Raw genomic sequence first — 57671 nt, 5'->3', positions numbered from 1 at the left:
TGTGCAGAGGTTAGACTTCCCATAGTCCAAAATGTTACAGAACGTATTCCTTCTGCATCCTTAGCAAAATAAACAATAAAACTTGAAATTGCATTGCATAAAGCATTAATAACAGTTCCAGCGAGTACTAATTTTACAGAGGACATTTTTCCACCAATACTGGCAAGCCCCATAACTAAAGCACCAGCACCAAATGCGCCAATAAATGCCCAAAAAGCAACTCCAAGTTCACTTAAAGTACCTGCAACACCAAATCCGATCATAATTGAAAATGTTGCTCCTAATGAAGCACCAGAAGAAATTCCTAATATATAAGGATCAGCTAAAGGATTTTGTACAGAAGCCTGCATAACTACACCACATAATGTAAGCCCAATTCCTGCAATCATAGCCAATAACACTCTAGGAAAACGAATTTGCCAAATAATCTCCTCAAACATTCCATTCATAAATTGATCTAAATTACCAGTTTGTAATCCAGTTAATTTATAGATTAATATTCTATAAGATTGGCTGAATGGAATAGATACTTGTCCTATTGATACTGAAATTATGATAGATAATATAAGGATAGTAACTAACCCAATAATTATTGCAGTAAACAGAGAACGTTTTTTAGAAGTACATCCATAATTCCCTGTATTGTATTCTACTACTCCTACTTTTCCTGTTTGTAACATAACTAATTCCCTCCAAATAGTTCAGGATGAATGAATTTTGCAACATCTTCATACAAATCTGAAAGTTCAAGGCTTCCACGTATTGCATTGGTGTAATCTACAACCATCACATTGCCTGTCTTTATTGCAGTAACATTTTGCAGTCTTTTATTAGAAAGTATTTTATTTTTTATCTTTTCCCTATCAGAACCTTGGAACTCAGTTATAATTATTTTTTCTGGATTTGCAGCAATAATTGACTCAATTGACATTTCCATATATGAATCCTTTGATAATTCTATATATTTTCCACCTGCACCTTCAATTACTTCATCAATGATGCACCCTGATGGCGGATAATAATCATAATTTTCACGTCCAGCACTTGTCACAAGTAATACATTTGGGGTAGTTTTTGCTTTTTTAGCTACTTCTTTAACTTTATCCATTCTATCCTTTTGTTCTTTTAAATACTTATTTGTCTCGTTTTCAATGTTAAAAGCTAATCCAAAATTCTTAATGTCCTTAAAATATTCATCAATGCTTCGCCCTATTGTAAAGTTTACCGCTGGAAGAACTGGAATACCTCTATCATTCCAAAAGGAAATGTCACCTACTCTATCTTCTTTAAAGGCTGAAGACATAGAATAAATAATATCAGGCTTCAAAGCAATTATTGCTTCTTTAGAAGGCCATGATTTTGCAATAATGGGCATTTTAGATATTTCATCATCATATTTTGAAAAAGATTTATCAAGATATCCTACCCCAACAACTTTATCTTGTAATCCAAATTTAATCATTAATTCGGCCATAGATTGTCCCATTATCACCACTCTCTTAGGCTCTTTTTCTATGGTTTGTACTATCTCTTTTCCTTCATCCGTATAAACTTTAATATTGACAGGATAATTATTTTTACTTTTAGATCTATTTTGTTTTTGTCCTTGTATACCTATAGTTTTGACTTTTCCATTCTGTCCTTTTGTAGATTGAGAGCAACCTACTAGCCCTAAGATAAAAATAACTCCTATAAATAATGTTACACACTTTTTTAACATTTTTTACCTCCTTATGTATTCTAGTACCTACAAAAATTTTATTTCTTCTTAAGAACTATAATACAAAAAAATTCATATTATCTATATTGATGTAGTCACTGTTTATATTGAGAAAAAAACTTTAAAAATAAGGACAATATCTGTTATCTTTAGATGTGATAATATGTTGTAAAATATATGAGTAGATAACTAAATTTCTCCAATAAAATAAGCCACAGGTACTATACCTGTGGCAATTTAAATAAATAAAAATTATCGAAAAAATTAATTTACAAGTTTTAAAGAGTCATCTTTATATTGCAAAGGGGTTACTCCAAATTCCTTTTTAAAAGCATAACAAAAGTTACTTGGATTTGAATATCCTACATCAAGAGCAATTTCATTAATAGATTTATCAGTATCTAATAATAATATAGCAGCACGATCTAGACATATTTTTCTATGGTATCTAAATATAGTATCACCATATATTGCTTTAAATCCCTTTGCTAATTTATTCTTATTTATTGCTAGCTGCTTAGATAGAATATTTACTGTTGGAAGCTCGTATAAATTTTTCATTAATAACTCTGGTATCTTTTTTATCTGATTAATTTCAAATTCATCCAACTGCAATTGACTTATTTTATTTGTCCCTAGAATTTCATAGGATACTATTTTTGATAATATTTCCATTACCTTACTTTCAAAAAATAAAATTTTCGATTTCTCTGGTAAACTACAATTAAATATTTTCAAAAATATGTTTGCAATTTCAGGAGAAACATTTATTCCTTGATAATACTGATTTCTAAGTTCATTCTCTAATTCCTCTATTGTGTCCTCCCATAGCTCAATCCCACAGCTACCAAAATATGATGCTATAGCTGATTTTTCAGTAGTAATTGAAATCCCTTGATATTTCTGACCTGCACAATTAATCACCTTTCCGCAAGTTTCACGGGACATTGATATGGAAAGTTCATTTTTAGAAAGACACATATTTCCTACTTTATCTTCATGAATATTTAAGCAACCATCAACACAATATTCTATTTCAAAATACTCTTCCGATAGGTCAAATTCTGTTATCATATCATGATTAAATATTGTATCATAAATTATAAGCATGACATTTCCCATAAGTTTATAAAATTTTATGCATCCTTTACCATATTTGGGTTTTATATCATATATAATTTCTTTTTCATCATTAAAATTCATAGAATCTCGTATTGTTGCGAATTGGGTACGTATTGATGAATATTGCATAATCATTGATGAACATCCTTGTTTTGTATTTATATGAAATTTATTTTTCATTCCATGCGCTCCTTTCTTGTCCTCAATAAATCTTTTTCTGCTTACTATGATTTATTTCAATGTTTATATAATTCACATATAATATATTACAACACACTATATGATAATGTAATTCATTATCATATATTATATTTCTTTTTATTTATTTTATCAATTTATTTTCTATATATCTACTTAATATATTAATCTAATTGATTCTAAACTAAAATTTTTATCAATTATAATTAACAAAATGTATACCCTATTCGCCTACCATTTATATACTTAAAAAATAGAGTATTAAATACATAACCCCCACCACATTTCCGTGGTGGGGTTGAAACATTATATGCCAAGCTTTCCCATATATAATTAACTATTTTTTTGTTGTGGTATCAGTATAATTTTTTAAATCATATAACTGCTCAGAATTTCCTTTTCCTTCTGGGTCGAATTGTTTAGTATTTGAATTTGAGTTTGAGTTTTCTTTATTATTGTTGTCCTTATTAACTCTTTCACTATTTACCTCATTTGAATTTTTCCATTCACTTTCTGAAACAACTTTACCATTTTCTTTAACCCAATTCATAATATCGCTGCTTGAGTTTCCTCCCATACCACCTACCATTACATATCTAACTTCTCCATTACTAACTAATTTTTTAAATTCATCTAAAGTAATTACTTTATCTGTTCCAAAGAAACCTCCAAGTGCCATTACTGATTCTCCAGTATTGATAATTATATCTGAAGCATAACCATTAGTAGATGAAGTAACAAGAAGATATTTTTCATTTGTTTTATGGCTTTTTAAAAATTCTATCAACTTTGTGTTTCCACTATTAGAATTATCCATATTAAAACCATCCTTTTGCTTATTAGTGACTAATGATAATCCAGCAGATGGGAAGGTACCAGATACTGGATAAAAAATTGTAGTAGCAGAACAAACTAAAGGAGTTATTAAAAGGCCCATTAAAGCAATAGTAACCAGTGATTTCTTAAATTTTATATTTTTAAACTTTAATATATCTTTTTTATTTTTTCTTAAATTAACAATAGCTAGTATAATGGAAGATACAATACATAAAACTGCTACTATTGTAGTTAAAATTTTAGCCGTATTCGATATATTATAATAATAAGATAATATTAATATCTGAGTTAATCCATCTGCGATAAGTGCTACTGGTAAAATCCAAGATTTCCATCCTTCCTCATTATATAACTCCCACATTGACACAATTCCAATTCCTGCCAAAGCCGCAATTGGTGGAGCAAGCATAGTTAAATAATAAGGATGAAACAACCCTTTTGTAAAACTGAAGTATACAAATTCAGGTAATAACCACATATTCCATAGTACTAATGACAATTTTCTTTTATTATCAAAAGTCTTATTTAACTTTTCTTTTATTGCCGCTGCTATAAATCCAAATATGGCAAGGGGAAATAACCAAATAATTTGGTCTGATAAGCTATTATTAGAGAATAATCTAGCAATACTTGCAACTTCTTGGCCCCCAAAGGTTCCTCCCATTCCTCCTCCATTAGGTTTCTGCATTCCATTACCTCCTGGAGGCATTCCACCGGGACCTTTTCCATCACCATTCGGAGGATTACCATTCCCTTTTCCCTCTTGTTGAGTATTAGGCTGTGTACTTTGCATCTGTTCATTATTCATTGATGGAGGTTGTCCTTGCATTTCTCCATTATCCATTGATGGAGGTTCTCCTTGCATTTGATCATTGTCTATTGATGGTGGCTCTCCTTCGGTTTGGCCATTATCCTTTGATGTTTGCTGCGAATTTTTATTTTTAGTTGCACTAGAGGTCCCATCAGTTTTTTGTTGATTTTTTCCATCCATTCCTCCCGGGGCTCCACCTCCCTGAGTGGACTTACTACCAATACCAAGTCTCTCAAGTCCATTATGTCCCATTATAAGCTCCATAACCGAATTATTAGTACTACTTCCTACATAAGGTCTACTTTTCTCAGGTATTAAGTCTACAATAAAAGCCCAGGACAATGAAACTAAAAGTAACATAACTGTACCAGCCATAAGATGAACTATTCTTTTTTTAAAGGATACTGTATTAGAAAGAAGATAAGTTATATATATAGCTGGTATTATCATATATGCTTGAAGCATTTTTATATTAAATCCGATCCCTACAATTGCTAAACCTATTAAAAGATATTTTAGTTTCCCTTTTTCTGCTGCCTTAGAAAGAACTAAGCAAGCTAATAGTAATGTTAAAACAAGTAAATTATCACAAGTGTTATTTCTACTTACAGCTACAAAAACAGGCGTAACTGCAAGACATATTGCAGAAATAAGACCCGCAGCAGTTCCAAAGCTTCTTTTAACAATAACATATATTAATCCTGCTGATACTACCCCTGCAATAGCCTGAGGTAATATTATACTCCATCCACTAAAACCAAATATTTTAGCAAATATAGCTTGTATCCAAAAACCCAAAGGTGGCTTATCAATACTTACAAAACTGGCTGGATCAAAGGATATAAAGAAAAAGTTCTTTAAACTTAAAGTCATACTCTTTACACCTGCAGCATAATATTGATTTGCGTATCCTTCTATGTTCAAATTCGCTAAATTTAATATTAAAGATAATATCAAAATTAACGATAACGCTATATTCTCTTTTGTAAACTTTATCTTTTTCATTATTTATATCCCCCACTCAAAATATATGTTAGTTTTCACTTTATCCATTTCTAAAATTAAGTATTTCTTATTTTTTATATGTTTATTTACATGTTATCTTTTATCTATTCTCGTATACTTACTTAAACACAATAAATTTATATGCTACAAAATTTGTTGCTTGGGCTATGATTGTAACTATTACTTTTGCTAAATACACATTTATATTAAGATTTTTCGCTAATAAATTCATAGCAAAAACTGTTATGATAAGTGAAATCAAGTTAATTATTATAAACTGCATAAGTTCATATAATATCTTCTTACTAACTTTATGTTCCTTAAAAGTCCATTTTTTATTAAATATAAAGCTATTAATTATGCCAAAACTATAACCTATAATTTGACTAGTTATATATCCTACTCCAACTAACTCATTAAATACTGTAAACATTAAAAAGTCTATGGTAGTATTTACAACGCCTACTATTGAAAAACGACTTATATGTTTAAATTTGCCATGGAATATATATTGGTTTACTTTAGTCATTAATTTCATATTTTTTATCAACCTTCTCATAATTTATAGTATTATCAATTATATACATAGGTCTATTTTTACTTTCATCAAAAATTCTTCCAATATATTGACCCATTATACCAATAGTAAAAAATACCAATCCAAACATAATTAAATTAATTAATAATATCATTCCTAAGCTTAATATATCTGTACAGTTTATTACTGCCTTTATGATTTCAGTTATAAATACAACAGTACCTATAGAGAATATTATCCCCCCAGCATAACTAGCAATTGTAAGTGGTTTATATGAAAAAGAGGTTATTCCATCAAAGGCTAATTTTAGCATCTTTCTTAATGGATATTTAGTCTCTCCAGCAAATCTTTCTTGTCTTGCGAATTCTACAGCCGTTTGCTTATATCCAACCCAACTTACCAATCCTCTTACGTATCTATTTTTTTCTGGAAGTGATATTAAAGTATCACATACCTTTCTATCTATAAGCCTAAAATCTCCTGTATCCACTGGAATATCTATATTGGTTATGTTTTTTAACAGTCTATAAAACATCCTAGCAGTAAATTTTTTGAAAAATCCTTCACCTTCTCTTTTAACCCTTTTTCCATATACTACTTCGTACCCATTTTTCCATTTTTCAATCATCTCAAAAATAACCTCTGGTGGGTCTTGAAGATCCGCATCAATTACCACAATAGCCTTACCTGTAGCTACATCCATTCCTGCAGTTATAGCAGCTTGATGTCCAAAATTTCTAGAAAAATTTACAAGTTTTATTTTTTCATCCTTTTTACATATGCTATCTGCTTTTTCTTTAGTTAAATCCCTACTTCCATCATTTATAAATATAATTTCATAATTTTCCTTTGTGGAATCCATAACTTCCTTTAATCTTCTATAACTTTCATCAATAACAAGCTCTTCATTATATAAAGGAACTACTATAGAATAAACTATTTTATTAATCACATTTATCACCTCATAAAATTGTTATTTGATTATGTCTTTAAGCTGATTTTTTAAGTCATTTATTAAAATTAAGCTACTCTCAAACTTTCCTTATTTAAAATTGTAACTATAAATTGTTGTATCAGTTTCAAATAACTATGTGAATTTTTTGTGATTTTATATAATTAACCCTTAGGACAAGATAAATAAATCTTATTTATACTTACCTAAGGGCTAAATTTAATTATTAAAATTTATTGGAAAATGCAAATAATAATTATTTTTACTTTCCCGGGGACAATTATTAATCTATAGGATATTTAATTATAAAACTTACGCCATTATCTCTATTTACTGCCTTTATTTCTCCATTATAGAAATCTATAATTTTTTTAGAAATAGCTAAACCTAAGCCAAAATTTCCAGTCCTATCTTTATATAGATTTTCAAAAATATACTCTATATTATTTTTATCAATATTAGGTCCATCATTATAAATTTCTAAGATTGCAACAGAATTTTCTTTTTTAAGAGTTATAGCAATTTCTCTTTCTGCATACCTAAGTCCATTATCTAATATATTTTCAATAGCTACTCGTATTTTTTCAGCATTTCCCTTTATAATAACCTTATCAATATCTAAATTCCATTGAATTTTACTATTAACTATCTCAAATCTACTTATAATGTTAAACAATAAATTATGTAACTCAAATCCTATATTTTCACTATTATTTTCTAAAGTATAGGCAAGAGTATTTAAATACAATAATTGTTTAATTTTTTTCTCAAGAATAGCTGCCTCATCTTTTATTATCTCAGCAGTTTCTTCAACTGATTCTATATACATACCATCAATAATAGCTTGAGCATGGCTCATAATTACCATTACTGGAGTTTTTAGATCATGAGATATGCTTTGTAGAAACATTTTTTCTTCTTCATCAATCTTTTTTAATTCTTTTTGCATACGATTCATTGAATTTACTAATCTACCAATCTCATCATCATTTTTAATTTTAATAGGATCCCTCCAATCCTTATGAGCTATTTTTACAGTATAATCCTCAAGCTCTCTTAAAGGCCTTGAAATATAATTTGCAACTAATTTAGCAGTAAAAAATCCTATAATAATAAATATAATACCTATAATTATTACTGTATATAACAATACATTATCTTGTATTTCAGGTATATACGATATTAAATAAAGTTTTTCTCCTCCTTCATTTTTAATTGAACTTATTATAAAGATAAATTTCATGTTGTTATGATATTCTTTAAATTGCTTTTGCTGAATATTATTACCTATAATATAACTGGCCATCCACATTTTTATTTCATCACTAGCAGGTCTTGGGGGTGGATTCTTCTTTTCTATTGGTGGTGGTTCCTCTTTTCTTTTACCTATATCTATAATTTTATATTTATCATTCTCATCTATTTTTACAATAAAATGATCACTTCCCTTAAGATTTCTTAATTCATCAAATCTATTTTGTTCATTAAAATTATTGCTGTTTAATAAAACATCATGAGTGACTTTTAAATCCTCTAGCTTTGAATTTTCACTAATTCTCTTAAATGCAACTAAATATAAAAATGAAATACTACATATTATTATTAAAATTATAGCAGTGAATGTTGTCCATATCCTCATTGTTAATGATTTAAATCTTAATCTCTTCATCATTTAACCACCAATTTATAACCATATCCATATACAGTTTCAAGATCTAACTTATCTATCTTTTTGCGCAATCTCCTAATTGTATCATCAATAACTCTATCGGATCCGAAATAATCCTCTCCCCAAATACTAATTAAAATTTGTTCTCTAGATATAACATTGTTTCTATTCTCTACAAAAAAATTTAATAGTTCAAACTCTTTGTTTGTTAGTTGAATTTCTTTTTCTCCAAAAAAAACAGCTCTTTGTCTTTTACTTATTTTGTACTCTCCAATATTGGTAATTATATCCATAGAATTATTGCTTTTCCCATAAATTCTTTCCATAAGTTTATTAGTTCTTATTATAAGCTCTCTAGGTAAAAATGGCTTTGATAAATAATCGTCACTTCCTAATTCTAATCCCACCACTCTATCCAGTTCCTCATTCCTTGCAGACATAAAAATAACCGGAGTATTTTTATTGTTTTCTTTTACAGCTTTGATTATTTGGTACCCATCTATATCAGGTAACATTATATCTAATATCCAAAGATCTGGAACATCTTTTATTTTCTCTATTGCAGAACTTCCATTAAAAAAAGTAGTTACTTCGTACCCTTCACGTTGCAGATACTTTTCTAATAATATATTCAAACTTTTTTCATCTTCAACAAGATAGACTTTTCTTCCCATCTTTATCACCTCAAAATATAATCCAGTATCTTAGTTTATCCATTAAACCTTATTTTAAATTTTACATTCACCATTCACTTTACATCTATGACATTACTAATATTTTAAAAATCAATATCAATATTCTATGGTAATATATCCATGATTTAAATCTTAGATAGTTTGTTTTTAAACATAAAATTTAATCCTAAAAACACTTTTCCTCTAATCTAATTTTAAATTTAAAATATCAAAGGATTATGTAATTATTATGTGAAAATTATGTGATACAATTTCATTGTTCAGTATTTCAAATTAGTCCAAGTATAAAAAGAGAATCATCACATTAAAATTTTTACAATTTATGCGATAACTCTCTTAATAATCAAAAATAATTATAAATTTTAAATACGTTTCTCCAATTTATTCTTCTACAAACAATGATACAAATTCAAACTTATTACAATCAACTAACCCTCTATTAGTTAACCTTAATTCTGGTAGACAAGCAAGTGGAATAAGTGCCATTGTCATAAATGGTGAAACTATATCACATCCAATTTCTTTCCATGCACTATCTAGTTTTTCTACCATTTCTGCCATTTCTTCTAAAGGCTTATTACTCATTAGTCCTGCTATTGGTAATGGAACTAGACCTAACACTTTCCCATCTTGTACAGCTACCATTCCTCCACCACATTCCATTAATGTGTTAGCAGCTAATGCCATATCCTCATCATTTGTTCCTATAACTAATAAGTTGTGAGCATCATGGGCAACTGTTGCAGCCATAGCTCCTCTTTTGATACCAAAACCTTTAACAAAACCATATCCTGCTGTTCCTGTTTCATGGTGTCTTTCAAATACAACTGCTTTTAAAACATCTTTACTTGGATCACATTGAACTTTATCCTCTTTAACATTAAGTTCAATATGTCTCTCATATGTACCAACCCTTTCAGGTATAATTTCAATAACCCTTGCAGTTATTTTTTCTTTATTAGGAGCCATAATATTAAAGGAAGCTGGTGTTATTTTATCTTTAATATGCATTGAATGCATAGCATCTTCAGGATAATCATATTTAGCTATTGATGTAGTTAATACTCCATCCTTTGCAACTAAGTTTCCATCTATAATAACTTTTGTTATTTTTACATCTTTTAAATCTTCTATAAGTAAAATATCTGCACATTTTCCTGGAGTTATAGAACCTAATTCATGATCCATTTGGAAACATTGTGCACAGTTTATTGTTACCATTTGAATTGCAGTTAATGGTTCTATTCCTTCTTCTATAGCACGTTTTATAATATGATCTAAGTGTCCATCCTTAAGCAATGTATGTGGGTGAGTATCATCAGATATTAAAACAGCAAATCTACTATCTACTTTATTTTCTGTAATGGCTTTACTTACTTCCTTTAAGTCATGCCATGCAGAGCCTTCTCTAAACATCGCATACATTCCAAGGCGCATTTTAGCAAGAGCATCTTCAGCTCTTGTAGATTCATGACAACATCTCACACCTGATGCAATATATCCATTTAATCCTTTTCCTGTTTCAGGTAAAGAATAATGTCCTGTTACTGTTTTACTAGCTTTTAAAGTTTCTCCTACTACTCCATGAGCATGATCTGTAGAATAAAGTATACCTGGGAAGTTCATCATTTCTCCTAATCCAACTATTTCATCCCACTTCATTGTTTCGCTAACATCTTCTGGTCCTACAGCTGCTCCTGTATCTTCAAAACCTGGAACTGCTGGTACACAAGATGGTGTGGTTACCATATTTTTAAGTGGAGTACCCTTGCCATCTTCAATCATATAACGTACACCATTTAATCCGAGTACATTACAAATTTCATGTGGATCCATATATATTCCAACAGTACCATGTGGAACTACTGAACGAGCATATTCACTTACACTTAGCATTGATGATTCAACATGAATATGACCATCTAAAAAGCCTGGTGCAATATACTGTCCTTTTGCATCAATTACCTCTGTGTTTTCCCCTATACAATGTTTTGCGTCACCTACTACCGCAATTCTCCCACAGCTAATTGCTACATCTGTATTTTCAATAACTTCTCTTGTACAAACATTTATAAGTTTTGAATTTATAATAACCATATCCGCTGGTTCAAAGCCCTGTGCCACACTTGATAAAGTTTTACTTACCTCCCAAAGAGGCTTTGTATCAAATTTATTAAACATATCCCCGTCTCCTTTTATATTTTTATAGATTTCTCTTTTTATATTTTTATACATTATATTATATTTTTATAATATATTCCACATTATTCATCCATTGTTTACAATTTTATTCGTCCATTTCATTACATTTTCTTTAATTCTTTGCTATTTGTTCGTAAATACTAACTTAGAAAATATATATTCTGCTTTAGTATACTTCAAGGCATTAGGGATAATATATGGATAAAGTCATTGAACCAATCTTCTGAACTGTTTATTAATTATCTTGATATTCTTCCAATTCCATTACTTATAAAATTTTCTACCTCTTCGATATTTACTAAATTTGCATCTCCATGTATACTATGTTTTAAAACTGAACATGCTGTAGCGAATTCACAAGTATATTGAGAAGACTTTTTATTTACAATACTATAAATTACTCCTGCTGTTAGGGCATCCCCTGCTCCTATTCTATCTATAATATCATCAAAGGTATGTTTCTTAGATGAATATAGTTTATTATTTGTATAGTAATTACATTGTACGCTATTTGCACTTACTGATTTAATCTCTCTAATTGAAGAAAAAATATGTTTTATATTAGGATAAGATTTTGTAATCTCATTATAGTAGTAGTTTAACTTTTCATGCTTGTCTTCTAAATCACAGCTCATATCTAATATATTTTCTGCATCTAATATTCCAGCAGAAAATATATTAATATATGGTAATATTTCTTTTGTTGCCTTTCTTGCTTCTTCTAAAGTCCACATTTTAGCTCTATAATTAGAATCATAGCTTACCAAAATATTATTATTCTTACAGTACTTTAATATTTTTAATGTTACCTTTCTTACTTCTTCCGAAATAGCTAATGTAATTCCTGAAAAATGAAATACATCTGCATCCTTTAGTGCTTCTTTTATATTGATATCTTCATCCGTGATAGATCCAAAAGCAGAATTATCCCTATCATAAATAATCTTTGAAGATCTATTTCCACTACCTACCTCTACAAAATATATAGGAGTTCTTTTGTTTTCTCTTTTAATAAAAGATGTTTCTACTGATTTCTCTTTTAGATAGTTAATTATGCCTTCTCCTATTTGATCCTTTGAAACCTTTGTAATCATTCTAGTTTCAATTCCAAATCTAGATAGTGATATTAAAACATTTGCTTCTCCACCACCATAATTAGCATGAAATTCTTTAGAGTTTAAAAAAAGCATTCCTTTCTTAGTAGATAATCTAAGTAATATCTCTCCAAAACCAACTACTTTCATCTTATATACCCCTTGCTTTATTAAATTTATCTACATATTGAGTACAAACTGCTTCTATTTCATCAAATTTTCCTAACTCTCCAAGTTTATTTAATTCTCCACCAATACCTACTAAATCTACATCTGTATTTGCCCATGAATCTATGTTATCTAAGTTCACTCCACCTGTTACCATTATATTTACATATGGTAATGGTCCTTTAATAGACTTTATATAACCTTGTCCAAATGCACTTCCTGGAAATACCTTCACAATATCTACTCCACTTTCATAGGCTGTGACTATTTCAGTTATAGTCATTACTCCTGGTATATATGGAATATTATATCTATTGCAAATCTTTGCTGTTTCTTCACTAAATGATGGAGAAACTATATATTTTGCTCCTCTTAATATTGCCATTCTTGCTGTTTCTGAATCCAAAACTGTTCCAGCACCTATAACAACCTCATCATCTTTTGAATACTTCTCTGAAAGTTCTTCTATTATATCATTAGCAAATTTATTTGTGTATGCAACTTCTATAGCTTTAACATTTCCTTTAATACAGCTTTCTGATATTTTAATACCTACTTCCTTTGTTTCTCCACGAACAACTGCTACTATCTTACATTTTTTTAGAGCATTTAAAACCTTCATCTTAATCACAATAAAAACCTCCATAAATCTATTATTGTACTAACTCTTACAGAAATATTATTATTTCATATATCCACCCTTCATTGGTGAAACTGCTCTTTCTGAAAATATCTTTAATATTCCTGATTTATATTTATTTTCTCTTTTTTCCCATTTAGCTTTACGTTCTACTAAAACCTTATCTATGGCTTCTTCACTTAATTTTTGTCCATTAATGCCAACTAATTGTAGTATTCTTTTCTCTATATCTATTTCAATTAAATCATTCTCTTCAACTAAAGCAATTGGCCCTCCAACTGCTGCTTCGGGAGAAACATGTCCTATTGCAGGACCTTTAGATGCTCCTGAAAATCTTCCATCTGTAATAAGTGCAATACTTGCAGATAATTCTTTATCAGAGGATATTGCTTCTGTTGTATAAAACATTTCAGGCATTCCACTACCCTTTGGTCCTTCATATCTTATAAACACAGCATCTCCTGGATTTATTTTTTTAGATATGATAGCTGCTATTGCTTCTTCTTCACTATCAAAAGGTCTTGCCTTTAAAATTCCTTTATGCATTTCTTTTGGTACAGCTGAATGTTTAACTACTGCTCCTTCTGGCGCTATATTTCCTTTTAAAATTGCAATAGCTCCATTTTTACCTATAGGTTCACTTATTGGTCTTATAACATCTCTTCTTGTAAGTCCAACCTTTTTAAGGTATCTATCACAATTCTCATAATATCCATTCTTCTTTAAGTCTTCTAAATTCTCACCTAAAGTTTTACCTGTAACAGTCATTACATCTAGATGTAATAAATTCTTTACTTCTTCCATTATTGCTGGTACTCCGCCTGCATAATAGAAATATTCTGCTGGCCATTTTCCTGCTGGACGTATATTTAAAAGATATGGAGCATATCGATGTATTCTATCAAAACTTTCTTCATCAATTTTTATACCAAATTCATGAGCTATTGCTGGAATGTGTAATAATGAATTAGTAGATCCCGAAATTGCTGCATGAATTATAATTGCATTTTCAAAGGATTTTTCTGTAACTATATCCTTTGGCTTAAGATTCATTTTTGCTAGTTCAACAACTTGTTTCCCAGCCTCTACTGCAACATCTTCTAAGTCTTTACAAGTTGCAGGCATTAAAGCACTACCAGGTAACATTAATCCTAAGGCTTCTGCCATAACCTGCATTGTTGAAGCTGTTCCCATAAAAGAACAAGCTCCACAAGATGGACATGCATTATGTTTATAGTAAGTTAATTCTTCCTCTGTAATTTCTTTTCGTTGATACATAGCACTATAAGCACCAATTTGCTCTAAAGTTAAAAGGTTAGGTCCCGCTTCCATAACGCCACCTGTAACAACAATTGATGGTATATTAAGTCTTCCTATAGCCATTAAGTGAGATGGAACAGCCTTATCACAACTTGATATAAATACCCCTCCATCAAAAGGAGTGGCATTCGCATGAATTTCTATAAGTGATGTTATAGTATCCCTAGAGGCTAATGAATAATTGATTCCATCATGACCTTGAGCCATACCATCACATATATCTGTTGCAAAATATCTTGCAGCCTTTCCTCCTTTTTCTGCCACACCCTGTACTGCATTATTTGCAAATTTCATTAAATGAGCACTTCCTGGGTGACTATCTCCAAAGGTACTTTCAACTATAATTTGAGGCTTAGATAAATCTTCAACTGACCATCCCATACCCCTACGAAGTGGATCCATTTCTGGAGCAATCTTTCTAATATCTTGACTAATCATATTAACCTCCTTATTTAACATAAATATTCCCTTTATATGCTTCTTGTTTAAAACATAGCCCGGATCATGGTATATCCACTTTCCGAGCTTTTACTAAATATATTTTATAGATGTATTTACGATAAAATTTTTATTTATTAAGAAAATTCGATTACCGGAGTTTCTCCACATTCAACACTGATATCCTCATATTTTTTAATTATCTTATTACCATTAGGTTCAGTAATAATCATCATTGTCATAGGAGAGTATCCCTTTGATATAATATAATCCTTATCAAACTTTAGTAAAGGTGTTCCTAGCTTAACCTTTTGTCCTTCTTCAACTAATACTTCAAAACCTTCGCCTTCTAAACTTACAGTGTCAATACCTACATGAATTAATATTTCCACACCATTGTTCATTAATAAACCAAGTGCATGTTTTGAACCTTTCATTATCAATTTAACTAAGCAATCGCAAGGTGCTACTATAACCTGATCCATTGGATCAATAGCTATCCCATCTCCCATCATTAGAGAAGAAAAGACTTCATCTTTTACATTGGTTAATGCTACACTTTTCCCACTTACTGGAGAATATAATTTCTTTTTCTTAAATATTTGAAACATAATTAATCTCCTTTACTTTAATTCTGGCCAATACTCTTTATTAGCTTCGATTAAATCGTCTAAAACAGCTTTTGCCACACTAGCACTTGGTACTGTTTTGGAAAGAGTTAATGCTTGCCATAATTTTTGATAGCTTCCTTCTATCCATGATTGGACAACTAATTTTTCTACTGATACTTGTTGTTCCATTAATCCTTTTTCAAATTGAGGAATTTTGCCTTGAACTAATGGTTCTGGTCCATTGCTTCCTACAATGCAAGGTACTTCTACCATAGCTGTTGGATCAAAGTTTTCTATTGCTCCATTATTTTCTACAATGCATAGCATTCTTTCATGAGTGTTATAAGCAATAGCTCTTGCTAAGTCAACAATAAATGAAGCATGAGAATCTATATGGAATTCTCCACCTTTTGCTGTACCAGCTTTAACTATTTCTTTTGCAGCAGTAAATACGGACTTTTCTCTTCCGTTCATTACTTCATTAGCCCTTGTATATTCAGCATTTGAATGCTCCACAACATAATCTGGATATAAATAATATTTTAAATATGTGTTTGGCAAGAAATTAGGTTCAATAGCTAATAAATCTTTTGCTTTTTTATGAGTTTCTTGCCAACTTGGTTCTGTGTGTTGTGTATCTACTTCTACTTGATTTAAATAACCGTTTTCTGCTACATAAGCCTTTAGTTTTGGCATTAAATCATTTCCTTGCTTATCTCTAACACTTGTCCACCATCCAAAATGATTCAATCCAAAATAGTTAACTTCTAAATCTTCTGGAGTTAATCCTACTATTTGAGACATACGACGAAGAGTACCAACTGGCATATCACAAATATTTAGTACTTTAGAATTTGGCTTTAATATACGGCATGCTTCTGCAACTATAGCTGCTGGGTTTGAATAATTTAACATCCAACAATTTGGAGAATACTTTTCCATAATATCTATTAGTTCCATCATTCCACCAATAGAACGCATTCCATATGCTATACCACCTGGTCCACAAGTTTCTTGTCCAACAACACCATATTTTAAAGGAATCTTTTCATCCTGCTCACGCATTTCATATTTTCCAACACGAATATGAGCCATGCAAAAATCTACATCAGTAAATGCTTCTTTGGGGTCAGTTGTATATGTGAATTCTATTTCTGGTGCATTCTCTTTTAATAGTATTTCTAAAGCTTTTCCTATTGTTTCTTGACGCTTTCCATCATTATCATATAACTTTAATTTGCGTAATGGGAAACGATGAATATTATCTAATAACATCATTACTATGCCTGGTGTAAATGTACTTCCTCCACCTGCAATAACAATTGAAAATTTTTTATTTTGTTCCATAAAATTAACCACCTTTTTTTATATTTTATAGGACTTTTTCTTTTAATATTTATTTTTATAAATTCTATAATATTTTTATTGACTTCTTACAAGCTGATTATAGTAAAGTTATTTATTAGAGTAAACAATTTGAAGAGGTAAAAATACATGTTACTTGAACTAACAACCTGTTTCATAATTAATAGAATTTTTATTCAAGTTCCAATTTACTATATCTTTATAAGGGGCTGTTGCACTAAGAATAAATCCTACAATATATTGTGTTAACTTTAAATTTGCAAAACAATATATTGTATGTAAATTTTTTAATGCCACAGCCCCTAACTGAATTTTTTATTCTAATTTGATTCTATTCCAAGATATTCGTCTACGTTCTTTCTTACACTTGTAACCTTTAAACCATAGACAACCTGTACGTTTTCTCCTTTAATTATTACTCCATTTGCGGCTGTTTCATTTTTTAATAATTGTTCATTAACTAATGAAGAATCTTTTACAACTAATCTTAATCTAGTGTAACAATTATCAACTTTTAGTATATTATCCTTACCACCTAAGCCTTCTACTACAACTGGCGCAATACTTGAATCTCCTGATTTTGCACTTACTTTAGACTTTTCTTTATAATCTTTTTTAGTATATAACTTTGTATTTCCATTTTCTTCTCTTCCTGGAGTTTTAAGTTTGAATTTAACTATTAAAAATCTGAATATAACATAATATATAACGAATTGTCCTAAACCAACTAAGATAAACATTGGCCAGCCTGTTTTAGCAACTCCAAGAGGTATATTATATAATAAGAAGTCTATTAGCCCATTTGGTCCTATAGCTGTGACCCCTAGAATATTTAATACTACCATTCCTAATCCACTTAATACTGCATGTATAACAAATAATATTGGTGCTACGAACATAAATGAAAATTCTATTGGTTCTGTTACTCCTGCTAATATTGATGTAACTGCAGCTGGAATTAAAATTGCCTTTATCTTAGACTTATTCTCTGGCAATGCAGTATGATACATAGCTAAACATGCACCAATTAAGCCAAACATTTTTGACAATCCTCTAGCATCCCAAATTACTGATGCTGATAATTTTGCTATATTAGGATCAGCCATTTCTGCAAAGTATATATTTCTTGCCCCTTCAAATACTTTTCCTCCTATTTCAGCCACTCCACCTAAAGGACTATATAAAAATGGAGTATAAACTAAATGATGCAATCCAGTAGGAATAAGTAATCTCTCCAAAGTACCATAAGTAAATATACCAAAGTTTCCTGCTCCTGTTATAAAATTACCAAGACTTGAAATTAAATATTGTACTGAAGGCCATACATAACTCAATATTATTGCTAGAAAAACAGTAATAGGTATTAATATTATAAATACTAGTCTTGAGCCACCATAAATTTGAAAAGCTCCATCAAATTCTTTTTCACAAAATCTATTATGTATATAAGCAACAACAATACCTAAAATAATTCCTAAGAAAACTCCCATATCAAGAACTTGAACACCTAAAACCATAGTTTGACCAGATCCCCTTAAGGCATCTTGTGGTGCTAATCTATTATTTAATTCTAAAAAAATGTTCATTGCGTTTATAAATACTAAGAATACTAAAAGTGATGTAAATCCTGCTTCTGCTTTCTTTTTCTTAGAAAGTCCTACTGCAAGACCGACACAAAATATAATTCCTAAATTAGTTAAAATTGAAACTAATGAACCAGATAACATTTTTCCTAATCCAAATATCATTCCATTCTTTAAAAATGGAAGGTATTCTGCTAGTCTGGCATTTGTTAAAATGTTCCCTATTGCGATTATTATACCGGCTATTGGTAATATCAATACAGGAACAAACATTCCTTTAGAAAAGTTTTGTAATTGATTTAATATCTTCTCTTTCATCATTGTAACCCCCATTATTTATTTTTGAGAAACCATTTACATTTCAAATTATAATAATTAACTATCTTTATGTATATAGATTTTCCTATGTAAAAAACGTGTTACCTCTTTAGATAACACGTTACTCTCCATTACTATTTTTCTTTTTATAATATTCATATACTAATAACTCTATTAACACTAGTACCTTTGGGAAAAATGTGTTTGGCATTAAATTTCTATCATCTAGTTTGTTTGTATCTTGAATCTTAAATCTTATATCAGAAAGCTTACTTATGCTATTTTCTCTTTTATTTGTAAAAGATACAACTTTAATATTGTGTTCTTTTGCTGTTATAACTTTATTTAACACCATTGGTGTTTCTCCAGATTTAGATATTACTATAATAGCATTTATAAAATCTAAATTATTTTCAAATACTCCTATAGAATCTGTCCCATTAGACAAAATACATCTCTTACCCATAACTAGAAGTTTCTTATTTATATATTCTGCTACAATCCCAGAAAAACCATTTGCATATATAAAAATAAACTTATGATCATCATTAAATAAAATATCTATAAAACCATTAATTGCCTCTTTACTATTTTCTTCTAATAGGCTATCCATATTTAGACTTTCTATGAAGCTACTATCATTTAAATTATCTTTTAATTCATTTTTAGTTAAAGATAATAAATTGTATTGCATTTCTAAAAAACCAGAATAACCAAGTTTTTTAGCTAATCTCATAATAGTAGATGTTGATGTAAAATTATTTTTTGCTACTCCCCTTACTCCCATCTTATTTATATAATTAATATTATCTATCATATAATTGAGGACTTCTATTTCTATTTCTGTAAGTCCCTTATTTTGAATAAACTTGGATATGTCCATTACATTGCCTCCATAAATAATTTAAAAATTAATAAATAGTATTTGTAAAGTTTATTATTTTAAACTAAATTATATCATAATCTTAAACTTTATTATGTTCTATTTTAGGAATAAATACATAAAGTAAGGACCATACTATTTTCCCAGTACAGTCCTATTTTTCCCTTAAATCACTTTTAAAAAGTATAATATTTTAATGCATTATTTTTTATAAATTTACTTAATCCTACCTATTGGAAGAAAGGTCTTTTAGATTTTTACTTAATGTTTTAATTTCCTCTATAGCTGATGCCATTGAACTAATCTTTTCACCTTGCTCCCTAATTATGCCTTCGATTTCTTCTGTGGACGCTGAATGTTCTTCAGTAATACTTCCTATTCCCTCAAGCTCCATTTTTATAGGAACAAAATTCTCTACTACATTTTCAACAAATCTATGTTCTTCATCTAAATATTCACTCATTTTTTCAAAATACTCTTGAATTTTACCAAAAGAAGTATAAACATTATCAACAACCTTGGTTCCCTCTTCTGCGGCTGTATTACCCTCAGATACCTTAATAACTGCATCATTCGTAATAAGATTAATTTCTGTAATAATTTCATAGATATTTTTTACTATTTCAGTTGTTTGCTGAGCTAGTTTTTTAACTTCTTCTGCGACTACTGAAAATCCCTTGCCATATTCACCTGCCCTAGCAGCTTCTATACTTGCATTTAATGACAACAAATTAGTTTGAGCTGAAATTTCATAAATACTATTAATCTCACAATTTATTTTATCAATACTACCTTTTAATGTATTTACTGTATCTAAAGATACCTCTACCGCGCCTTTTATCATTTTCATAGTGCTATTCATAGAGTTAATTTTTTCAGACTCATCAATAACATTTCCCTTCATTTCATTTGATGTTGTAGATATTCTATTAGATATATTTCTCACCTTGTCTAGTGAAGAATTAGATTTCTCTATTCCTAAATTTATACCTAAAATGCTCTCTACTATTTCTTGAACTCCAATATTTATTTGACCCATAGTATTGCTTATATCATCACTAGTGGCATTAACAAGGTTAATATCTTCAGAAAAAATATCTATATTGTTATCTAAATCGGTAGTACTCTCTTTAATATTTAATAAAAGTAAATCTAATTTATCAAGTAACTCCTTACTTTCTAAAGATTTATTATTTGCTGACTGAATTAGATTGCCACCCCAACTAGTAAGGCAATAAATTAAAATTATAACACCGTTTAATATTACAAAAAAATTTAACATGTTTGAAAATGAAAAATTTTTACTCAAAATGCTACTAGGATTTACTAAAAACAAAATTATAACACACGTATCTAAGAGAACTGCATTTATAACTAACAAGTTTTTTCTAAAGTATAATGTTGCACATATAATTCCTGCAATAAAAACTAATATATCAGAAGCTATAGTTTTGTCGTTAAAATTTCCTAATAAAAAATATCCAAAGTTTGAAAGTATTATAACTGAACTAAAGATTATTGCCTTTGTCATATCCTTTAGCTTTAAAAAATATACTACTGTTGAAACTATAATTACTATTATAAAGGGGAATAATTCATCTATATTTATTACAAAGTTAGTCATTGACATAGTGGTTAGACTCATAAGTAAACACATTGCAAATATAGTTATATAATTAACCTTATGTATTTTTTCAAAACTAAAACTCCAAGTTTTCTCCATTTCATGCGCCCCTTTTCAGTTTAAATTAAATTTATTTTAAATATTCACTGTAAATATCGATACTAGTTATTATAATCTTAACTTAAAATTACAAAAAAAATTGTTATTTGTATTTTATAATCATTTAAAGTCATATTTTCTTTTATTTGAATTTAAATCATTTTCATACAAATAAGAACCTATGACAAAACTATCATAGGTTTTACCTGTAAATGTTAAGGAAACTGCTTAAATTGGGGTGATATTTTTTATATTTTATTCTCTTATTTTTGTGAATATCAATATACAAGCTCATTACATTTTATTTACTTTATTAATATACTATTGTCTATATAAAGATACTAAACATAATATCTTCACTTTTAAATCTGTATTTTACTTATATGCTACTGTAAATCTACTTCTAATATGTTTAGGAGTTTCAATTTCATCTACCATAGCTACCGCAAAATCTTCAAAAGAAATTTTACTTTCTCCTTTTTCATCCACAACCAAATATTCATCTCCAACAGAGTATCTTCCTGTTCTTATTCCTGGTGATATTAATGCTGCCGGACTTAAATATGTCCAATTTATTTCTTTTTCATTTCTATATATATCTAAAGATTTTGAATGAGCTAAAGCTATTGGTTTCCAATCCTCTGGGAATCCTTCTGTATGGACTAATTCTACGTCTCCTTGAACTTTTAAACTTCCAGCTCCACCCATTGTTACAAGTCTTTTAACATTTAATTTTTTAGCTAAAGTTATTAGATTGTTAGTTGCTTCTATTAATGTATCTTCTTTTCCAACCTTAGGTCCAAAAGCACTAACCAAAATATCTACTTCCCCTAATTTATCCTCTAATGTATCTAATTTTAAAATATCTCCTTGCATTACAGTTAAATTTTCATTAGTATCTTTTATCTTTGATACATCCCTTACAATAGCGATAACCTCATGTCCTCTGTTTAGAGCCTCCTTTAATATTACCTTTCCTGCATTTCCTGTTGATCCAATTAAAGCAATTTTCATAATATCTCTTCCTTCCATTTATAAAATTAATTATTTTTTATTAATTGTTTATTTATTATTTTTTCTAAACTTTCTTTTGAAGTATTACCCTGAACTACTTCATCACCTATAATCATTGTAGGTACTGCTGTAATATTAGCTTCTTCATAAGCATGCTTTAATGCTTTTTCTTGCTTATCCTTATATTTTCTGTTTTTTAAAACTTTTATAAATTCTTCTTTATTTAAACCTATTTCTTCAGATAAATTAGCTAATATCTCAATTTTTCCAATATCTAATTCTTCTTGGAAAAATCCCTTAAAAACTCTTTTAATATATTCATCTCCTTTTCCATGCTCACTTGCATAATGATATCCTTCAAAAGCTAAGTTAGTATATGGATGAGGTGAAAGCTTCGGTAATTTCATATCTATTCCTAACTTATTAGCTATGGGTTCAATGAAATTATTCCAGGCATTTAATTTTGAAGGATCATTCCAAGGATCTATTCTAGGTGATGGCTCTGGTCTTAATTCAAAGGGCATCCATTGGATATTTACATCCTTTCCTTTTATGGATCCAGTTAAACTCTCCTCTCCTAAAAAACAAAATGGACAAACAAAATCAAAATATACTTTAATATTTAATGACATTTTAATAACCTCCTATTTTTTGTTGTAACTACTTTAATTACAACAATTCTAAAAAAATTTTCATCTATGATAATTAACTTATTTCCACAAGTTATGAATTTAATAAGTAGTTGTAACTTTCTAAGTTACACCAATTATAAAAAAAATTGATTTATTTCTTAATTTTTTTTCTTATACCTGTAACTATATATTCCATGGTTACATTCTCTAATACCTGTTCCATAGCTTCTTGGGCATTTAACAAAACACCTTCCATAACAGATTGGATATTTGCCCCAATAGGACAATTTATATTTGGTGAGTCATGAAATTGAAATAATTCTCCCTCTTTCACCACCTCTACAGCCCTATAAACATCTAGCAATGTTATCTGATCTAAATCCTTTAATAAATAAGCTCCACCAGTGCCTGCTATAACATTAACTAAACCGGCTCTTTTTAACATTCCCATTACTCTTCGTATGACAACGGGATTGGTATTTACACTACCTGCTATCCACTCAGAAGTACATAAGTTTTTATCTTCCATAGATAATATGGATAAAATATGAACTGCTACAGAAAATCTACTGCTTATTTTCATTATTATCACTCCCGTTGTAACTATTGTAGTTCTAACTATAATTAAAGTCAATAGTTTTATAAATTCTTTTTACTGTAAAATTATAGTTTTAATGGCAAACAAAGGATAGGTTTATAAAAAATACTGCTTTATTATCAAAAGGCATTACCTTAAAATCAACATATAACTATGTTATTAAAGCTTATGATACTCCAAAAGTTAATTATATAAAACAAGCAGAATGGACTTCCAATTTTATTGAAGATATCAGTAAATTTGGATGATAGCTTTATATTGAATTTAATAAAAATACAAAAATTATCATCTCAATAAGATTTTACTTATTTGGATTGACAAATCTACTTTCATTTTTCATTGGAGGCTTTATTTTTTTCTACATCTATCTATAAGATCTTTAAACCTTTTCAAAATCATTTAGAATAAAGTCATTATAAATTAATTAGGTTTTAATTCTTCTATTTTTTTTAATAATATTTCTTGATTTTTTTTATATTCTTCCTGTTGATCTATTAACATATCAATTTTATTGTACAAATCTTCTATTATAATTTCAGATTTTAAATTAACAAGGTAGTTATTTGCAGCAGTTAATCTATCTCTTTCCGCTTGACGATTTTGTGACATCATTATTATTGGTGCTTGTATAGCCGCAAGACAAGATAATATTAGATTCAAAAATACAAAAGGATATGGATCAAATGATTTATTACTTAGAATAACAGCATTACCTATAATCCAAATCGATAATACTGCACCAAAAGTAATTATAAAGGTCCAACTTCCACCAAATGTAGCTATTTTATCAGCAGTTCTTTGTCCTAATGTTAAATTGTTATCATGTGCATTATTTATATTCTTTGAAATCTTACCACTAATAAGTTCATGAAATAATTCTTCATCAATATTACTGCCTTTTAAATCCTTATCTTTTTCCAATATTTTACGTATTAGCTCTTCTTTGCTGTAGGACATTACATTCTTATCATCCATAAATAATCTCCCCTGTTCATTATTTAATTTTTTAATATTTCACGTTAATCCTCTGTATATTCTAAAATTCTTTCTTCCCTTACAAAAAGTATTTCTTCATACAATAGCCTATTTCATCCCTAATAGTAAATCTTCTTCTTGGTATATATTCTCCTGTATTAGTATAAATTATAATATTTTTAAATAGCCTATGCAACTTGTAAGTTTATTTCATATTTTTAAATAGGCTACTAAAACTTAGGATAATTTTTTCATATTTGAAACAAATCTTGTATAGATTTATAAACAACTAAAAACCCCTTAAATAGACTAGCTATTCAAGGGGTAAAATATTCATTAATTAAATAATAGTGATATTTTCTGCTTGAGGTCCTTTTGGTCCCTTAACAACGTCATAAGAAACTTTTTGACCTTCTTCAAGTGATTTGTAACCTTCTGAATTTATTTGAGAAAAATGTGCAAAAACATCATTTCCATCTTCTCCTGTAATAAATCCAAATCCTTTTTCTCCATTAAACCATTTTACTGTACCATTCATATAATGTGTACCTCCGAAATTTTATTCTTAAATTCATTGTAATAACCCACTAATAAAATTTCGATATCACCATACTATATTTATTAAGTACTAATTGAAATATATTTGTGTTACATTATTTACTCTTAATTTAAGTTCTTATTAAGAATAACACAGTTTATTATATAAAACAAGTTATTTTAATATTAAACAACCCATTTATTAAATGGAATTTGAAATAAAAAAGGTAAAAGATTCATGCAAAAGCACTCTAGTATTATCAAAAGATATCACTTTAAAATCAGCATATAATGATGTTATTAAAGCCTATGGCACTGGAAAAGTTGATTATATGAAACAAGTAAGATGGGTAACTGATCTTGATAAATATGGACAAGAACTTCATATTGGATTCGATAAAAATACAAAGCTTATCTCCTTAATAAGATTAAAAAATATACCAATGAAATAAAACATTATGATGAAATCCAATACTAAATTTTTGGTATTAAACTGAATCAACTTTAATTCTTTCTAAATATTTACCTATTAAAAATTCAAATAGCATTAATGTATTAGGATAGAATGAATTAGACAATTTATTCCGATCATCTATAGTATGCATATCATATATTTTAAAGTTAATATCAGACATTTTAGCTAATGTATTTTCTGCTTCTCCTGTAAAAGAAACTATTTTTATTCCATTTTTCTTAGCAGATTCAGAAGCCCTTACTATAAAATCTGTTTCACCTGATTTAGAAATAGCTATTAGTAATTTAGCTTTTATAGCATTTACATCATAACTTTCATATGCTTCAGAATAAATACATTTAAAACCAAGAACTATAAGTTTTCTAGTAAAATATTGTGCAATAAAGTATGAAAATGCTAACCCATTAGTATATATAACTTCATTTTTATTTTTTATTAATAAATCTATAAAATCACTTATATCTTTATCTTCTATTAGTGCTAACAGTTCTTCTAATTCTACTCCATAATATTTATTATTTTTTCCGCTATTAAAATAATTTCTCTTATCCTTCAAAGTAAAACTTAAATTATAATACATATCTAAGAATCCAGAATACCCTATTTTTTTTGCTAAATTCACAATAGTGGTAGTAGAGGTGTAGTGTTCCTTTGCTACTCCTCTTACCCCTATTTCTTTAACATGGTCTATATTATTTATAATATAAATTAATATATTCTCTTCTACTTTGCTTAAGTGATATTTATCTACAATCTTACTAATATCTAACTTCATATACTTCACCTCTGTTATAAAGACCTTACTATTTAATTGATAAATATTATTTTAATTGCATTACTATATTATATCTCACATTCTGCTGAATTAAAAGTAATGACTACTTGACTAAGCTACTTACCTATAGATATTTTCATTACTAAAATATTAAGTAATACATTTATTAAATACTAGAAAATAAATATAACAAAGGAACATGTGTTAGAAATTTTTATAAACTAATAAACTTAAAATATATAATTATCATAGTTAGAATTCAAAATATGTACATATACTTTATAAAAATTAACAAGATGTTATTTTAAGGTTATTACATTCTGTTCTTTAGCCGCAACCTTTCCAATATTATAACTAAAACTCTTTCCATTAAGCTCCATAAATATTATAGGAACAACAACAGAGGGCACTTTATTCTTTATTTCCTCGATATTAACCTTTAATAAGATCTCCCCTGCCTTTACTACACTTCCTTCCTCAACATAGACCTGAAAACCTTCTCCATTTAAGTTAACTGTATCTAATCCAAAATGGATTAAAATCTCAACTCCGGATTTGCTTTTTATAGAGATAGCATGTTTAGTAGGAAAAACTGCTGTAATCGTTCCATCCACTGGTGAAAATACATCTCCATTTTCAGGTTGTATGGCAAACCCATCTCCCATCATTCTTTGTGAAAATACCTCATCTGGAACATCATCTAGACTTATTATTTCTCCAGAAATAGGACTTACAAATACTTCATTTAAATTTTCTTGTTGAATATCTGATTTATCATTAGATAAAAAAGATTTAAATTTTTTAAACATTTAATTCCTCCTAATAATATCTCGTGTATATTACTACACAAAACTTTTTACTTATTCTATACACAATACATATATAATCTATGTAGTCTATAATTTATTTAACTATATATAAACTGTTTTAGTTTTTACTTTATTACAAATGTATAATTTTCAAAAAAGACTGTCTAAAATAGGTTTTAACCTACTTTTGCCAGTCTCTTTTGATTGTTCCTATTATCTCGTATTTTATAAAAAATATAATAAATTATCTCTAAATACTACTTTAATTCAGGCCAATAATCCTTATTTGCTTCAATTAAATCATCTAAAATATTCTTAGCAACAGATGCACTAGTTACTGTCTTAGAAAGTGTAATAGCTTGCCATAATTTTTGATAAGATTTTTCTATCCAAGCTTCAACTACTAACTTTTCTACAGATACTTGTTGTTCCATTAATCCTTTTTGGAATTGTGGAATCTTACCTACTGATAATGGTTCTGGTCCATTGCTTCCAAGAATACAAGGTACTTCAACCATAGCTGTAGGATCAAAATTTTCAATTATACCATTGTTTTCTACAATTAACAACATTCTTTCCTTTGTATTGTATGCTATAGCTCTTGCAAGGTCAACTATATAAGAAGCATGTTCATCTATGTGAAGTTCACAACCTTCTGTAGATTGTTTTTCTATAACTTTTCTACATTCTCCAAATACAAATTTTTCTCTTCCATCCATTACTTCATTTGCTCTTGTATATTCTTTATTAGCATGTTTAACAACATAATCTTGGAATAAATAATATTTTAAATAAGTGTTAGGCAATGTATCTGGATCAACAGCATATACATCTTTTGCTTTAGCAAAGGTATCATTCCAACTTGCTTCAATATGTTGGCTGTCTCCCTTATCAACTACATAGCCATGTTTAGAAACGTGTTCTTTTATTTTTGGCATTAAATCATTTCCATCTTTGTCACGTATGTCTGTCCACCAGCCAAAATGATTAAGTCCATAATAGCGAACTGACATATCCTTTCTTGACTCTAATCCTAAAATTTCTGCCATACGTACTTCTATACCTATTGGCATATCACATATGTTTAATATCTTTGAATTAGGTCTTAATCTTCTAGTAGCTTCTGCAACTATTGCTGCTGGATTAGAGTAATTTAACATCCATGCATTTGGTGAATATTTTTCCATATAATCGAGTATTTCAATAACTCCACCAATAGACCTCATACCATAAGCCATTCCTCCTGGACCACAAGTTTCTTGTCCAAGTACATCATATTTCAAAGGAATTTTTTCATCTAATTCACGCATTGCATATTTACCTACTCTTATATGAGCCATAACAAAGTCTATATCTGTAAAAGCTTCCTCTGGATCTACTGTAGCTAAAAATTCAATTTCTGGTGCTTTTTCTTTTAAAATAACCTTACAAGCTCCAGCAACTACTTCTTGTCTTTCTTTATCATTATCGTATAGCTTTAATTTTTTTATAGGAAATTTATCCAAGTTATCTAACAGCATTAATATTATTCCTGGCGTAAATGTACTTCCACCACCGGCTATTGTTACTGAGAATTTTTTCATAGTTATTCCTTCTTTCTAATTTTATTTTGTATTTATTTTCATATTATAAATTATTTACCATTAATTGTTTTGACTACATCCTTAACTTCATTTGTTTGCTTAATTTTAGGTACTTATTTAAAAAGTATTTTTATTTATTAAGCAATATGTTGCAATTTCTTTTAAGGATATCTCATCAATTTTCTTTGTACCATAAATTTTTGATATCAAATGTTTATGATTATAATTTAGCAAACTTTTTAGTCTATTTAAATACAAAAGCCTTATAAAAAAACAAGTTAAGTTAAATAGTAATTCGTTTTGAATTTTTCTAATATTAATTACCAAGATATTTATCTACTATATTTCTAATTCCATTTACTTTTGGTCCATATATCACTTGAACGTTATTACCTTTCTTTATTACCCCAGCTGCTCCAGTTCCTTTTAAAGCTGTTTCATCAACTAGATCTATATTTTTAAGTTTTAACCTTAAACGTGTAAAACAATTATCAACACTTTCTATATTTTCTTTCCCACCTAAGGCTTCAACTACTATCCCTGCCAAATCTGAATCTTTAGATGCAGCAACCTCTCCTGAAGATTTAGCCAAATTTTCTTTAAAATCTTTTTTAGTTACTAACTTTACTTCCTTATCCTCTCTACCAGGAGTTTTAAGATTAAATTTTTTAATTAAGAATTTAAATACAAAGAAATACACTGCTAATTGTACTAATCCAACAGCTATGAATATAGGCCATTTAGTTTTAGCGATTCCTGCTGGTAAATTATAAGCTATAAAATCTATAAATCCATTTGCCGCAAAGGTTCTAACTCCTAATAATGAAACTATAGCTTCGAATATACCATCCAATGCTGAGTGCACTACCCATAAAAATGGTGCTACAAACAAAAATGTGAATTCTAAAGGCTCTGTGATTCCAACTAATATTGATGTTGCTACTGCTGGTATCAAAATAGACTTTAATTTAACTTTGTTTTCAGGTTTAGATGTTTTATAAAAAGCTAAGGCTGCTCCTGCCAATCCAAACATTTTAACCATACCATACTGTAAATATTTTGCTGATGGATCAAAAATCTTTATAGATGGGTCAGTTAGCTGTGCTAAGAATATATTGTAAGCTCCATAGTATTTTTGTCCATTTATAACCAATTCCCCTCCAATGTTAGAGTAAGAAAATGGTGTCCATATTAAATGATGTAATCCAGTTGGAATTAAGAATCTATTCAAAAATCCGTATAAAAATACTCCTATAGCTCCAGCTGCATTTATAAAACCTGTTAACGCGCTAATACCAGCAGCTACTACAGGCCAAATATAACTAAACACTACTGCTAATATTAATGTAATAGGAGTTAAAACTATAAATACTAATTTAGTATTTCCATATAATCCAAAGGCTCCTGGGAATTCCTTATTACAATATTTATTATGAATAATTGCCACTACCACACCAAGAATCATTCCTAGAAAAACTCCCATGTCTATTACTTGAAATCCTAGTTGTAGAGTCTGTCCAGTTCCATATAAATCTGCTGGAATCTTATATTCTACTAACTTTCCTGTTAGAGTAAGCCATTGGCTATTAGCTCCCAAATATACTAAATATGAAAATACTGCTACTAGTGCCGCCTCTGCTTTCTTTTCTTTTGCTAATCCCATAGCTATTCCCACACAGAAAATAATACTTAAATTTGTCATAATGGGCCAAAGTCCACTACTAATGAATTTACCTATGTTCATTAGGAACCCACTTTCTCCTACAATAGATGGATTACTTAAAATAGAAGATAAAGCCAAAATTACACCTACAATAGGCAAAAATAATACGGGAACAATTATAGCTTTGGCGAACATTTGCATTTTGTCTACTATTAAATCTTTCACTAATAACATCTCCTTTTTAAACATAGCTTTATTTTGTTTAAATATAACCTATAATTTTTACATAAAGGCTTGAATTTAAGTTGAAAAAATTGTAAAATCAATAATTATTCCGTATATAATATTTCTCTCCTTTCTTTAAAAATTTATTAAAATGTTTACATTTACACTTTAGCAAACTTTTAAATCTACTTGAATATAAAATCAGTATTTAAAAACAATTTAAGTTAATTCATAACCTGTTTTTAACGTTTACACTGCTGTAGATTTGGACATTAGAAATATTATTAATCATCTTAAGCTCACTAAATTAATGTGTATATTTGAACATATATATTAATAAATATACATAATAGAAGAATTTATAAGTATAAAATAAATAAAAGCCATCACTCACTTATGATGGCTTTTCATATTTATATAAAATAATCATAATATAATAGATACAAATTCATATTTATTATAATTATTCATTTACTTTTTTATTTATTTGTGACGTTTTCACTATTTTCCCATTCTGTATATAATATCTTGGTATTCTTTTACTTATTCTACTGGTTACTTCATAAGGTATTGTATGCAATAGATCTGCTATATCTTCTACTGCAATCTTTTCATCATTACATTCCCCTATTAATATAACTTCGTCACCAACTTTAACATCACCTACATCTGTTACATCAATCATGCACATATCCATAGTTATTCGACCTACTATAGGTGCACGCCTTCCATTCACAATAACTTGAGTTTTATAAACATTATCTGATAATTCTCTTTCATATCCATCTGCATAGCCTATTGGAAGAACAGCTATTTTGCTATTTCTTATTGTTCTAAATCTTCTTCCATAACTAATGGATTCACCTGATTTAATGTCTTTTACAAGAACAATATTTGTCTTTAATGTCATTGTTGGTCTTAAATTTATATTTTCATGATTAACTTCTGATGAAGGATAATATCCATATTGAGCTATACCTGGTCGAATAGCATCTAAATGCGTATATGGTAAGTCTATTAAAGCAGCACTATTAGCAATATGCTTTATATTAATTTTTACATTTTTATCTTTAAGTTTATAATAAAAATCTAAAAATTTTTTAAATTGTTCGTTAGTATAATCTTTATTTTTTTCATCTGCTGTTGAAAAATGAGAAAATAATCCTTCAAATATTATATTTGGTAATTTACTTATTTGATATATTTTTTCTAAATTTTCTTCTGTAGGCAAAAATCCTAATCTTCCCATACCTGTATCAATGTTTACATGAATTTTTACATCTTTACCTAGTTGTTGTGCTTTCTTAGATAATTGCTCCGCATATTTATATGAACTTACAGATACCTCTAAACCATTTTTTATTATGGTTTCAGCATTGTTGCATATTGTTTTTTCATCATATCGCAGTGGAGTGTAGCCTAAAATAATAATAGGTGCTGTAATACCACTATTTCTTAATTCTAGTGCTTCTGAAAGGACTGCTACCGCTAATCTATTGGCTCCATTTTCAAGTAAAAGGGAAGCTATTTCTGAGGCACCATGTCCATATGCATCAGCTTTAACTACACTTATTATTTCCTTGCTTTTAGCAACTCTTCTTATTTCCTTCATATTATGAATTAAATTGTCTAAATTTATTTCAATCCATGCAGGCCTTGAATGTTCAAACATAAATTTCACTCCAAATTTTAAATTTTTATTTAAAGCTATAATTTTAAAAATAAAAACTTACAATATTATAATATAATTTTTATTATAAATGGTGAACTACTTATTATCTATAAATATAAAAAGTTCCAGGCATAACCTGAAACTTTTATAGATTCTAACAATAAAAAACATATTGCTTTTATTTTCTTAGTTATTTAAATTAATACCTATATAAGAAGTACATAAAACAACTAAATGTTCCAACTATTAATTTGTTTCACATACATCCATTTAGCAAATAGATAATATATTATTTGTAGAACTAAATATATTCCTGCAATAAATATGAAATATTTTGTATATAAAAGTCCTACAGATTTTACTGCAAAGGCAGCATGAAGGGTTGCAACTGTAAGTGGTAAGAAGAACATTGTAAAACTTTGAATACTAACTATCCTTTTTATTTCTTCCTGTGTAACACCTATCTTTTTTAGTCCTATAAAATCTTGTTTATCTTTTTGAATTTCATTAAACATTTTAAAATATAATATACTTCCTGTCGCAATAAAAAATATCATTGCTATAAAAGTTCCTATAAATAAAAGTACAGATAAAAATTGCATTAAACCTGCTGCACTTATTACTCTTTCAGTAAAGAATGCTTCTTGACCTTTTGTAACTGAATTTTTTATTTCAGTTACTGCATTAGTAGCCTTTAAATTATGTTTGATGTTATATCCATAATAAATAAGTTTATTATCATCTGAAACATTATTCCACAACTTTTTAAAATCACTATCACTAACAATTATAGTGTTAGTATTTTGGCTATCTGCATTTATAACTCCACCTTTTAAATTATCTAATATGTTAAAACTATTTACTTTACCATCAATATTTAAATTTAAAGTTTTCTGATTCTTAAAAGGAATTTCTATTTTTTCATTAGCTATACCACTAGTTAAATCGTAGGTATATATTACTACTTCTCTATTTTTTAAATCTAAAGATTTCTTATTATACTGTTTTGCAAGTTCGTTAAAACTATTTTCTGACATTATATTAAAATCAGTTTTATTTATTTTTATACCGTAAGTACTTTTCTTACTTTCTATTACTTTATCATTGTTTTTTCCTTTTATTAATTCTATTTTATTTTTATATTTTATATCAAATTTGTATTTCTTTAATATATCTTCAACTTTTCCATTAGCTATAACTTTATGAGAATTTATACCCTGCTCTATAATTCCTATATCCTGTGGGCAATTTTCTTCAAGTGAAGATAGAGTTACCTTTTGCAAAGAATAAACTGATATAGCTGATGCAAGGGTGATTCCACTAAGTATTGAAGTAATAAACAATACCTTTGCATTATCTTTTAATTTATATATAATTTGAGACAATGTTATTAAATTTATCCCTTTATAATAAACACCCTTATTATTTTGAAGCTTATTTGTGAAAAACACACTAAACTGAGAAAATAAAAGTTTAGTTCCTATTATTACAACTATAAGTATTGGAATCATTGTAGCTATAATAGCTGTGCCAGAAAATATCCCTACAATATATCCAGAAATTATAAGTACTATGCCAAGTATTGACTTTATCTTAGAAAACTTTGGTGTTGTCTTAGGTATTCTCTCACCTTTTAATAATTCTGCAATATTGTTATTTTTTATTTTAAAGCTTGTAATAAAACTTATCAGATTAAGAAGTATTAAAAAGCTTAATATTGTTATTTTTACAGCTTTACTTGATATTGAAAATGGAATTTCTGTATTCAAGTCTAAAATTACAGATATAGCCATAAAAAATAATTTTGAAAATAAAGTTCCAAAGAAAAGTCCTGTTATAATAGAAACAATTGAAATTGTTATATTTTCAAACATGACATATCGTCTTATTTGAGTTTTAGTTAAACCAAACATTGATAAAAGTCCAAATTCTTTTTCTCTAGACTTTAAAAAAGTAGTTATTGAATAATTTGAAAATATAAAAGTGAAAATTATTATTACAAACTCGCACAAATACATTAGTTTACTGGCAACTTCACTTATAGTCTTGTCACTAATATTTCCACTACTAACACCTGGATTATATATAAAATTAGCAAATATAAAAAATATAGTTACGACTATTACATTACTCAAATAATACATAGCATATTTATTTAAATTTCCTTTAATATTTTTAATAGCTATATTATTAATTGTCATTTTAATCTTCCTCCTACAGTGTATAATTATTTGATCTACTTCCTAAAAGTGAAAGGGAATCCATAATTTCTTTAAAAAATGCTTGCCTATTTCCCCCATTCACAATTTCTAAAAAGTATTTTCCGTCCTTAATCATAATTATTCTTTTACAAAAACTTGCAGAAAAAGGATCATGAGTAACCATCATTATAGTAGCTTGTTTTTTAGTATTTAAATTTGTTAAAGTTTCCATTACATCCTGAGATGCTTTAGAATCAAGGTTCCCTGTAGGTTCATCTGCCAAAATTATAGAAGGATTATGGATAAGTGCTCTAGCACAAGCTGCTCTTTGCTGCTGCCCTCCTGAAATTTCATAAGGCTTTTTATTTAAAATATCTTTAATATTTAAAAGATTTGCAATATCTTCTACTTTCTTTTCTATTTCACGTACTTTAACCTTTTCTAATACAAGTGGTAATATTATATTTTCCTTAATAGATAAAGAATCTAACAGATTAAAATCTTGAAATATAAAACCTAGTTCTTTTCTTCTAAACAGAGCAATATTTTTCTCATTTAATCTTGTAGGATTTGTACCATTTATAAAAAGTTCTCCTGATGTAGGGGTATCTATAGTTGCCATTATATTTAATAATGTAGTTTTACCACTACCTGAGGGTCCCATTACTCCAACAAATTCCCCTTTTTCAATTTCTAAACTAAATTTATCCAGTGCTTTAAATTTCATTCCACCTTTTTTTCCACCATATATTTTTGTTATATTTTCAACTTTTAAAATTGACATAATAAAAACCTCCTGCTTCATATGTTCTTTTAAACTACAAGTTTATTATAAAAAAAATAGAGAAATCTTTGTATTGATTTCTCTTTCATTTTGGATATTAACATTACAATTTTGAAAGATTATAATTTAAATATGTTTTTACCTTTATAAAAAACTATATAAAATGTTGTTCCTTCTCCTTCTTGTGATTCAACGTATAATTCATTTCCAAGCTCACTGCAAATACGCTTTGATAAATACATCCCCATGCCTGTAGACTCAGAGGTTTTTCTACCATTTTTGCCTGTAAAGAAAGCATTAAATACTCGTCCTAAATCCTCTTTCGGTATTCCAATACCGTTGTCTTCAATACTTACAATTATTTTTGTAGTATCTTCTTCTATTTTAAGATTTATAGTTTTTTTGTCTTTTTCTGTTGCAACTGTATATTTTATTGCATTAATAACAATTTGATTTATAACAAAGTATATCCACTTTTTATCAGTTTGAACAATTGCAGTTTCACCTGCTATCTTTGGAAATATCTTATGTCTAATAAGTAATTTTTTATTATCGTTTATTACTTTTCTTAAAATAAATAGCATATCTACATCTTCCACATTAAAATCATGATTAAATTCATTTATTCTTGCATTATACAACATAATATTAAGGCCCTGTGATATTTTTTCATTTTCTTCACCAATACTATCAAAAACTTCCTTACATTCACATAAATTTTCTTCTTCTAATATTAGATTAATTACAGATACAGGAGTCTTCATTTGGTGTACCCATTGATTTATAAAACTTGAGTAATGTTTTTGAATGTCTTCATATTTATAAATCTTTCCTTCGTATGATTTATGTAGTTTTTTTAATAGTTCTGTAAAAAGTTTTTGTTCTCTAGTTCTAGCTTCATCTATATTTACGATATCCTCTATAATATCTTCGGAATTTAAAGCCCTATAAATCTGTTTATAAAATACCCTTACTTTTGAATATTCATATAGCAAAAATATAGTAAGTATAACTATAGAAACAAAATATGCATATAATATGTTTGTTATAGGAAAATCTATTACTTTTATAAATAAGGTCAAATGCATTATCAAAATAACTAAAGATATACTTATAAAATATACTATTATATAAGCTACCCTATCTTTTAGAAAATCTATAAATTTCATTTTCTTCACCTACTCTTTACTCTCCCAATTATTAATTAGCATATATCCTTGGCCACGTTTTGTCTCTATAGCATCAGTAATGCCCACTTCTTCTAGCCTCTTTCTAAGTCTTGTAACATTAACAGAAAGAGTATTATCGTCAATGAAATCAGTATCACTCCAAAGAATCTCTAACAAAGTATCTCTTGAAACAATTTTATTTATATTTTTAAGAAGATATAATAAAAGGGAAAATTCATTTTTACTAAGCTCAGTTTTTCTCCCTTTAAATTCTAATATACTCTTGTTTGTATATAATATTAAATCACCAATCTTTAAAAAATCCGTATCATTTTTAGCATAACTACCATATACTCTTCTTAATACACCTTTTATCTTTGCTAATAGTACATAATAAGAAAAGGGCTTTGTTATAAAATCATCTCCACCGTTCTCTATTGCCATAACCTGGTCCATATCTGAGTCTCTAGCTGATATAAATATTATAGGTACTTTAGAATGATTTCTTATATCACTACACCAATAAAATCCATCAAAGAAAGGAAGATTTATATCCATTAAAATAAGATCTGGCTTACAATCTAGAACTTCATCTTTTATATTTGAAAAATCTTTAATTAAAAATGTTTTATATCCATATCTTTCTAAGTGATTTTCTATAAGTTTAGCCATCTTTTTGTCATCTTCTATAATCATAATACTATACAAAATTATCACAACCTTTAAACAATTATATATATAATTGTACCATTTATTAAATTAAATATATAAATATTATTTATATATAATTTTCTGAATAGAGAAATCTCCTCTAAATAAAATTTAGAGGAGTAATTATGAACAAAATTACCTTTATTTAAATCTGCATATCTAAATATTAATAACATAATTTTATTAGAAAGTTATAATTACACTTTCTTTTTCCTTAACCTCTTTTTCTGTTTCTATGACCATATTAGGATACTCAGAAGAATTAGTTATTACTAACATAGTATATGTTGATAAGCCTCTATTTTTAATTAATTCTTCATCAAACATAATAAGATCTTGTCCTTCTTTTACTGAATCTCCTGTTTTCACAAAAACTTCAAACCCTTCTCCATTCATAGAGACTGTATCAATTCCAACATGAATCAATGCTTCTACTCCATTTTCGAATTTAATTCCAACTGCATGTTTAGATTCCTCCATGACTACTGTAATTTCACCATCTGCTGGTGATTTTACTATACTTGTAGTTGGAATAATTGCTAATCCATCTCCCATGATTTTTGATGAAAATACCTCATCTGGTACTTTATTAATTGAAATCATCTTTCCTGATAAATAAGCTTTTAATTTTAAATTTTTTTCTTTCTTTTTAAATAATGAAAACATATTTAACCTCCTAGAATGTAATTTATTTTATTATATTTATCAATCCTTCCTATTTCTTGAAAGATATAATTTATTTTGATATACTTATGTGAAATATAAAGAAAGGATTTGACGAAAATTGTTAGATTGTATCGATAATAGTATTTTAAATACATTAACCCAAAGTGAATTATCTGTACTTCAATATATCGATGTCCACTCCAATGAAGTACTTACTATGAGTATTCAGGAATTAAGTGAAAAAGTTTTTTTCTCAACTGCTACAATTTTACGTCTATGTAAAAAACTTAATCTTAGTGGATTTTCCGAACTTAAATTTACTTTAAAAAATAATGTTTCTTCCAATAATTCACTTAAATCCACAGCTGTTTCTACTAAAAAAATAGTAGCAGATTTATACAGTGAAATTGAAAATACAGGACGTCTTCTTGATACAAAAACATTAGATACTATTGTAGGTTATCTTTTAAGCAATAAAAAAATTCATTTATTCTCCTATGGGTTAACTAATATGGCATTTGAATATATGCAAAGATATCTTTTAGCAACTGGCCGTCAAACTATTTTATATAAAACAGATACTTTAGCATATAAAGCTGTAAATAATTTAACGGAAAATGATGTTTTATTTTTATCTAGTTCTACTGGCTCAAATCCTTCTACTTTAAAGCTTGCTAAAATTGCTAAAAATAGTAATACAATCATTGTGGCAATTACTCCATTTACTAACAATCCATTATCTAAAATTGCAGATATAAATCTCTATACTTTTATAAAAGAAAGAGATTTTTTTGATTCTGATATAAAAAATAGAACCTGTATTTTCTATATTGTAGATATGATAATAGAATGTTATATTAAATATTTAGATAAATCAAAATTTAATAATTTATATTAAAAGGAGAACCACATCATGATAGATGACTTAGATGAAAAAATTTTAAAAAAACTAACTCCAAATGAAAAGGATTTATTAAATTATATTAATTCTAATAAATTTGAGATTTATAAAATGAGTATACATGAATTTGCACAAAGCACCTATGTATCTACTGCAACCGTTTTACGATTGTGTAAAAAATTAGGTTTTAATGGCTTTAATGAACTAAAATTTAATCTAAAAAAATCTCTAACTTTAAAAAATAAGGGCTATGATTCTTCTATAGGACTTAATGGGCTACTTTCTAGACGTCTTTTGGAATTAAAAGAAACTATGCTATCTTTGAATCTAGAACAATTAGATAGCATAGTAGACTATCTTTGCAGCGATAAGAATATTCATATATTTGGCAGGGGCCTTACTCAAATGTCTTTAGAATATCTTTATAATATATTAATATCCTTAAACAGACAATGTATGTTTTACCTTGATCCTCCACTTGTTTACCAAACTGCTTCTCAAATGGATGAGAATGATGTATTTATAATTGGAAGCTTTAGCGGATCCACAGACCCTATTGTTAAAGCAGTAGAAATTAGTAAGAACAACACTGGCACTGTTATAGCTATTACTTCTAATCCTAATAGTGAGTTAGCTAAAAAAGCTGATATCGTTTTAATTGGGAAAACCCAAAATAGATTTTTTTCTGGCATTGATATTAACTCCAGATTATCTATACAATTCATTGTAGAAATAATTATAGAATTATATATGTCACGTATGAATATTGTTTCGCATTAGATTTATAAAAATGGCATCATTTTAAGTTGCTATTTTTATATTTATATAATTTAATATTTCATAGCTTCTTTTACTTGCTTTGCTACTTTTTCAACTTTAGGTCCATAAATAACATGTATATGAGTTGAAGAAGGTTTCACAATTCCCATACTGCCAGTTTTCTTTAATAAATCTTCATTTACTAATGACATATCTTTAATATCTACTCTAAGTCTTGAGATACAATTGTTAACTGCTACTATATTATCAATTCCACCTAATCCATTAATAATTTTAACAGCTAAATTAGTTTTTCCAGAAGAAGATTTAGAAGAATCTTCTTCTTCAACATCTTCATTTACATCAATAGAAATATTCTTATTTGTGAAATACCACTTAAATACCATATAATAAATAACTGCAAATACTATACCTACTAATATTACAATATACCATCTTGATCCAGGTACTAAAACTCCATAAATCAAGAAATCAATAATTCCTCCACCAGTATTTCCAATTGCAACACCTAGTAAACTTAATATACCAAAAGAAATACCTCCCATTATAGCATGAAATAAGAATAGTTGTGGAGCAATAAACATAAATGAGAATTCTAATGGTTCTGTAATTCCTGATACAATAGATGCAGCAACTCCTGCAAGCATTAGGGCCTTTACTTTAGGCTTCTTATCATCAGGGGATGTCTTATATATAGCATAGGCTGCTGCTGGAAGTCCAAACATCATAAATGGCATTTTACCTTGTCCTAAGAAAGCTGTAAATTGTTTTAATTGAGAAATATCTACTTTATCAAAGAATTGAAGGAATATGTTTAAACATCCTTCCACTCCTTGATATACTCCACCTACAGATGTTGTACGAAATACACCATTTAAAACATGGTGTAGTCCAGTAGGAATCAAAATTCTTTCTAAGAATCCAAACAAAAATACACCTGTATGTCCTGAACTTGCAATTAAACTTCCTAAAGAATTTATTCCTGATGAAATTGGAACCCAAACAAATGGAATAACTTGTCCAAGAAGGGTCATGGCTCCTATAACTACAATTGCTACAAATCTCTTTCCGCCATAAAAGGCAATAGCTATAGGGAAGTCAACTTTATAAAATTTATTATGAAGCATTGATGTTAATATACCTGTAAGGATACCTGCAAAAGCTCCCATTTCTATGGTTTTCTCAATGCCTAAAATATTTGACATTTTAAGTGAAGCAAAGTTAAATGCTCCGGAATTAATAATAATTGATGCACTTAATAAAAATGTATAATAACCAATGAATCCTGCAAATGCTGCAATCTCTTTTTCTTCTTTTGCTAATCCAAAAGCAATACATATAGCAAATAATACTGGAATCATTCCAAAAACTGTAGCAGTAATCGTTTTAATTAAAGTTAAAACATATACAACCACTGAATTTTGTAAAAAAGGTAATGCTGCTTGAATTTGTGGTTTAAGTAGTGCAGAACTTAGACCTAATATTAAACCTGCAGCAGCTAAAGTAGCGATTGGTAACATTAAACTTCTACCTAAGGCAGAGAAGGAGTCCATTATTTTATTTTTTTTGTTCATACACATTCTCCTTTTTAATTAAACATTTGTGATATTTCAATATTCTAAAGCTCTTCAAATTACATGAATATGCAGACTTTTCTAAAAATTCTAAATATAAGAAAGGTAATTAAGGTTGTATCTATTTAATTACCTTTCTTAATAAACTTTTTAAATCCTATTCTACTTAAGTTCTGGCCAATATCCTTTGTTTGCTTCAATTAATGCATCTAATACTTTTCTAGCTTTCTTTCCATCATTTATTAATCTATTAATCGTAAAAGCTTGTAATGCTTTGTTATAAGATTTTTCATAATAAGCATCTATTAATAATTTTTCACAAGATACTTGATTTACTAATAATCCTAAATAAAATTGTGGAATATTACCTACTCTCATAGGTCTTGGTCCGTTAATGCCAAGTTCAGCAACTACTTCTACCATAGCATCATCTTGCATATTATTTATTGCTCCATTATTTTCTACAATAATTATATATCTTTTATTTTTATTGTAAGCAATAGATGCTGCAACTTCTATCATCATCTCTGCATGAGCATCACTTTCAATTTTTATAATTCCTTCTGTGGTTCCTGCATCGATTACTTCTCTGCATTCAGTGAAAACACGGTTTTCTCTATGAGCCATAACTTCATCTGCTCTCGTAAAATTTGGATCAAGATGAGAAGCCTTATAATCTGGATATAAGTAATATTGATCATAAGTATTCGGTAGATAATCTGGAAAATCATTCATAAGTGTTTGAACCATTCCATAAGTATCTAACCAAGATTGATCTCTTTGTTCTGCATCTTGAGGTAGGAATCCTTTTTCTTTAATTAATTCTTTTAATTTAGGTAATAAATCTTCTCCTGTATTTTTATCATATATGTGTGTAAACCAACCATAATGATTTAATCCAAAATATACAGGATCTAAAGTTTCCCAATCACATCCTAACAGACGGCTACATGAGCGTACAACATTTTCAGGCTGATCACAAATATTTAAAATCTTATTATCATTAGGGAATTCTCTTCTCAATGCTTCTGCAACAATTGCTGCTGGGTTAGAATAATTAAGTATCCATGCATTGGGAGAATATTTTCTTATATCATAAATGGCTTTGATCATTTCTTTTGTAGATCTTAATCCATAAGCCATTCCACCTGCTCCACAAGTTTCTTGTCCTATAAGACCCATACTTAAAGGAATGTGCTCATCTTTTGCTCTCATGTGTAAACCACCAACACGCATTTGCATAAACACAAAATCCATATCCTTATAAGCTTCTTCAATATCAGTAGTATATTTAAAATCTAATCCTTCATAATTTTCTTTCATTAAAATTTGACCAAACTCTCCAATTGGCTTTTGTCTTTCTGCATCTATATCAAATAATACTAACTTATTAAGAGGTAAATCTCTCTTGCATCTACAAAATGATTTTAAAAATCCTGGTGTAAAAGTACTTCCGCCACCTACAATAACTACATTATATTTTTTCATAACATTCACTCCTAATTTTGTTTTGATAATGGCCACTTATCTTTAATGATATTTTAAGTTTTTATTTAATCATTATCAATATATCTTAAAAGTATAGTCATGTATAATGACGTATGTAATTTATTACCCTAAATGTTATTTATGACACTGTGTATTTCACTACATTATTATATATCTCTCTATGTAAATTACCCTATATTTATTAATATCTTTTTCTAATGAAAATTTTATTATGATCTAAATTTTATCACCTTTTTGCTCCTACCTTTATAAGATAAATTAAAAACTATTTTTAAAGCTGGTGATGAAATTGATCGAAGTGATTACTCCTATAAATAATTATTATAATGATGCTAGACAAGTCTGGAATAGAGCTATTGATAAATATCCAATTGCTATAGCCTATTGTAAAACTTATGAAGATGTAAAAAAATCTATATTATTTGCTAGAAAAAATAATTTTAAAATAAGAGTTCGCTGTGGTGGTCATAATTATGAAGGTTTTTCAATAGCTGATGATGCTTTAATTATTGATATTAGCAATTTAAATAAAATACAAATAAACTATGAATGCAATACTGTTACTGTTCAAAGTGGAGCTTATTTAGGACAAGTTTATAATTTTCTTGGAGCAAGTGAATATCCATTTCCAGGTGGCTCATGTCCTACTGTTGGAATTAGTGGTGTAGTACTTGGAGGTGGATGGGGATATTCATCTAGATATTTTGGCTTAACTTGTGATAGCTTACTTGAACTCAAGATGATTGATTATAGAGGTTGTTTATTAACTGCAAATAAGAATATTAATTCTGATTTATTTTGGGCATGTAAAGGTGGTGGCGGTGGAAATTTTGGTATAGTAGTATCAATGACATTTAAACTTCCTCCTAAGGTAGATAAAGTAACTATTTTTAATATTTACTACACTAACCCAAGTAAAGATACTCAACTTAAATTTTTAGATACTTGGCAGAATTGGATTACTACAACTTCTAATAAAATTAATATGAAAGGTAGCATAGTCAACTCAGTAATTGATGATGTAAATATTATTTGTACAGGCCTCCTTTATGGTACACCTAAAAAATTAAATAAACTCTTAGTTCCTTTTAGTAAAATTGAGGGCTATGAGTTAAGTTATGAATATACTTCTTTTTTACAAGCTACCGAAATTATAGCTTCTGTATATCCTCGATATGAATACTTTATATCTTATGGTAGATTCGTATCAGAGACCTATTCTTATGAAACATTAAAAAACCTAATTGATTTAATTAATGAAGAAAAGCCTAGTGGTTCTATTACCACTGAATTAAACGTATATGGGCTTGGTGGACAAGTTAGTGAAATTGATAAAAAAGATACTGCTTTTTATTATAGAGATAGTAATTATATAATATTACTGGAAACCAATTTTAGAAATAATTCATATAAACAAGATAATATTAATTGGATAAATAGAAATTCTAAATATATTTATAATATTACTAGTGGTTCTTATATTAATTTCCCTTATTACCCTTTACCAAATTATCTTTATGATTATTATGGTGGGAATGTTCAAAGACTTAAATGTATAAAATTTAAATACGATCCTCTTAATGTATTTAAATTTCCACAAAGTATTAAATGAATATCCAATATGCATTTTTATAAAAAATAGTAATTCCATGTACAATTGCAACAGGTCCATTTTGTTATACAAAATGGACCTTCTCAAATTTCTCTTTAATATATTATATTAACATATTAATTTGCGCACAAATATATATGAATAACATATTTTTTTATGACTATATTTATATCTTTCTTACTCTATTATTTTGCACATATCATCACTTATAAAATCAATAATTTTATCATTATAACGTTCCCACCTATTCGTCTAGAAATAGATTTAAACCCTTTATTTATATAATACTAATCTTCCATAAAAGTTTTCCTTTATTTTTAATTTCTTTATTATAAAATACCTTATTTACTTAAGTTCCTTAAAATAAAAAACTAACTTAATACTATTTTTTTTATTTCATAGAACTTAATATGGTAATCTTATTTTAAATTCTGTTTTTTCTTTAGAACTCATAATATCTATATCCCCATTATGTAAATCTACTATTGTTTTTACAATTGCAAGCCCAAGTCCAGTTCCTTCTTTTTTATCACAAGATTTTTCTGTTCTATATAATCTTTCAAATAAATTTTTCACATCTTTCTCTTCTATTATATCTCCATAATTCACAAAACTAACTACAGCCATATTATTCTCTTTTTCTATATGTATATCTAAATATTTACCTTCACTTCCATATTTAATAGCATTAGATATTATATTCTCAAACGCTCTAGCAAGTAAAGTAGCATCTCCGTTTATTATTAATCCTGCGTCTTTTGAAAATACTCTATATTCCATACCGCTATTTTCAAACGATGGGATAAATCCAATAGCAGCTTGTTCTATTAATTGGTGTAGAGATATACTACATATATTTAATTTTACATCACTATTACTTAACTTTGTAAACTCAAAAAGCTGGTCTACTGAATTCTTTAATTCCTTTGCTTTATTTAATGAAACTTCACAATAATGGTTTAACTCATCATCATTTTTATATTTCTTCTTCTGGATTAACTCTAAAAACCCAACAACTGATGTAAGAGGTGTTCTTAAATCATGAGATAAATTTGTAATCAAATTATTCTTCTGCTTTTCCCACTGTCTTTCTTTTCTCATAAGCTCTTCTATACTATATGCCATTTTATTAACATCTGACGCTAATTCCCCTAGCTCGTCCTCTGTTCTGATAGGTATGTCTATATCCATATTTCCATTAGCTACTATATTTACATTTTGTGATATTTCTTCTATATAATCAGTAATTTTATTTATCCTTTTTATAAATATAAAACACATTAACACTATAAAAACTACAAAAATTATCATAGTAAATTCTAACATAAACAAACTATTTTTATTATATGCATTAATAAACTTCATATAAAGTCTTGGTTGGAAAATGTGTAACTCCAAAATTACTGAAAAAACTATTATAAGTGTTGATATTATTGATAATACCATTGCTATAAAAAAGTTTATAAGAATATTATATTTAATACTACGCTTCAATTTTATATCCAACTCCCCAAACTGTTTCTACTATCTTTGGCTCCTTTGGATTGTCCTCTAATTTTTCTCTTAATCTCCATATATGAGCCATGACAGTATTGTTTCCTTCAAAATATTTTTCCGTCCAAATCTCTTTATATATATCTTCAGCACTAAATACTTTCCCACCATTGCTGGCTAATAATAACAAAATTTTATATTCTGTTGGAGTTAATTTTAACTCTGTCCCAAATAAATGAACTTTATGATTTCTTTTGTTTATAGTAATACCTTTTATTTCAATAACATCTTTATTATCAAGCTGTTTATGATTTTCATTAAGATATACATATCTTCTTATTTGAGCTTTTACTCTAGCTAATAATTCCATTATGCTAAATGGTTTTACTATATAGTCATCTGCACCTGTAGATAAACCTTGTATTTTATCCATTTCTTGTCCTTTTGCACTAACCATTATAATTGGTATATTATACTCTTTTCTAATTTTCATGCAAACCTGTAACCCATCTATTCCTGGCATCATTATATCTAAAATCACAAGATGAATCTTTTCCTCATTAATTATATTAAGTGCATCTAATCCATTTGTAGCTTTAAATACTTTATAACCGTCATTTAGTAGATATATTTCCATAAGTTCAATTATTTCTGCTTCATCATCTACAATAAGTACATTAAACATACTGCTAACACTCCTATCATATAACTAATCTAAATGAAATTATATCATACTTTAAAATAATTAATGTATCATGCTATATTTTGAATCCTAAAAGGTTGAAATAATATATAAACCATATGAATGTAAAATTAATTATAGTTAATATGGTAAAATAAATTTTTTCTACTTTTCTTTCACAATTACTAATCCAAATATATATTAAAATAATTAACCCACAAATACTTAAAATAGTTGATATTATAAGAAAACATAAAAATATATAAAGTAAATATGCAAAGCTAAAATCATTAATGCTAATCATAGTCATTGCCATTATAACTGATCCAACAATTCCAGCTATATTAAGAACATTAATAACTAAGTTTATTCCCTTAATTAATTTAATACTTCTACAACTTTTGTATCCTGTTTTTTTAAATTTTCTTTTTATAAATAGAACCATTGTCCCAACTAAATTTATAAGAAACATACTAATAGCTACAATAAATATAGTTATATTAAAATTTTGTGTTTCGAAAAAATTTATCCTTTCGAAGGAGTTATGACTTACATCATTAAATGCATAAGTTACCTTGCCCTTATCATCTATCTTAAATGCAAAGTCTCCTCTACCATCTTTTCTTTTAAATACTCCATCTTCTTTCTCAACAAGAGTTGTAGTAATTTCTTCTTTAGCAGAAGTACATTCCTTAAGAGTTAATGTGCCATCTTTGTTATCTGTGATTCTCATATCCATTGAAGGATCAAACAAAAAACCAATTTTCATAATATTACTTTTTGCTATTCCATCATAACTTCTATATGTTCCTTCATATTTGCTAAAATCTTTAGATGGATTTGGTTTTATTTTGTTAAAACTATTACTTTTGTTAGGATAAAAATAATTTAAAAACTCCTCTTCAAAATTAAATGGAAGTGGATTTAAAGAATTGGTTGCCACATATATTCCTAATTTCTCTTTTGGCATTAGAAACAATGTAGTAGTACTGCCTGATGGTAATCCACCTTCATGCTTTAATATTCCTTGTCCATTTCTATTACTTCTTATAAATCCATATCCCATTCCAGGTAAACTATTATCATTTGAAAACTGCTTGTTTTTCATGGATATTGATGTTTTTTCGTTTAAAATTTTATTTTCTTGAAACACTCCATTATTCAAATGTGCTATCATAAAATTTTCCATATCTTTAACTGTTGCATTTATTCCTGAAGATCCAGAAGTATATTGATAAGCTAAAGGACTTTCATTATAAGTTCCACCTGTACCACCATATCCATAACTCTTAGTTGTATTATTATTTTTTAGTCTAACTAAACTATTTTCCATTTTCAGAGGCTCTAATATGTTTCTCTTTATATATTCTTCATAGCTAATACCAGACACCTTTTCTACAACATATCCTAAAAGGTTATATCCTTGATTACAATATCTACTAGCGGTATTAGGCTCTCTTACTACTCTAGGTATATGATTATCAAAATAATATTCCTGTGATTTTATTGATTTTTCATCCTTAGTACTACCATTAAGTTCACTAGCTTCATCAACTCCACTAGAATGAGTCAATAAATTTCTACATGTTACTGGTTCTTTATAATTATTTATAATCTTATAAGGTTTTATATATTTATCAATATTTTCATTTAAATCTATTTTTCCCTCTTCCTGTAATTGCATTACAGCTGTTGCAGTAAACAACTTACTTACAGAAGCAGCTGGAAACACAGTTTTATCTGGGTCTACCAATATTTTTTCTTTTACATCGCTATATCCATATCCTTTTTTAAATACTTCTTTACCATCTTTAACAACAACTATAGCTGCTCCTGGAACTGAATACTTCTCCATATTCTTCTTGAAAAACTTATCCATAAATTGTTGTAAATCTTCACTATTATCTGCAACAACATGTTTTTTATTAATTTCCTTTGTACCGTCTATTTGCTTGGCAAAACTATTACTGCTTAACCCTAATGTTATAAAAATAGTATTTAATAATATTGCTATAACTCTCCTTGCTTTCATCTTCATATATCCCAACTCCTTAATTATTTTACAGTTAAATTCTATACTAAAATAAATTTTTAATTTTAACTTTTTTCTTACGAAAATTTAAAATTTATTTATAGAAAATATAAAACCGTCCACTTTTAGTGCACAGTGATAAATAATTAAGAAAGCATTGAACTAAATTAGACGTTTATTATTTACTTGAGCTATATAAATAATTCTATAAATTTCAGCCTAAGTAAAAAATAAAACCAATCATAAAATGTATTTAATAAAGTTTTAAAAAAGGATGTAGAAAGTGCAGCATTAAAAATTTTTCTCAAAAGGCCATTTAGATACGAGAATGAATCGTATTGCAAAAACTGCAAACATATCTGTAGGAAATATCTATATATGCTTTAAAAACAAAAAAGATTTGTTCTATTCTGTAGTTCCTGAAAAACTTATGATTTTTTAAGAGCCTTTCTTGTTAAAAGTATTCATATTTTCAATAAGAAGCAATTTGATAAATTTAAAAGACACTCCTACCCATCGAAAGTAAGAGTGTCTTCTAGATTGATATAAAAATTAAGTTTAGATATTATGTCCTACAAAATTTTATTGGCAGTTTTATTACAAAGTTGCTACCTTCATCTAATTTACTATATACATTTATACTGCCACCATGAGCCTTGACTATTTCTCTTGATATTGTAAGGCCTATCCCAACTCCTCCGGTCTCTCTAGCCCTTGACTTATCTGTTCTATAAAATCTCTCAAATATATAGTCTTTATCTTCATCACTTATACCTATTCCGCTATCTTTTATGGATATATATACATTATCAGATTTAGTAAAACACCTAACAAATATCTCTCCTTTATCTGGAGTATACTTAATAGCATTTGAGATAATATTAATTATTACCTGGCTTATTTTATCCTTATCTATCATAATATTAATATGTTTAATATCTACTTGTAAATTTATATCTTTATCTAATAACTGCTTTTCAAAATTTGTTAAAATTGTAGTTATTACAGTCTCTAAATCTACTTCTGACTTATTTAGCCTTAGTTTACTGCCCTCACATCTTGATAAATCCTCTATGGATACAGTTAATCTATTTAATCTTTGAAGTTCATCATATATACTCTTTAACCTTTCTTGGGATGGTTCCCATAGACCATCCATTATTGCCTCAAGTTGTGCTTGCATAGTCGTTATAGGGGTTCTAAGCTCATGTGATATATCCTTCGTTAGCTCTTGTCTTATTTTTTCTTGTTTATCTAAATCTCCTGCCATCATATTTATTGATTTTATAAGTTTATTGATTTCATATATACTGTAATCTTCTTTTATGCCTTTGGAATAATTTCCTTCTGATATAAGATTTGTTGCATCTATTACCTTTAAGATAGGCTTACTGATAGCATAAGACAATAACCATCCTACTATAATAGATATAATGAAAAATAGTAGCCCTAGTATAAATAATATTCTGTCTAGCATTCTCAAAAATATAACATCTGAATCTTCATAATAAATCGGACCTATATACTCAACTTCTAATTTCCCTATTAAAGCTTCATCTTGTTTTAGGTCAAATTTATCAAATGTATTTTTAATATCTACATCTGGGCTTACTTTATTAGTATTTTCTATAATTTTATTTAAAATCTTTTCACATACAATATTATCATATTCCCTTGCATTCCATATAATATTATCATTTTTATCTTTAACTGTTATAAGCAATCCTCCAGTTATCGCATCTGTTCCTATGTTCTCAATAGCTTTCTTATCCCATGAATTATTACTGTATGCATTTGATATTTTATTTTTGATTTCCATTTTCGACTGTTGTATTTTTTCACTAGTATATATATTAAACTTCTTTTCGATACAATAATGGTTTACTATGTTTGCTAAAAATATGATACTCAATGAAAATAATATAAAAATCAAGCTTACTCTATATCTCAATTTATTAAACATTGAACCTATATCCCATACCACGAATAGTTTTTATATAGGTTGGACTTTTACTATCTTGATCTAATTTGGCTCTTATATTTTTTATATGAGTATCAATTATTCTATCATAGATACAAGTATTATCTCTACTTATATAATCCATTAACTCTTCCCTTGAAAATATTTTATTAGGATTTTTAGCCAGTATAGATAGTATTTTATATTCCGAAGCAGTTAATATAATTTCTTTGTTATTGTATTCTACTTTCTTATTAACAATATCTATGATTAATTCATTATTAAAAATTAAGTTTTTACATTGATTTCCCTTAACTCTTTTCAAAACTGCATTAACCTTCGCTACTAATTGCTTTGGACTAAATGGTTTTGTTATATAATCATCACTTCCAATTGAATATCCATTTAGTATACTATCTTCACTTGATTTAGCAGTTAGCATAATTATTGGTACTTCAGATTCTTCCCTTATGCGCTCACAGACATTTTCACCTGATATATCAGGTAACATTAAATCTAATATTAATAGATCAGGATTAAACTCACTTTGCTTTTTTAATGCCTCTATCCCACTTGTAGCCTGTATTACAGTATATCCCTCATTTTCTAAATACAATTTTATAACTTCTATTATCTTAACTTCATCATCTATAACAAGTATAGTTTCTTTCATAAAATTATACCTCCATATGAGTACTTAATTAATTATCTTATTTATATTTTCATCAAGTATTTCTTTATCAATGATTCCTACATGATCATACACTAAATTTCCTTCTTTATCTATAAATACTGTTCTTGGAATAGCATTTAATTTATATTTATTAGCTGCATCAAGCTCTATATCAAACATCACATTCATATTATATCCTTCTTCTTTCATAAATCTCTCTGCAGACCCTTTGGTTTCCCTCATTCCGTCTGTAAGATTTACCATTAGTATTTCTAAATCCTCATTATTATATTTATTTGCTGCTTCTTGAAAATATGGCATTTCATACTTACATGGAGAACACCAGCTTGCCCAGAAATTTACTACTACAGCCTTCTTCCCTTTATAATCTGATAACTTTACTTTATTATTATCTTTATCATAAACTGTAAAATCTACTGCTAGCTGAAAACTAGAATTTTCATCTGATACATTATTAATAGCTTCATTACTTTTGTAATTATTTGATAAATAGTCATATCCAAATTTAACCCCTACAAGTAAAACTAACATTATAACACTTATATATATATATCTTTTATTATTTTTCAAATTTATCACTCCTTTTATAATTTAAAATGCCAATATTGATAATAATAAGTTTAGGTAACCAGTCATCATCATTATCCCTATAATAATTAGCAGAACCCCTGATATTCTATTTATTATCTTATAATTTCTCTTTATGAATTCAAAAGTAGTTTTCAGAGAATCTATTAAAAGTGCTGATAGTATAAATGGTATTCCAAGACCTAAACTGTAGATCATTAGCATTGATGCTCCCATAAATACATTAGTGGAATTTGATGCTATCATAAGTGCTGATCCTAGAAATGGTCCTACACACGGTGTCCACCCAAATCCAAATATCATTCCAAATAATGCTGTAGACATAATAGAGGATTTTTTATGTCCTGTTGGCTTATTTATTTTAAAGCTTCTATGCAATAATTCTACATTTATTATGCCTAAATAATTCAGACCAAATATTATCATAATCGATCCTGATACTATATTTATCTCCCTCATATATGTATTAAAAATGACACCTACGGTTCCTGCTGCTACACCTAATAAGGTAAACACAAGGGTAAATCCTGCAACAAATGCTATTGAACTTATTAATGCTCTGTTTTTATAATTTTTATTATCTATATCTCCTCCTGCAAAATATGAAACGTATATTGGAATCATTGGCAATATACAAGGAGATATAAAGGTTATTATCCCTTCTAAAAATAGTAATATATAGTTCATAGTTTTCCTCCTAAATACCACATTGTAAACTTCTCATTACTTCTTCATATATTTTTTCTTTATCCGCTTTATCTAACTCATTTACAACTCTTATGCCACCAATTAATTTATTGTCCATGAGAATCCCATAATTTACACCTTCATCAAGTTTAGTGGTTAAAACAAATTCATTATTTTCCGTATAAGTCATATCCTGCTTTTCTCCATTTGACGGATTAATAAGTATTATCTTACTACCCTTATTAATATCATTAATTTTTATATTAAATTCTTCTTTAGAGTCAACCATCGTTACTATTTTATCTAAGTAACTTCCGTCATAACTCTTATTTATTTCACTACTATATACCTCATCAAATTTTTTAATATTCTCTGCTTTATTATCTGATAGGGCTTTAGGTTCATTGTTGAATATGTAAAAACCTACTGCAGTTAAAATTAGTATACTTGCTCCTAATATTGTTAAGATTTTTCCCCTCATAGCATCACTCCTTTTGCTTGATAATAAAATAATAATACCTAAATTACTTGTTGATATTATGAAGATTTAACTTATATATGATTTCAATTTCTATAATAAAATTTTTACCATGAATTAAAAATTAATAATAAGTAATGAAGAATTATGTTTAAAACTCCATTTTAGAAATTTATTCGCTCTACCCTACACAAAAAACGAAAAATCCCTACAGATGAACAATATCATCCATAGGGAAATATTCCTTTACAAACTCAAAACCACTTAATATAACAAGTTAAATTGCATTTCTAAATAATCAAACTCATTATAAATTTATATATTAAAAAAGTTAATTTTATTAAATACATATTCTTTACAAAAGCGAATCACAATAAGTAAAATCCACAAAACTTTTTAGATATATATAATTTTACATTTACAGTAACTTTTTATTACATGTTACCTAATATGTAATGATATAAAATCATATTAGGAGGATTAATATAATATATTTTTGTACGAATGGCGTCTTAACTTTGCTTAAAACTTATCGTGAGTTAATTTGTTATTTTTCTTTACATTTTTGTAGGAATGTTTCCTCATTTAAAAACTTTATATTCTGACCTTTTTTCTTTAAATCTACGGCTTTCTTAAGCTTATTGCTCATTTCTTCTCTATTCAAATCCTCTATATCCTTTGTATTTGTAACTAAGCATGTTGTCTTCTTAGTTACAGAGCTCCCAACAGTTCCATTAAGCTTTCCAACTAATATTATTGCTTCATTTCTTGTCATAGAAGCTAATCCACCTGTAAATACAACAACTTCTTCTTTAAATGCAGTAAAATTAAAGCTTTCTATTATCTTTTTATTTTCCTTTGGAGCTTGTCTATTAGATCTTTTTAAAATCCTTCCTTTAGTGGAAGATGGTTTATATCCATTTTCATTTACATATCCTAAAGTCACTCCAACTAATTTTGATATTTCATTAATATTCTTTAAATTTAATTCCTTTGATATATTAAGTAAAATATTACTACATGCCATTGCATCTGCCAGAGCATCATGATGCTGAAACTTATATCCTAAAAAATTATTCACTGTATTTAATTTTGCATTATCAATGTTACTATAAAAATTTTTAGAGAGCTTCATTGTACATATATACTCAAAACTTGGCATTTTTATATTATAAAATTCCAACGTACTTCTTAATACAGACATATCAAAGGAAGCATTATGAGCTATTACTAAATTATTATTAAAATAGCCCTTAATTTTTCCCCATATTTTATCAAATTCTAATTCGTCCTGAACCATATGCGGCCTTATTCCATGAATTCCAATATTTATTGGCATAAATCTCATTTCCTTAGGCTTTATTAAATAATGTACTTTTTCTATAATCTCTCCATCTTTCACAACAACAATCCCTATAGAGCATGGACTATTTCTTTTTTCATTAGCAGTTTCAAAATCTATAGCTACGAAATTCATTTATATTCTCCTATATTTATATTCTTGCTTAATAAACAAGCTATTCCTTTATGAATATATATTTATCTTTTTGAATATCTTAATATTACAACACCCTTATCCATAATATACTGATCTAAATGTAAATCTATTTTAGGATTACTCTCTAAAAATAAAGGTCTACCTTTGCCTAATATTGTAGGAATTATTCCAATTATATACTCATCAATAATATTTGATTTAATAAAATTATCTACAAGACCTCCGCCACCAAATAAGAAGATATCTTTACCCTCTTTTTCTTTTTCTTCTTCTATTACTTTACATATATCACCGTTTATAAAATGTATATTGCCATAGTCTTGTAATTTTTGTGAGGTTGCTACATATACTTTTTTATCATTAAAATCATTATGGAAGCTTTGGTCATAACAATTTTTTCCCATAACTACAGTATCCACATCATTTAAAAACTTATCATAATCCCATTTATCTTCAGTATCTAATTTTTCATCTCCATCTCCAACTATCCAATCAAATCCACCATCTTTTGATGCTATATATCCATCTATGCTCATTGCTAAATTTAATATTATTTTTCTTTTCATATAATCATTCCTTTTCATTTATTATTATGCATGAGATAATACTGGAAACATTAAATCTCTTGTTTTAAATGGATTATCTTTTCCCATTTTAATAAAAAGAGTAGTATCATCTTCATCTACCAAAATTTTCTCATAAGAAGAACTATTATTTGGAGTAAATCCTAGAATAACTTTCTTTGTTTCATATTTCATCATTACATTTATAATATTATCTAAATTTACTTCTTTTTTTGCAAACACATCTTGAACATATAAAATATCTTCATCAAAATCACAAATAGCCACAGTATCATAATCTTGAAGATAATAAATATTATCCTTCATAAATGATGTACAATAAAACATTATAAGAGATGGATTATTTTTCATAGAAAACTTTGATAGGGATATTGTATTACAAGCCATATTATAAACAAATTCTCTATCCCCTTCATTATCCATGGACATCTTTCTTATTTTTCCTGACTTCTTCTTTTTTATTTTGTTTATAACGTATTGATACTCATCGCACTTATCAAATCCAAACTTAGGATAAAAATCAAGAACACTGTCATTAGCAAAAAGATATATAAGATCACATTTATCCTCCCATTCTTTTATAACTCTTTCCATAAGTGCTCTACATAGCCCCTGTGCCCTATACTCTTCATCTGTCATAACTGTTCCAATTTGTACATACCTCTTTTCTTCTCCTGAAATCAAGAAATCAATGATATTTACTGAAACATTAGATACTACATTATCTCCATCTAATAAAGAATATGGTATATATTTGCCTCCCCAATATCCATCTTCATACCATTGCTTAAAATTAAAACCATAAGTTTTTTCTGTTAATGTATTAAAACTATTTCTTAAAATACTGTCATCTTTGTAATTACAAAGATAACTATATTTTTTATCATTAATTAATAAAAATTCACTCATTTTTAGTTTTTCCTTTCTTACATTCACATTATCTTCTTATATGTTATCTTAGTATTTTTTGTAAAACAACCTTAATAACTTTTACTAAATAAATGTGTTTTAATAATAAGTTTTCTCATAACTACTTATCTGCTTTTTATACCGCTTTTGCTTATTTAAAATTACGAATTGAGTCTTTTTATATTATTTTTTCACGCTTATTGCCAACATATAATCCATCTTTAATAACTCCAACATATCCAAATCCTAATCTTTCATAGTATCTATTTAGTTTAATATTTGAAGCTTGGCAGTCAAGTCTTAGGTATCTTTTATTATTATTTTTTGCAATCAATTCACAATTATTAATTAAAACAGTTCCTGCACAACAAGCATTTACAGAAGTAACTAAATTGTGAATATAGTAAGCAGAATCTTTATATTCCCAACGACTATCGTATGTATGCAAAGCAACTGCACCTACTATCTCTCTGTTCTCTTGACATTTTAAAACATATAACTCTTTTCTTGAAATGCAATTCTCAAAGTATTCACTAGGATAAGAGTTAAGATAGTCAGTTTTGTTCCATTGTTCAATGCCCTTCTCATCCATTCATTTAATGCGCAATTTAATCAACGATAAAATATCTTTTATATCATCATATTGAGCTAACTCAAAAATATATTGTTTCACATCTACTCTTTTATCCATAAAATTTCTCCTTTCAAAATTATACTTACTTTAAAAAGTTATTTGATAGACTTAATTTTATCTAAAAGACTAATATGCTTCTGCCTTTCTAAAAAACTAAATTTATATTATAGTTAATCATTACTTATAGAGATTCTCTTATATTGTGATTTTAAATATTCAATAATATCTGTCTTTTTTAGAGGTGATGAGTGTCCTAAAAAGCAGATATCAAATTCTAAACTCTCCAACATATTTATAAAATTTTGTAATTTAGCTAAATCATACTTGTAGTTATTATAAAAATCTATACTGTAAGCATCTCCTATAAATACTACTCGCTCTTTAGGTACATAGACTATAACAGAATCTTCTGAATGAGGTGCAACAACATTTTTTAAAATAACCTTTAATCCTCCTAAATTTATTTCTAAATCATTTTTAAAAACTACATCAGCAGGTATAACCTTTATATCTTGAAGGTTTTTATATTCTTTACGAATATTCGTATCCGCAAATTCAATATCTTCTCCAGTTAAAAGACGTTGTTTCATTGCTTCGTCTGTCCATTGCCATTTCGACATAATCTTTAATCTTTCATTAGTTATTTCACATGCTATTACTTTTCCTGTAACTGC

At 27.8% G+C, this 57671-nt stretch carries 52 protein-coding genes (2 of these 52 cut by a window edge); 5 read left to right on the top strand and 47 right to left on the bottom strand.

Annotation, left to right across the window (positions count from 1 at the left end):
• The 22 genes from ACYUDJ_RS04630 to ACYUDJ_RS04525 all read right to left on the bottom strand — a co-directional run.
• Positions 1 to 680, bottom strand: partial view of a FecCD family ABC transporter permease gene (locus ACYUDJ_RS04630; RefSeq protein ID WP_043031047.1) — the 5' portion only. Its footprint begins 439 nt before the window's first position; the window shows 680 of its 1119 coding nt (coding positions 1–680); its start codon is at positions 678 to 680; its stop codon lies off the left edge, out of view.
• 2 nt (positions 681 to 682) lie between these two features.
• Complete coding sequence (locus ACYUDJ_RS04625; protein WP_043031046.1) at positions 683 to 1720, bottom strand: ABC transporter substrate-binding protein; 1038 nt, start codon at positions 1718 to 1720, stop codon at positions 683 to 685.
• Positions 1721 to 1984: 264 nt separating this feature from the next.
• Positions 1985 to 3022: a helix-turn-helix domain-containing protein gene (locus tag ACYUDJ_RS04620; protein ID WP_043031044.1), complete on the bottom strand. Its 1038-nt coding sequence runs from the start codon at positions 3020 to 3022 to the stop codon at positions 1985 to 1987.
• Between the two features lie 355 nt (positions 3023 to 3377).
• Positions 3378 to 5693 (bottom strand): ArnT family glycosyltransferase, encoded by a 2316-nt coding sequence (locus ACYUDJ_RS04615; protein WP_043031043.1) that lies wholly within the window; start codon positions 5691 to 5693, stop codon positions 3378 to 3380.
• Between the two features lie 118 nt (positions 5694 to 5811).
• Complete coding sequence (locus tag ACYUDJ_RS04610) at positions 5812 to 6231, bottom strand: GtrA family protein (RefSeq protein WP_043031042.1); 420 nt, start codon at positions 6229 to 6231, stop codon at positions 5812 to 5814.
• Positions 6215 to 7183 carry a glycosyltransferase family 2 protein gene (locus ACYUDJ_RS04605; protein WP_460289528.1) on the bottom strand — a complete coding sequence of 323 codons (969 nt, stop codon included), beginning with the start codon at positions 7181 to 7183 and terminating at the stop codon, positions 6215 to 6217. The genes ACYUDJ_RS04610 and ACYUDJ_RS04605 overlap by 17 nt, the downstream gene beginning before the upstream one ends.
• 283 nt (positions 7184 to 7466) lie before the next feature.
• Complete coding sequence (locus ACYUDJ_RS04600) at positions 7467 to 8855, bottom strand: sensor histidine kinase (protein ID WP_162266803.1); 1389 nt, start codon at positions 8853 to 8855, stop codon at positions 7467 to 7469.
• Positions 8852 to 9526: a response regulator transcription factor gene (locus ACYUDJ_RS04595; RefSeq protein WP_043031036.1), complete on the bottom strand. Its 675-nt coding sequence runs from the start codon at positions 9524 to 9526 to the stop codon at positions 8852 to 8854. Before ACYUDJ_RS04595 ends, ACYUDJ_RS04600 begins: the two co-directional genes overlap by 4 nt.
• A 402-nt stretch (positions 9527 to 9928) precedes the next feature.
• Entirely contained in the window at positions 9929 to 11728 is a 1800-nt protein-coding gene (gene ade / locus ACYUDJ_RS04590) for an adenine deaminase (RefSeq protein ID WP_043031174.1), read from the bottom strand.
• Positions 11729 to 11988: 260 nt separating this feature from the next.
• The gene (locus ACYUDJ_RS04585; RefSeq protein ID WP_003487591.1) at positions 11989 to 12993 is read right to left on the bottom strand and encodes a sugar kinase; all 1005 of its coding nucleotides are present in this window, start codon (positions 12991 to 12993) and stop codon (positions 11989 to 11991) included.
• Between the two features lies 1 nt (position 12994).
• Positions 12995 to 13642 carry a bifunctional 2-keto-4-hydroxyglutarate aldolase/2-keto-3-deoxy-6-phosphogluconate aldolase gene (locus tag ACYUDJ_RS04580; protein WP_042385833.1) on the bottom strand — a complete coding sequence of 216 codons (648 nt, stop codon included), beginning with the start codon at positions 13640 to 13642 and terminating at the stop codon, positions 12995 to 12997.
• 51 nt (positions 13643 to 13693) lie between these two features.
• Positions 13694 to 15409 (bottom strand): dihydroxy-acid dehydratase, encoded by a 1716-nt coding sequence (gene ilvD, locus ACYUDJ_RS04575; protein WP_042385836.1) that lies wholly within the window; start codon positions 15407 to 15409, stop codon positions 13694 to 13696.
• Positions 15410 to 15546: 137 nt separating this feature from the next.
• Positions 15547 to 16020, bottom strand: coding sequence for a PTS sugar transporter subunit IIA (locus ACYUDJ_RS04570; protein WP_003487597.1), 474 nt, complete (start codon positions 16018 to 16020; stop codon positions 15547 to 15549).
• Between the two features lie 12 nt (positions 16021 to 16032).
• Positions 16033 to 17367, bottom strand: a complete 1335-nt coding sequence (locus ACYUDJ_RS04565) for a 6-phospho-alpha-glucosidase (protein ID WP_003487600.1) — start codon at positions 17365 to 17367, stop codon at positions 16033 to 16035.
• A gap of 338 nt (positions 17368 to 17705) precedes the next feature.
• A complete protein-coding gene (locus ACYUDJ_RS04560; RefSeq protein WP_043031033.1) occupies positions 17706 to 19289 on the bottom strand; it encodes a PTS transporter subunit EIIC in 1584 nt (527 codons plus the stop codon).
• A gap of 118 nt (positions 19290 to 19407) precedes the next feature.
• Positions 19408 to 20169, bottom strand: a complete 762-nt coding sequence (locus ACYUDJ_RS04555) for a MurR/RpiR family transcriptional regulator (protein WP_460289527.1) — start codon at positions 20167 to 20169, stop codon at positions 19408 to 19410.
• Between the two features lie 226 nt (positions 20170 to 20395).
• On the bottom strand, positions 20396 to 21892 hold the full coding sequence (locus ACYUDJ_RS04550) for a methyl-accepting chemotaxis protein (RefSeq protein WP_043031029.1): 1497 nt from the start codon (positions 21890 to 21892) through the stop codon (positions 20396 to 20398).
• A gap of 375 nt (positions 21893 to 22267) precedes the next feature.
• Positions 22268 to 22906, bottom strand: coding sequence for an NAD(P)-dependent oxidoreductase (locus ACYUDJ_RS04545; RefSeq protein WP_043031027.1), 639 nt, complete (start codon positions 22904 to 22906; stop codon positions 22268 to 22270).
• Positions 22907 to 22932: 26 nt separating this feature from the next.
• Positions 22933 to 23538 carry a DsbA family oxidoreductase gene (locus ACYUDJ_RS04540; protein ID WP_040108919.1) on the bottom strand — a complete coding sequence of 202 codons (606 nt, stop codon included), beginning with the start codon at positions 23536 to 23538 and terminating at the stop codon, positions 22933 to 22935.
• A 151-nt stretch (positions 23539 to 23689) separates the two neighbouring features.
• Positions 23690 to 24121, bottom strand: coding sequence for an Rrf2 family transcriptional regulator (locus ACYUDJ_RS04535; protein ID WP_003360418.1), 432 nt, complete (start codon positions 24119 to 24121; stop codon positions 23690 to 23692).
• 435 nt (positions 24122 to 24556) lie between these two features.
• Complete coding sequence (locus tag ACYUDJ_RS04530) at positions 24557 to 25111, bottom strand: DUF1003 domain-containing protein (protein ID WP_080333477.1); 555 nt, start codon at positions 25109 to 25111, stop codon at positions 24557 to 24559.
• 340 nt (positions 25112 to 25451) lie between these two features.
• Positions 25452 to 25649: a cold-shock protein gene (locus ACYUDJ_RS04525; RefSeq protein ID WP_003356423.1), complete on the bottom strand. Its 198-nt coding sequence runs from the start codon at positions 25647 to 25649 to the stop codon at positions 25452 to 25454.
• A gap of 205 nt (positions 25650 to 25854) precedes the next feature.
• On the opposite strand from ACYUDJ_RS04525, the gene ACYUDJ_RS04520 reads away from it, so the two are divergent.
• A complete protein-coding gene (locus ACYUDJ_RS04520) occupies positions 25855 to 26100 on the top strand; it encodes a hypothetical protein (RefSeq protein ID WP_003487621.1) in 246 nt (81 codons plus the stop codon).
• A gap of 36 nt (positions 26101 to 26136) precedes the next feature.
• On the opposite strand, the gene ACYUDJ_RS04515 is transcribed toward ACYUDJ_RS04520, so the two are convergent.
• The 10 genes from ACYUDJ_RS04515 to ACYUDJ_RS04470 form a co-directional block, all read right to left on the bottom strand.
• A complete protein-coding gene (locus ACYUDJ_RS04515) occupies positions 26137 to 26898 on the bottom strand; it encodes a MurR/RpiR family transcriptional regulator (RefSeq protein WP_003487623.1) in 762 nt (253 codons plus the stop codon).
• A gap of 299 nt (positions 26899 to 27197) precedes the next feature.
• Positions 27198 to 27707 (bottom strand): PTS sugar transporter subunit IIA, encoded by a 510-nt coding sequence (locus ACYUDJ_RS04510; RefSeq protein ID WP_003487624.1) that lies wholly within the window; start codon positions 27705 to 27707, stop codon positions 27198 to 27200.
• Between the two features lie 257 nt (positions 27708 to 27964).
• On the bottom strand, positions 27965 to 29290 hold the full coding sequence (locus ACYUDJ_RS04505; RefSeq protein WP_003487625.1) for a 6-phospho-alpha-glucosidase: 1326 nt from the start codon (positions 29288 to 29290) through the stop codon (positions 27965 to 27967).
• Between the two features lie 316 nt (positions 29291 to 29606).
• A complete protein-coding gene (locus ACYUDJ_RS04500; RefSeq protein WP_042385848.1) occupies positions 29607 to 31178 on the bottom strand; it encodes a PTS transporter subunit EIIC in 1572 nt (523 codons plus the stop codon).
• A gap of 463 nt (positions 31179 to 31641) precedes the next feature.
• Positions 31642 to 32850 carry an alanine racemase gene (alr, locus tag ACYUDJ_RS04495; protein WP_003487627.1) on the bottom strand — a complete coding sequence of 403 codons (1209 nt, stop codon included), beginning with the start codon at positions 32848 to 32850 and terminating at the stop codon, positions 31642 to 31644.
• Positions 32851 to 33080: 230 nt separating this feature from the next.
• The gene (locus tag ACYUDJ_RS04490) at positions 33081 to 35051 is read right to left on the bottom strand and encodes an FtsX-like permease family protein (protein WP_003487628.1); all 1971 of its coding nucleotides are present in this window, start codon (positions 35049 to 35051) and stop codon (positions 33081 to 33083) included.
• Positions 35052 to 35064: 13 nt separating this feature from the next.
• Positions 35065 to 35835, bottom strand: coding sequence for an ABC transporter ATP-binding protein (locus tag ACYUDJ_RS04485; protein ID WP_042385850.1), 771 nt, complete (start codon positions 35833 to 35835; stop codon positions 35065 to 35067).
• A 119-nt stretch (positions 35836 to 35954) separates the two neighbouring features.
• Positions 35955 to 37004 (bottom strand): sensor histidine kinase, encoded by a 1050-nt coding sequence (locus tag ACYUDJ_RS04480; protein WP_042386432.1) that lies wholly within the window; start codon positions 37002 to 37004, stop codon positions 35955 to 35957.
• Positions 37005 to 37013: 9 nt separating this feature from the next.
• Positions 37014 to 37712 (bottom strand): response regulator transcription factor, encoded by a 699-nt coding sequence (locus ACYUDJ_RS04475; RefSeq protein WP_042385853.1) that lies wholly within the window; start codon positions 37710 to 37712, stop codon positions 37014 to 37016.
• A 186-nt stretch (positions 37713 to 37898) separates the two neighbouring features.
• Positions 37899 to 38381 carry a PTS sugar transporter subunit IIA gene (locus tag ACYUDJ_RS04470; RefSeq protein ID WP_003487633.1) on the bottom strand — a complete coding sequence of 161 codons (483 nt, stop codon included), beginning with the start codon at positions 38379 to 38381 and terminating at the stop codon, positions 37899 to 37901.
• Positions 38382 to 38499: 118 nt separating this feature from the next.
• On the opposite strand from ACYUDJ_RS04470, the gene ACYUDJ_RS04465 reads away from it, so the two are divergent.
• Together ACYUDJ_RS04465 and ACYUDJ_RS04460 are read left to right on the top strand one after the other, a co-directional pair.
• Complete coding sequence (locus tag ACYUDJ_RS04465; protein WP_030033059.1) at positions 38500 to 39279, top strand: MurR/RpiR family transcriptional regulator; 780 nt, start codon at positions 38500 to 38502, stop codon at positions 39277 to 39279.
• A gap of 15 nt (positions 39280 to 39294) precedes the next feature.
• A complete protein-coding gene (locus ACYUDJ_RS04460; protein WP_003487636.1) occupies positions 39295 to 40062 on the top strand; it encodes a MurR/RpiR family transcriptional regulator in 768 nt (255 codons plus the stop codon).
• Between the two features lie 50 nt (positions 40063 to 40112).
• Here ACYUDJ_RS04460 and ACYUDJ_RS04455 read toward each other — a convergent pair whose 3' ends face one another.
• Together ACYUDJ_RS04455 and ACYUDJ_RS04450 are read right to left on the bottom strand one after the other, a co-directional pair.
• Positions 40113 to 41636, bottom strand: coding sequence for a PTS transporter subunit EIIC (locus ACYUDJ_RS04455; RefSeq protein ID WP_043031022.1), 1524 nt, complete (start codon positions 41634 to 41636; stop codon positions 40113 to 40115).
• A gap of 162 nt (positions 41637 to 41798) precedes the next feature.
• Positions 41799 to 43124, bottom strand: coding sequence for a 6-phospho-alpha-glucosidase (locus tag ACYUDJ_RS04450; RefSeq protein WP_042385857.1), 1326 nt, complete (start codon positions 43122 to 43124; stop codon positions 41799 to 41801).
• 310 nt (positions 43125 to 43434) lie between these two features.
• Here ACYUDJ_RS04450 and ACYUDJ_RS04445 point away from each other — a divergent pair, with 310 nt between their 5' ends.
• Positions 43435 to 44757 (top strand): FAD-dependent oxidoreductase, encoded by a 1323-nt coding sequence (locus ACYUDJ_RS04445; RefSeq protein ID WP_043031020.1) that lies wholly within the window; start codon positions 43435 to 43437, stop codon positions 44755 to 44757.
• A gap of 405 nt (positions 44758 to 45162) precedes the next feature.
• On the opposite strand, the gene ACYUDJ_RS04440 is transcribed toward ACYUDJ_RS04445, so the two are convergent.
• From ACYUDJ_RS04440 to ACYUDJ_RS04430, 3 genes are all read right to left on the bottom strand, one after another.
• Positions 45163 to 46203 carry a sensor histidine kinase gene (locus ACYUDJ_RS04440; protein WP_042386433.1) on the bottom strand — a complete coding sequence of 347 codons (1041 nt, stop codon included), beginning with the start codon at positions 46201 to 46203 and terminating at the stop codon, positions 45163 to 45165.
• A 37-nt stretch (positions 46204 to 46240) separates the two neighbouring features.
• Positions 46241 to 46936 carry a response regulator transcription factor gene (locus ACYUDJ_RS04435; RefSeq protein ID WP_003487647.1) on the bottom strand — a complete coding sequence of 232 codons (696 nt, stop codon included), beginning with the start codon at positions 46934 to 46936 and terminating at the stop codon, positions 46241 to 46243.
• Positions 46937 to 47009: 73 nt separating this feature from the next.
• A complete protein-coding gene (locus ACYUDJ_RS04430) occupies positions 47010 to 48971 on the bottom strand; it encodes a serine hydrolase domain-containing protein (protein WP_043031018.1) in 1962 nt (653 codons plus the stop codon).
• A 322-nt stretch (positions 48972 to 49293) separates the two neighbouring features.
• On the opposite strand from ACYUDJ_RS04430, the gene ACYUDJ_RS04425 reads away from it, so the two are divergent.
• Entirely contained in the window at positions 49294 to 49407 is a 114-nt protein-coding gene (locus tag ACYUDJ_RS04425; protein WP_231701381.1) for a TetR family transcriptional regulator, read from the top strand.
• A gap of 123 nt (positions 49408 to 49530) precedes the next feature.
• On the opposite strand, the gene ACYUDJ_RS04420 is transcribed toward ACYUDJ_RS04425, so the two are convergent.
• The 10 genes from ACYUDJ_RS04420 to ACYUDJ_RS04375 all read right to left on the bottom strand — a co-directional run.
• The gene (locus ACYUDJ_RS04420; protein ID WP_052303010.1) at positions 49531 to 50784 is read right to left on the bottom strand and encodes a sensor histidine kinase; all 1254 of its coding nucleotides are present in this window, start codon (positions 50782 to 50784) and stop codon (positions 49531 to 49533) included.
• Positions 50785 to 50920: 136 nt separating this feature from the next.
• On the bottom strand, positions 50921 to 51598 hold the full coding sequence (locus ACYUDJ_RS04415) for a response regulator transcription factor (protein ID WP_003487653.1): 678 nt from the start codon (positions 51596 to 51598) through the stop codon (positions 50921 to 50923).
• Between the two features lie 24 nt (positions 51599 to 51622).
• Positions 51623 to 52189: a TlpA family protein disulfide reductase gene (locus tag ACYUDJ_RS04410; RefSeq protein WP_042385863.1), complete on the bottom strand. Its 567-nt coding sequence runs from the start codon at positions 52187 to 52189 to the stop codon at positions 51623 to 51625.
• Between the two features lie 21 nt (positions 52190 to 52210).
• Positions 52211 to 52894 carry a cytochrome c biogenesis CcdA family protein gene (locus tag ACYUDJ_RS04405; RefSeq protein ID WP_043031015.1) on the bottom strand — a complete coding sequence of 228 codons (684 nt, stop codon included), beginning with the start codon at positions 52892 to 52894 and terminating at the stop codon, positions 52211 to 52213.
• Positions 52895 to 52904: 10 nt separating this feature from the next.
• Positions 52905 to 53375 (bottom strand): hypothetical protein, encoded by a 471-nt coding sequence (locus ACYUDJ_RS04400; RefSeq protein WP_043031013.1) that lies wholly within the window; start codon positions 53373 to 53375, stop codon positions 52905 to 52907.
• 544 nt (positions 53376 to 53919) lie between these two features.
• Positions 53920 to 54849, bottom strand: coding sequence for an exonuclease domain-containing protein (locus tag ACYUDJ_RS04395; protein WP_043031011.1), 930 nt, complete (start codon positions 54847 to 54849; stop codon positions 53920 to 53922).
• Between the two features lie 62 nt (positions 54850 to 54911).
• On the bottom strand, positions 54912 to 55436 hold the full coding sequence (locus tag ACYUDJ_RS04390) for a dihydrofolate reductase family protein (protein ID WP_003492086.1): 525 nt from the start codon (positions 55434 to 55436) through the stop codon (positions 54912 to 54914).
• Positions 55437 to 55460: 24 nt separating this feature from the next.
• Positions 55461 to 56363 carry a GNAT family N-acetyltransferase gene (locus tag ACYUDJ_RS04385; protein ID WP_043031009.1) on the bottom strand — a complete coding sequence of 301 codons (903 nt, stop codon included), beginning with the start codon at positions 56361 to 56363 and terminating at the stop codon, positions 55461 to 55463.
• 178 nt (positions 56364 to 56541) lie between these two features.
• The gene (locus ACYUDJ_RS04380) at positions 56542 to 56955 is read right to left on the bottom strand and encodes a GNAT family N-acetyltransferase (RefSeq protein ID WP_003487666.1); all 414 of its coding nucleotides are present in this window, start codon (positions 56953 to 56955) and stop codon (positions 56542 to 56544) included.
• A 212-nt stretch (positions 56956 to 57167) separates the two neighbouring features.
• Positions 57168 to 57671: the 3' portion of an MBL fold metallo-hydrolase gene (locus ACYUDJ_RS04375; RefSeq protein WP_003487668.1), read on the bottom strand. Its footprint extends 231 nt past the window's final position; only the last 504 of its 735 coding nucleotides appear in the window; the start codon falls outside the window, past its right edge; it ends in the stop codon at positions 57168 to 57170.

This window comes from Clostridium sp. CTA-6 (genome assembly GCF_054768115.1).
The sequence above is the reverse complement of the archived record's forward strand: the minus strand, read 5'-3'. Positions and strand labels throughout refer to the sequence as shown.

What these genes read in the sequence shown, in the direction of transcription:
- ACYUDJ_RS04435 (WP_003487647.1), bottom strand. Translation starts at nt 46,936, where the DNA reads ATGTTTAATGTACTTATTGTAGATGATGAAGCAGAAATAATTGAACTT.
- ACYUDJ_RS04505 (WP_003487625.1), bottom strand. Translation starts at nt 29,290, where the DNA reads ATGAAAAAATTCTCAGTAACAATAGCCGGTGGTGGAAGTACATTTACG.
- ACYUDJ_RS04450 (WP_042385857.1), bottom strand. Translation starts at nt 43,124, where the DNA reads ATGAAAAAATATAATGTAGTTATTGTAGGTGGCGGAAGTACTTTTACA.
- ACYUDJ_RS04390 (WP_003492086.1), bottom strand. Translation starts at nt 55,436, where the DNA reads ATGAAAAGAAAAATAATATTAAATTTAGCAATGAGCATAGATGGATAT.
- ACYUDJ_RS04625 (WP_043031046.1), bottom strand. Translation starts at nt 1,720, where the DNA reads ATGTTAAAAAAGTGTGTAACATTATTTATAGGAGTTATTTTTATCTTA.
- ACYUDJ_RS04385 (WP_043031009.1), bottom strand. Translation starts at nt 56,363, where the DNA reads ATGAGTGAATTTTTATTAATTAATGATAAAAAATATAGTTATCTTTGT.
- ACYUDJ_RS04610 (WP_043031042.1), bottom strand. Translation starts at nt 6,231, where the DNA reads ATGAAATTAATGACTAAAGTAAACCAATATATATTCCATGGCAAATTT.
- ACYUDJ_RS04545 (WP_043031027.1), bottom strand. Translation starts at nt 22,906, where the DNA reads ATGAAAATTGCTTTAATTGGATCAACAGGAAATGCAGGAAAGGTAATA.
- ACYUDJ_RS04535 (WP_003360418.1), bottom strand. Translation starts at nt 24,121, where the DNA reads ATGAAAATAAGCAGTAGATTTTCTGTAGCAGTTCATATTTTATCCATA.
- ACYUDJ_RS04570 (WP_003487597.1), bottom strand. Translation starts at nt 16,020, where the DNA reads ATGTTTCAAATATTTAAGAAAAAGAAATTATATTCTCCAGTAAGTGGG.
- ACYUDJ_RS04395 (WP_043031011.1), bottom strand. Translation starts at nt 54,849, where the DNA reads ATGAATTTCGTAGCTATAGATTTTGAAACTGCTAATGAAAAAAGAAAT.
- ACYUDJ_RS04585 (WP_003487591.1), bottom strand. Translation starts at nt 12,993, where the DNA reads ATGAAAGTAGTTGGTTTTGGAGAGATATTACTTAGATTATCTACTAAG.
- ACYUDJ_RS04595 (WP_043031036.1), bottom strand. Translation starts at nt 9,526, where the DNA reads ATGGGAAGAAAAGTCTATCTTGTTGAAGATGAAAAAAGTTTGAATATA.
- ACYUDJ_RS04550 (WP_043031029.1), bottom strand. Translation starts at nt 21,892, where the DNA reads ATGGAGAAAACTTGGAGTTTTAGTTTTGAAAAAATACATAAGGTTAAT.
- ACYUDJ_RS04525 (WP_003356423.1), bottom strand. Translation starts at nt 25,649, where the DNA reads ATGAATGGTACAGTAAAATGGTTTAATGGAGAAAAAGGATTTGGATTT.
- ACYUDJ_RS04455 (WP_043031022.1), bottom strand. Translation starts at nt 41,636, where the DNA reads ATGAACAAAAAAAATAAAATAATGGACTCCTTCTCTGCCTTAGGTAGA.
- ACYUDJ_RS04565 (WP_003487600.1), bottom strand. Translation starts at nt 17,367, where the DNA reads ATGGAACAAAATAAAAAATTTTCAATTGTTATTGCAGGTGGAGGAAGT.
- ACYUDJ_RS04520 (WP_003487621.1), top strand. Translation starts at nt 25,855, where the DNA reads ATGGAATTTGAAATAAAAAAGGTAAAAGATTCATGCAAAAGCACTCTA.
- ACYUDJ_RS04480 (WP_042386432.1), bottom strand. Translation starts at nt 37,004, where the DNA reads ATGAAATTTATAGATTTTCTAAAAGATAGGGTAGCTTATATAATAGTA.
- ACYUDJ_RS04405 (WP_043031015.1), bottom strand. Translation starts at nt 52,894, where the DNA reads ATGAACTATATATTACTATTTTTAGAAGGGATAATAACCTTTATATCT.
- ade (WP_043031174.1), bottom strand. Translation starts at nt 11,728, where the DNA reads ATGTTTAATAAATTTGATACAAAGCCTCTTTGGGAGGTAAGTAAAACT.
- ACYUDJ_RS04460 (WP_003487636.1), top strand. Translation starts at nt 39,295, where the DNA reads ATGATAGATGACTTAGATGAAAAAATTTTAAAAAAACTAACTCCAAAT.
- ACYUDJ_RS04420 (WP_052303010.1), bottom strand. Translation starts at nt 50,784, where the DNA reads ATGGAAATCAAAAATAAAATATCAAATGCATACAGTAATAATTCATGG.
- ACYUDJ_RS04540 (WP_040108919.1), bottom strand. Translation starts at nt 23,538, where the DNA reads ATGTCATTAAATATTAAAGTATATTTTGATTTTGTTTGTCCATTTTGT.
- ilvD (WP_042385836.1), bottom strand. Translation starts at nt 15,409, where the DNA reads ATGATTAGTCAAGATATTAGAAAGATTGCTCCAGAAATGGATCCACTT.
- alr (WP_003487627.1), bottom strand. Translation starts at nt 32,850, where the DNA reads ATGTTTGAACATTCAAGGCCTGCATGGATTGAAATAAATTTAGACAAT.
- ACYUDJ_RS04485 (WP_042385850.1), bottom strand. Translation starts at nt 35,835, where the DNA reads ATGTCAATTTTAAAAGTTGAAAATATAACAAAAATATATGGTGGAAAA.
- ACYUDJ_RS04560 (WP_043031033.1), bottom strand. Translation starts at nt 19,289, where the DNA reads ATGATGAAAGAGAAGATATTAAATCAATTACAAAACTTTTCTAAAGGA.
- ACYUDJ_RS04425 (WP_231701381.1), top strand. Translation starts at nt 49,294, where the DNA reads ATGAATCGTATTGCAAAAACTGCAAACATATCTGTAGGAAATATCTAT.
- ACYUDJ_RS04600 (WP_162266803.1), bottom strand. Translation starts at nt 8,855, where the DNA reads ATGATGAAGAGATTAAGATTTAAATCATTAACAATGAGGATATGGACA.
- ACYUDJ_RS04555 (WP_460289527.1), bottom strand. Translation starts at nt 20,169, where the DNA reads ATGGACATATCCAAGTTTATTCAAAATAAGGGACTTACAGAAATAGAA.
- ACYUDJ_RS04615 (WP_043031043.1), bottom strand. Translation starts at nt 5,693, where the DNA reads ATGAAAAAGATAAAGTTTACAAAAGAGAATATAGCGTTATCGTTAATT.
- ACYUDJ_RS04440 (WP_042386433.1), bottom strand. Translation starts at nt 46,203, where the DNA reads ATGGTATTATCAATAATATCAACACTTATAATAGTTTTTTCAGTAATT.
- ACYUDJ_RS04400 (WP_043031013.1), bottom strand. Translation starts at nt 53,375, where the DNA reads ATGAGGGGAAAAATCTTAACAATATTAGGAGCAAGTATACTAATTTTA.
- ACYUDJ_RS04515 (WP_003487623.1), bottom strand. Translation starts at nt 26,898, where the DNA reads ATGAAGTTAGATATTAGTAAGATTGTAGATAAATATCACTTAAGCAAA.
- ACYUDJ_RS04490 (WP_003487628.1), bottom strand. Translation starts at nt 35,051, where the DNA reads ATGACAATTAATAATATAGCTATTAAAAATATTAAAGGAAATTTAAAT.
- ACYUDJ_RS04430 (WP_043031018.1), bottom strand. Translation starts at nt 48,971, where the DNA reads ATGAAGATGAAAGCAAGGAGAGTTATAGCAATATTATTAAATACTATT.
- ACYUDJ_RS04470 (WP_003487633.1), bottom strand. Translation starts at nt 38,381, where the DNA reads ATGTTTTCATTATTTAAAAAGAAAGAAAAAAATTTAAAATTAAAAGCT.
- ACYUDJ_RS04620 (WP_043031044.1), bottom strand. Translation starts at nt 3,022, where the DNA reads ATGAAAAATAAATTTCATATAAATACAAAACAAGGATGTTCATCAATG.
- ACYUDJ_RS04415 (WP_003487653.1), bottom strand. Translation starts at nt 51,598, where the DNA reads ATGAAAGAAACTATACTTGTTATAGATGATGAAGTTAAGATAATAGAA.
- ACYUDJ_RS04380 (WP_003487666.1), bottom strand. Translation starts at nt 56,955, where the DNA reads ATGGATGAGAAGGGCATTGAACAATGGAACAAAACTGACTATCTTAAC.
- ACYUDJ_RS04510 (WP_003487624.1), bottom strand. Translation starts at nt 27,707, where the DNA reads ATGTTTAAAAAATTTAAATCTTTTTTATCTAATGATAAATCAGATATT.
- ACYUDJ_RS04530 (WP_080333477.1), bottom strand. Translation starts at nt 25,111, where the DNA reads ATGGATGATAAGAATGTAATGTCCTACAGCAAAGAAGAGCTAATACGT.